Origin of the sequence: Hymenobacter lapidarius, assembly GCF_001816145.1 — a bacterium.
Taxonomy (GTDB): Bacteria; Bacteroidota; Bacteroidia; order Cytophagales; family Hymenobacteraceae; genus Hymenobacter; species Hymenobacter lapidarius.
Genome location: NZ_MDZB01000099.1, coordinates 1 through 57671 on the forward strand (window position 1 = coordinate 1; position 57671 = coordinate 57671).

A 57671-nucleotide genomic window follows, 5' to 3' on the forward strand; every position below is an offset into this window, starting at 1 on the left:
GCCCGGTAAGAGCGGTGAAAGGCGTTGCCAGTGCGCGTCAGTGAGTAATGTGCGGTCTTTTTGCATCTTCAAAGCTACTTTAATTGTTCACGCGTCCTAAAAGGACATCACCTATACAGAAAGGCCACTGCAAAAGCAGTGGCCTTTTTGATTTTGTTCTTAACTGGTGCCCCCTCTTTTTTGGAGAGGGGTCGGGGGGTGAGGGTATGCATCAGTCCACTGGTAGTATCATTGCTCACTGGCTCCCAGCCCCCTCCCCTATTCCACATATTTCTGATGGACCGTCGTCTTTTTCTGAATCGCGGCACCTTGGCCGCCCTCACCACCGCGCTACTGCCCATGGCAGCCTGCCAACCCACCACTGAGAATACTAAGGGTGAAGCGGCTGCGCCGCCCACCACAGCCGGCTCGGACGATGGCTCGGCCTTTGCCCTGCACGAGGCCACGGTGACGGAACTACAGGACCGCATGGCCAAGGGCACCGAAACCGCCCGCAGCCTGAGCGAAAAATACCTGGCCCGCATCAAGGAAGTGAACGAACAGGGGCCAATGCTCCGGGCCGTCATCGAGACCAACCCCGATGCGCTGAAGATTGCCGACGAGCTGGACAAGGAGCGCAAAGCGGGCAAGGTGCGCGGCCCAATGCACGGTATTCCGGTGCTGATTAAAGACAATATTGACAGCGGCGACCAGATGATGACCACGGCCGGCGCCCTGGCCCTGTCCGGGCACAAGGCCAAGCAGGATGCTTTCATTGTGCAGAAGCTGCGGGCTGCCGGGGCCGTGCTCCTGGGCAAAACCAACCTGAGCGAGTGGGCCAACTTCCGGTCCACGCGCTCGGTGAGCGGCTGGAGCAGCCGTGGCCGCCAGAGCCGCAACCCGTATGCGCTGGACCGCAACACCAGCGGCTCCAGCTCCGGCTCGGGCGCGGCGCCTCGGCCAACCTGTGCGCCGTGGCCATTGGCACCGAAACGGACGGGTCGGTGGTGTCGCCCGCGTCCTGCAACGGGCTGGTGGGCCTCAAGCCCACGGTGGGCCTGTTGAGCCGCAGCGGCATTATCCCCATTTCCAGCACCCAGGACACGGCCGGCCCCATGACCCGCACCGTGCGCGACGCAGCCATTTTGCTCGGCGCGCTGCAGGGCCCCGACCCCGCCGACCCGGCCCAGCTCGTCAACTCCGCTCCTATTCCCGCCGACTACACCCCGTTTCTTAAAGCCGACGCGCTGAAAGGCCAGCGCCTGGGCGTGGAAAAGTCGCACCTCAATGGCCCGCCGGCCGTGGCGGCGCTGTTCAAAGCCGCCGTTGCCGTGCTCAAGGCCCAGGGCGCGACCATCGTAGAAGTAGAGCTGCTGAAACAGACCGACCCGCTGGGCGAGGCCGAGTTTGAGGTGCTGCTCTATGAGTTTAAGGACGGCGTGAACAAGTATCTGGCCAGTGCCGGGGCCACCGTGCGCAACCTGGCAGAAGTTATTGCTTTCAACAAAGCCCACGAAGCAGAGGCCATGCCTTACTTCCAGCAGGAAATTCTGGTCGATGCCGAAAAAACCGATGGCCTGGACAGCGCCAAGTACAAGGCCGCGGTGCAGAAAACGGTAGCCGGCGCCCGCAAGGCCCTGAACAGCGTGCTGCGCGACAACCAGCTCACGGCCATTGTGGGCGTGACCACTGGCCCGGCCTGGTGCATCGACTGGGTCAATGGCGACTACTCTACCGGCATCGGGTTTTCGTCGCCGGCTGCCATGGCGGGCTACCCGCACCTCACCGTGCCCATGGGGCAGGTGCTGGGGCTGCCGGTAGGCCTGTCGTTTGTGGGCCCGGCGTATGAAGAGGGTCGGCTGCTGGCCCTGGGCTACGCGTACGAGCAAGCCAGCCGTAAGCGCATGGCGCCGAAGTTTTTGCCCACGGTGGCGGGATAAGGCCCTTGACCTAACAAAAAAACGCCTGTCATCCTTCGCTGCGCGGACGCCAGATAAGGATGACAGGCGTTTTCAAACGCACCTCAGAATATCTTGCCCGGGTTCAAAATCCCGTGCGGGTCAAACACGTTTTTGATGCCGCGCATCAGATTCAGGTTGGTTTCGGCCAGGGCGATGCCGATGTAACCTTTTTGTACCAGGCCAATGCCGTGCTCGCCGGAAATGGTGCCGCCCAGCTTCACGCACAGGCGGAAAATCTCGCTGATGGGCTCGCGCAGCCCCACGTTCCACATCTCGTCGCTCAGGTTGCCGCGAATGATGTTGACGTGCAGGTTGCCGTCGCCCACGTGCCCGTAGCACACACTCTGGAAGCCGTAGCGGGCGCCTATCTCCTTCACCCCGGCCAGCAGGGTGCCCAACTCGGCGCGGGGCACCACGGTGTCCTCCTCCTTATACACGGCGCTTTTCACGGCGTTGCCGATGTTGCGGCGAATGCGCCAGAGCTCGTCCTTCTGGGCGGCGGTGTCGGCCAGCAAAATCTCGCCCACGTTGTAATTATCCAGCACGGCGTACACCTGCTCGGCTTCCTTATAAAGCTGGTCCAGGTCCTGGCCGTCGAGCTCGATGAGCAGGTGGGCGCGCACGTCTTCGGGCACCGTGAGCGGGATGCCCAGGTAGCGCGCCGACCATTCCATGGCAATGCGCTCCATAAACTCCATGCCCGAAGGGATAATGCCCGCCCGAAACACCGCCGACACGGCCTCGGCGGCCTGGGCTTCCTGCCGGAAGGGCACCAGCATCAGAATGGTATGCTGCGGGTAGGGCAGCAGCCGGAACACCACTTTGGTAATGATGCCGAGCGTGCCCTCGGAGCCCACCATGAGCTGCGTGAGGTTGTAGCCGGTGGAGTTTTTGAGGGTATTGGCGGCGGTCCAGATAATATCGCCGGTGGGCAGCACCACCTGCAGGTTCAGCACGTAGTCTTTGGTGGTGCCGTATTTCACGGCCTTGGGGCCGCCGCTGCTGTGGGCCAGGTTGCCGCCCAGAAAGCAGCTGCCCTTGCTGGCCGGGTCGGGCGGGTAAAACAGGCCCACTTCTTTCACGGCGTTCTGGAACGCCTCGTTCACCACGCCCGGCTCCACGGTGGCTTGCAGGTTGCGCTCGTCAATCTGAATGATTTTATTGAGCCGCTCGGTGCTCAGTACCACGCCGTGGTGCACGGGCAAGGCGCCGCCGCTCAGGCCCGTGCCCGCGCCGCGGGGCGTGACCGGAACGCGGTGCTCGTGGCACAGGCGCATAATCTGGCTGATTTCGTCGGCGTTGGCGGGGCGCAGCACCACGTCGGGGGCGTAGTGCAGGTCCTCGGTGTGGTCGCGGCCGTAGTCGGCGTACACTTCGGCGGTAGCAGCGGCCTCGGCGCGCTGAGCAGTGAGCACGTGGGCAGGGCCCACTATTGCCTCAAACGCGACAATTAATTCGGAGGTCAGGGCGTTGAACGGCATCGGCGGATAAACTTAGGCAGGCCGCGTAAACTATATTTGCAGCCAATGGGGAGGGTGACAACGAAGATACTACCGCTACTGCTGCTGGCTTTGCTCTGGCTAGCCGGCTGCCAGCAGAAGCTCAATTACCGCGACGGCAAGTACCGCACGGCCCGCGAAATGGTGCGCCTGAAAAAAGGGGGGCGCTACGCCGCCCGGCCCGTGGGCAAAACCAAAACCGTGGGCAAAACACCCAGCGGCGGCAAGGCCAAAACCGTGACCCGGCGCCCGCTCCGCGACGGCAGCGCTACCGGGGCGCTAGCCTCGGTGATAGAAACGGCCCGGTCCTACCAGGGCACGCCCTACCGCTACGGCGGCACCACCCGCCTGGGCCTCGACTGCTCGGGGCTGCTGCAGCTCTCGTTTGGCGAGGCTGGCATCAGCATTCCGCGCTCCTCCAACGAGCAAGCCGTGTGGGGCTCGCCGGTGCGAACCTCGGAATTGAGACCCGGGGACTTGGTGTTTTTTGGGGCTTCGCCGGGCAGCCGTACCATCACGCACGTGGGACTGGTAACGGTGGTCGACGACGAAGGGGTGGACTTTATTCATGCCTCCACTTCCCTGGGAGTCATCGAAAACAGCTTGGAATCCGACTATTACCTGAGTCGATTTATTCGGGCTGTACGGCCTCAATTGTGAAATAAGCCTGCTACCTTTGCGGAGTAGACAGACCCGTGTCATCAACTAATTAATAGCAAGGTCACTGAAGGTGAAGTTGTTTCTTCAACTGTTTTTCTGACTTGCGTTTTCCCCAGCTCACCATTTCCACCAATTCCTGTTTGTATGAATAATTCACGTTTACGCCACTTGTTTTTGTTGGTGTTGATGCTCTTCACTGCTCACCTTGGCTGGGCTCAGGGTGTGACCACCGCCGCCATGAGCGGGGTCATTTCCGATAGCAAAGGCGAAGGCCTGCCCGGTGCCACGGTCATCGCCGTGCACACGCCCACCAACACGCAGTACGTAGCCCCCACCAACTCCGACGGCCGTTTCAACATCCAGAACATGCGCGTGGGTGGGCCCTACACGGTTCGCGTCACGTTTGTGGGCTACAAAGACCTTACGCGGGAAGGCATCAACCTGGCTCTGGGTCAGAACTTCCGCTTCGACCAGAAATTGAGCGACACCTCTACCGAGCTCTCGGAAGTAACCGTGACCCAGCGTCGCGACGCTACCATGAGCGCCGACCGCACGGGCGCTGCTACCACCGTGCGGCGCGAGCAAATTGAGCGCCTGCCCACCATTTCGCGTAGCTTCCAGGACTTCACGCGTTTGACGCCCCAGGCCAACGGCAACTCGATTTCGGGCCGTAACGGTCGTTTCAACAACATCCAGATTGACGGTGCTTCCAACAACGACTTGTTCGGCCTTGGCAACTCCGGCACGCCCGGTGGCCAGGCCGGTACCCAGCCCATTTCCCTGGATGCTATTCAGGAATTCCAGGTAGTTATTGCTCCTTATGATGTGCGCCAGGGCCGTTTCAGCGGCGGCGGCATCAACGCCGTGACGCGGTCCGGCACCAACGAATTCTCGGGTTCGGCTTTCGTTTTCGGCCGCAACGAAAACACGGCAGGCAAAAGCCCCACGCCCGACCCCCTGACCGGCCAGCGCACCAAGCTGGCTGAGTTCTCAGACTACCAGACCGGCTTCCGCCTCGGCGGTCCAGTTATTAAAGACAAGCTGTTCTTCTTCGTGAACGGCGAAATCACCCGCCGCAGTGCGCCGCTGTTGTTCCGCGTTGCCAACCAGGTAAATGGCGTTAACGAAGTTGGCTCCGGCATTGTGAGCTTCGTTAATACGGACCAATTGCAGCAAATTTCGGGCGTGCTGCGCGAGCGGTACGGCTACGATGCCGGCAGCATCGGCGAAATCAACAACGAAACCCGCTCCAACAAGGCGTTTGCTCGCCTGGACTGGAACATCAACCAGAACAACCAGCTCACGTTGCGCCACAACTTCGTGGACGCCTCGGACGACAACCTCTCGCGCTCCCAGAACAACTTCCGCTTTGGCAACAACGGCTACCGGTTTGTGAGCAAGACCAACTCGACGGTTGTGGAATTGAAGAGCCGCTTTGGCAGCCGCTTCGCCAACAACCTATTGCTGGGCTACTCCACTATTCGCGACCAGCGCTCCGTCAATGGCAGCTTATTCCCTTCTGTTACCATCAACTTCGGTGCAAACACCGTGGTGGCTGGCTCGGAGCGCAGCTCGACCCGGAACCGCCTCGACCAGGACATCCTCGAAATCACGGACAACTTCAACGTATTCGCCGGCAAGCACGTGCTGACTTTCGGTACCAACAACGAGATTTTCCGTTTCGACAACCTGTTTGTGAACGACGGTGGCGGTCGCTACGACTTCCCGGACCTGGCCAGCTTCCTCGCCGGCCGCAGCAATGCCAGCAACTACCGCTACCGCCAAAACTATAGCTTGCCCGGCGGCAAGCCCACTGCCAAATTCGGCGCCGCCCAGTTTGGCGTGTATGCCCAGGACGAATACAACGTTACCGAAAAGCTGCGCCTGACGGCCGGCCTTCGCCTCGACCTGCCCGCTTACTTCAACAATCCTTCCTACAACCCCCGCGTGGACTCGACTTTTGCCAAAGCGGTGGAAACCGGCCCGGCTCAGGGTGCGGCCTACGACGTTCGGACCGACCGGCTGCCGAAGTCGCGGTTGCAGGTGTCGCCCCGTCTGGGCTTCAACTGGGACGTGCGCGGCGACCAGTCGTTCCAGACCCGTGGTGGCGTAGGCATCTTCACCGGCCGCCCCGCCTATGTTTGGATTTCGAACCAGTACGGCGGTACCGGTGTAGACTTTGCCAACTTCGACCGTACCGGGGCTTTGGCCCCGCGCCTGGCCACGGTGGTGCCCGACTCCGTGTCGCGCCTGCCCGCCCGCGCCTCGAAAGGCAGCATTGCGGTAACGGATAAGGAGTTCCGCAACCCGCAGCTGCTCCGGACCAACCTGGCCGTGGACTACCGCTTGCCTTTTGGCCTGGTGGCCACCCTGGAAGGCATCTATTCGAAGACCCTGAACGACGTGTTGCCCCAGGACATCAACCTGGCCAACCCCACCAGCACGCTGCTGGGCGATGGCCGCCCGGTATACACCGCTGGTACCAACCCTGCCACCGGCGGCCCGAACCGCTACCGCAACAGCCGCGACTTCAACAACGTGATTTTGCTGACCAACACCAGCAAAGGCTACCAGTACAGCCTCACGGCAGAACTGAAAAAGCAGTTCGAAAACGGTTTCTTCGCCACGTCGGCTTACACCTATGGCCAGTCGCGTGACCTGTACTCCGGCACCAGTTCGGTAGCCGTTTCGACCTGGGAATTCAACCCCCACGTATCCGGCCCGAACAACCTGCCGCTCTCGTACTCCAACTTCGACCTGCGTCACCGCGTGATTGGCTCGTTCTCCTACCGCAAGGAATACGCCGGCCACTTCGCCACCACCCTGTCGGCCTTCTACAACGGGCAGTCGGGCACGCCTTTCTCCTACACCTACTTCGGCACCGACATCAACAACGACGGTGGCAACCCATCGGGCAGCTCGAACGACCTGATTTACATTCCGCGTAGCCAAAACGAAATCGTGCTGGTAACCGACGGAGTAAACGACCGTCGGACCACTGCCCAGATTTGGAATGAGCTGAACTCTTTCATCGAGAACGACAAATTCCTGAAGGAAAACCGCGGCGAGTACGCCGCCCGCAACGGTGCCCGCACCCCTTGGCAGCACCGCATCGACGTGCGCCTGATGCAGGACATTTTCTTTACAGTGGGCAGCAAAACCCACACCCTGCAGCTGACGGCTGACGTGACCAACTTCGGCAACCTGTTGAACAAAGAATGGGGCCGTGACTACTTCGTAGCGAACCAGAACTTTGGCTTGCTGCGTTACCAGGGTCTGGAAAACGGCACCACTGGCCGCCCCACGTTTAGCTACGGCAACGGCACTACGCCCACCGCCACAAAGGCGTACCAGGTTAGCCAGTTGTCTTCGCGCTGGCAGGCCCAGTTTGGCGCCCGTTACTTGTTTTAATCAGTTAGAAGGTTTAGCTAAACGCATCTCCATATGAAATTTTCCTTTGCTTCGCTCCTCACCAAACTAACGCTGGCTACTTCGGTAGCTGGCGCCTTAGTTGGCTGCGACGAGCCTAATTACCCTACCCCCACTCCGGTAACGGAGTCCAGCGTGGGCCAGGCGCGTGTGTTGGTGGTAAATGCTGCACCGGGCTCGCAGGGCGTTACGACTACGGTCGACGGCAGCCCGTTCGGGGCTGTTGCGCCCTACCTGGGCACTGCTGCTGGTACGTACACGGGCGTGAGTGCCGGCCAGCGCTTGTTCTTGTTCAACGACCCGGCCAACGTTCCCTCCAACGCCACTACCTCGCCTGCAACGCCCCGCACGTTGGCAGCACGCTCCCTTTACCTGGGCGGCACCAACTACACCGTATTCGTGACCGACGTGCCTACTCGGCCATTTACCACGCCGGTTACAAGCACTTCGGACCAGGGCGGCATTCGCACGCTTACGCTCACGGACAACCTGGCGGCACCCGCAGTGGCCACCAACGCCAAGATTCGTTTCGTGAACCTGGCACCAACGGCTACGGGCGGCAGCACAACCTACGGAATTTTTAATTCTCTGACGCAGGCGCCGCTGTTTTCTGCTGCCCCCACGCGTGCTTTCCGGGGCCTTTCTACCGGCACGGGCACTACTGCAGTCACCTTTGCCAACTTCACAGAGGTTGCAGCGGGCACCTACAAGCTGGACGTTCGCAGCGTAGCCGCCACGCCACTGGTGGGCACCCAGCAGGACATCACGCTGGTCGCGGGCAAAATCTATACCCTGTACGTTCGGGGCATCGCCGGCAGCAGCACCACTCCGCTTGGCATCTCAATAGTTGCCAACAACTAAGTAACGTGGAATTTTATCTGAAAAACGGCTGGGTTTCTCCCAGCCGTTTTTTTTATGCCTGCCTGCGAATTCACCCAGGCACTCAAGCTATTCCGGAAGTTGGTCTAACCGTAAAAGAACGTCCTGCTGCGCTTGCTCGACGGGGAGAGATGCTTCGACTGGCGCAGCAGCACGCTCGGTTAACGGCCAAATAGCTTTATATATCCTGTGGAAAAGTCACCACGCCGGCTGAAATAAATTCAGGTGCCTGATGCCCTATGGGTATTCATGCACCCGTTTGTTCCTTACCGAAACGCCGAAAGCAGGCGTTGCCCCCAGCAGTAACATTGCGGTAACATTGGTGCACTCACCTTGCTGTTACCTTTGTGCCGAGTTTGCTCATGCTCATTCGTTTCACAAATCTTTTTGTATGAATAATATACGTTTACGCCATTTGTTCCTGCTGGTGTTGATGCTCTTCACTGCCCGGTTAGGCTGGAGCCAAGGCGCCACCACGGCGTCTATGAGTGGGGTCATTTCCGATAGCAAAGGCGAAGGCCTGCCCGGTGCCACGGTCATCGCCGTGCACACGCCCACCAACACGCAGTACGTAGCCCCCACCAACTCCGACGGCCGTTTCAACATCCAGAACATGCGCGTGGGCGGCCCTTACACGGTTCGCATCACCTTCGTGGGCTACAAAGACCTTACGCGGGAAGGCCTCAACCTGTCGCTGGGCCAGAACCTGCGCTTCGACCAGAAATTGAGCGACACCAGCACAGAGCTGGCCGAAGTGGTGGTAGGTGGCCGCCGCGACCCCATTATGAGCGCCGACCACACCGGCGCCAGCACCACGGTGCAGCGCGAAACCATCGAGCGCCTGCCCACCCTGAACCGCTCGTTGAACGATTTCACGCGTCTCACGCCCCAAGCCAACGGCCAAAGCTTCGGCGGCCGCAGCGGCGCTTTCAACAACATCACCATCGACGGAGCCATTTTTAACAACGCTTTCGGCTTGTCGCCGACGGTGGGCGGCCAGGCCGGTGCGCAGCCCATTTCGCTGGACGCCATCGACCAGATTCAGGTGAGCATCGCTCCCTTCGACGTGCGTCAGGGCTCGTTCACCGGCGCGGGCATCAACGTGGTGACCCGTTCGGGCACCAACAAGGTGCAAGGCTCGCTCTACTACTTTGGCCGCAACCAGGACCTGGTGGGCAACAAAGTGGGTGATATCAAATCCGAATACCCCAAGTTTGACTTGAACAACTTCGGCTTCCGCGTGGGCGGCCCGCTTATCAAAGACAAGCTGTTCCTGTTCGTGAACGCCGAGCGCGAGCGCCGCAACGACCCCCCTCGCGGCAACTTCACTGCCAACCGCAACGAAGGCGTGAACCCGCCCGCAGGCGGTACCGTGTCGAACGCTTCCGCCCGCGACCTCACCATTCTCAGCGACTTCCTGCAGCGGGAGTACGGCTACAACCCCGGTCCGTACGAAAAATACAGCCTGCGCTCGAATAGCGAAAAAGCCACGGTGAAGCTCGACTGGAACATCAACAACAACCACCGCTTCAACATCAAGTACAACTACCTGAAGTCCCTGAGCGACATCAACCCAAGCACGTCGGGCGCTATCAACAACCAGCGGGCCCAGACGCAGTTCGGCTTGCCCTTCCTGTCGTCGTACTATACCATCAATAACAACCTGAACTCCTTCATTGCGGAATTGAACAGCACTCTAGGCGGTGGCAAGTTCTCGAACAACATGACGGCAGGCTTCACGGCGTTCCGCGACTTCCGCGAGAGCAGCGGGGGCATTTTTCCGCTGGTTGACATTGGAACCAGCGTGGGCCGCAGCACGGGCCCTGCTTTGAACAGCATCAACGCCAACAACTCATTTACTTCGTTCGGATTTGAGCCGTTTTCGGCCTTCAACGTGCTGAACTCGGACGTGTACCAGTTCGGCGACAACTTCACGGCTTACCTCGGCAAGCACAACGTGACGGTGGGCACCTACAACGAGTACTACGAGTTCCGCAACGGTTTCTCGCCCAACTACTACGGCAACTACTCCTACAACTCGCTCGAAGACTTTTACGCCTCGGCCGGTTTCGACTACAACCGCACGGCGGGCACCTTCGCGCCGCTCACCGGCACCCGTCCGGGCCCGCAGCGCTACAACCTGTCGTACTCGGCACTGCCCGGCGGCGCCTTCCCTTTCGCCGACATCAAGGCCATCCAGTTCGGTCTGTACGGTCAGGACGAGTGGTCGCCGCGCAACAACCTGCGCATTATCGTTGGCCTGCGCGCCGACTTGCCCTACCTGACTTCGGACCTGCAGCAAAACACCAACGCAGCCAATCTCACTTTCCGCGACGGTGTTAAAATCAACACCGGCCAGACGCCCGCCAGGAACGTGCTGTTCTCGCCCCGCGTGGGCTTCAACTGGGACGTGAACGACGACCGCAAAACGCAGCTGCGTGGCGGCACGGGCATTTTCACGGGCCGCGTACCATTCGTGTGGCTCTCGAACCAGGCCAGCAATAACGGCGTGCAGTTTGGCTCGTTCAGCACCGCTGGCGCAGTGCCCAATGGCACCAATCCCGGCGCTTCCATTTACCCTTTCAATCCTAGCGTAGATGCCTACCGCCCGCAAAATGCGGTGGCCAACACTCGCTACAACCTGGCCGTAACGGACAAGGACTTCAAATTTCCTCAGGTATGGCGCACCAACCTCGCCGTTGACCAGGAATTGCCCGGCGGCGTCATCGGTACGCTCGAGGCGTTCTACACCAAGGACGTCAACGCCGTTTACCACCAGAACGTGAACCTGCCCGGCAGCGAAGCCACCCCGTTTGCTCGCTCCGCTGGCGCCGACACCCGCCCCATCTTCTACACGTTTGGCGCTCCGCTAACGGGTGCCAACGCCGGCTTGGTGGGTACGACCCGCAACTTCCAGATTTACGGCCCGGTACCCACGGCCCAGGGCGGCAACACTGCCGCGCTGCCTAACATCAGCGACGCCATTGTGATGAAGAACGTCAACAAAGGCTATTCGTACGCGGCCACGGCACAATTGCAGAAGTCCTTCAGCAAGGGGTTATTCGCCAGCGCGGCCTACACTTATTCTGATTCGCGCTCGGTGAACGACGGCGGCTCGATTGCTCAGTCCATCTGGCGCGACCGCGCGGTTTCGAGCGACCCGAATTCCAATACGTTGAGCTACTCCAACTTCCTGCAGCAGCACCGCGTCATTCTTTCGGGCTCTTACCGCCGCGAGTACCTGAACCGCCTGGGCACCACCATCTCGTTCTTCTACGAGGCGGCTCCCGCTGGCCGTTTCTCCTATGTGTATGCGGGCGACATGAACGGCGACAACCAGATTTCGAACGACCTGATGTACGTGCCCCGTAACCAGAGCGAAATCAACCTGCGCGACATTAACTTCAGCACTACCTCCGGTGGCACTACCACCACTTTCTCAACCTACACCGCGGCACAGCAGTGGGAAGACCTCAACAACTACATCAGCCAGGACGATTACCTCAAGACGCGCCGGGGCGAGTACGCCGAGCGCAACGGGGGTGCCCGTCCGTGGCAGAACACCCTGGACGTGCGCTTGCTGCAGGACATCTTCACCGACCTGGGCGCAAGTAACCGCGGCACGGTGCAGCTGAGCGTTGACCTCTTCAACGTGGGCAACTTGATTAACAGCAACTGGGGCACTTTCCAGACGACCAACCGCAACAACCCGCTCACCTTTGCTGGCTACAACGCCCAGAGCCAGCCGGTATTCCAGTTCCCTTACCTCGTGAACCCGACCCGGAACGCGGACGCCACGGTTAACGCCGGCCAGAAGCTCACCAAGACCTTCCGCGACGACACCGGCGGACTCAGCTCGCGCTGGCAGGGCCAGGTGGGCCTGCGCCTCATCTTCAACTAAGCTCCCCCGCTTAGCGCAACGCCAAAGAGGGCCGGAATTAATTCCGGCCCTCTTTTTTGTGGCTGATTATTTGGCGCTTGCGCCTTTCTGCCAAAATAAAGTATGTGTTACCCTTGCCAAACCGCAAACTGGCCGTACTTTTGTCGAACCAAAGCGCAATAGGCGCGGCGGGAAACACAAACTCGGGGGATTAGCTCAGTTGGCTAGAGCGCTTGCATGGCATGCAAGAGGTCATCGGTTCGACTCCGATATTCTCCACTGACGATGTGAAACAAAAAGCCCGACCAGTTTCCTGGTCGGGCTTTTTGTTTGGTCGTGCGCCCGGCCGTTACACAGCCTCGTGCGTCACAGTTACACGAACAGGCCTTCTACCGACAGGTACCGCTCGCCGGTGTCGTAGCAGAAGGTAAGAATGCGGCTGCCTTGGGGCACATCGACCAGCTTCTTGGCAATGGCCGCGAGCGACGCGCCCGAGGACACGCCGATGAATATGCCTTCTTCGCGGGCGGCCCGGCGGGTCATGTCGTAGGCCTCCTGCTGCGATACCTGGATGGTGCCATCGAGCACGCTGACGTGTAGGTTCTCGGGAATAAAGCCGGCCCCTATGCCCTGGATGGGGTGCGGCCCCGGCGCACCGCCGCTGATGACGGGCGAAGCTTCGGGCTCCACGGCGAAGGTTTTCATGTTTGGAAACAGGGGCTTAAGCACTTCCGTCACGGCCGTAATGTGGCCGCCGGTGCCCACGCCCGTGATGTGAAAGTCAAATCCCTCGGGCGCGTCGCGCAGAATTTCCTGAGCCGTGGTCTCGGCGTGCACCTTGATGTTGGCGGGGTTGGAGAACTGCATGGGCATCCAGGCACCGGGCGTGGAGGCCACAATTTCCTGGGCTTTTTCAATGGCACCCTTCATGCCTTTTTCGCGGGGCGTGAGCTCGAGGTTGGCGCCGTAGGCTACCATGAGGCGGCGGCGCTCAATGCTCATGCTCTCGGGCATGACCAGCGTGAGCTTGTAGCCTTTCACGGCGGCTACCAAGGCCAGGCCCACGCCGGTGTTGCCCGAAGTGGGCTCCACAATGAGGCTATCTTTATGCAGAATGCCATCTTCTTCGGCCTGGTTAATCATGGACAAAGCAATCCGGTCCTTGATGGACCCGCCGGGGTTGGCGCGTTCGAGCTTCACCCACACTTCTATGTCGGGCCGAACGGTGGCAAACAAGCGGTTGAGGCGCACCAGCGGCGTGTTGCCGATGGTGTCGAGAATGGTATTGGCTTTCATGAGGTGAAATGGTGAGGTGAGGTGATGGCGAAGCGTGAAGAGAAGCGTTTAGCGGTGCTGCTGCAACGCCCCACTCACTCCTCAAGCGCCTCGCTAAATGGAAAAAACCAGCTCCGCGGCCGGGTCCACGCTGCGCGATATCTGAATGTGGGCGCGGTGGTACACGCGGGAGTGCGAGGGTACGCTTTCGGTGAGCCAGACGTTGCCCCCGATGATGCTGTGGGCGCCTACCAGCGTGCTGCCCCCCAGAATGGTGGCACCGGCATAAATCACCACGTGGTCTTCGATGGTGGGGTGCCGCTTGGTGCCCTGCAGGCCTTTGGTCACGCTCAGGGCTCCCAGGGTGACGCCCTGGTAAATCTGCACGTTGGCCCCGATGATGGCGGTTTCGCCAATGACCAGGCCCGTGCCGTGGTCGATGCAGAAGGAATGGTCGATTTGCGCGCCGGGGTGAATGTCGATGCCGGTGCGCTGGTGGGCGTATTCGCTCAGCAGCCGCGGCAGCCGGGGCAGGCCGCGCTGGTGAAGGGCGTGAGCCAGCCGGTACAGCGCCGTGGCGTAGAAGCCGGGGTACGAGCCAATGATTTCGGCCAGGCCCTGGGCAGCGGGGTCGCTGGCCAGAATGGCACTGGCGTCGCGCAGCAGGGCCATCCGCAAGGCTGGCAGCTGGGCCGTAAACTCGTCGGCCAGCGCGGGGGCCGGCGAAGGCAGGGCCGGTACCAGGGCCAGCAGCGCGGCCAGCTCGGACCGGAAATGATGCAGCTCGGCCGCTACGGCGTCGGCCGTGGCCAGCGGCGCTCGGCGCGGTGCGGGAAGAGGAGCGCCAGCAGGTCGTCGGCCAGAGCGCAAAAGGCGGCGCCAGGCAGGGCATCGGGCACCGATGCGTGGGCGCGGGCCAGTTCAGCAGAAAATGAGTCGGGAAGCACGGCAACAGAAAAAAAGGGGGCGAAAGAACCGAGGGACTTAACCAAGTGGGCAAACGAAGGTTTCGGCCCAGATGGACAACTGTGAAGGCAAACGGCCCGTTTACCTCAAGCGCTGGTTCCGCGGCTTCACGGGCTCGGAGTCTGGCCGAAAAGATACTTCTTCATTCCTTTCCCAACCAATACCATGTCCGATACCACCATCACCAAAGTTGATTCCCGCTTCTCGCCCAAGGGCGCCGATGGCGAAAAATACCTCGCCTCCGGCAAGCACGTTGCCATGCGCATGTGGGAAAACGAGCAGCCCGGCGACCCCAAAGAACCTTCCACCAGTGCCTACGAAACCGTGGGCTATGTGCTCAGCGGCCGCGCCGAGCTGCACCTGGCGGGCCAGGTAGTGGTGTTGGAGCCGGGCAATTCCTGGGTAGTTCCCAAAGGCGCCGAGCATACCTATAAGATTCTGGAAAGCTTTTCGGCGGTGGAGGCTACTTCGCCCCCGGCCCAGGTGCACGGCCGCGACGAAGAGTAGTCGCCAACGGCTATCCGCAACTAAACGAACGTCATGCTGAGCGCAGCCGAAGCATCTCTACCGTGCAACTAATTAAATTTAGTATTGCAGTAGAGATGCTTCGGCTGCGCTCAGCATGACGTTCTTGTGCCGTCCCGTTTCTTCACAACTAGATTTCCCGCACCGCATGAAAACACGTGAACTAGGCCGCACCGGCCAGCAGGTATCGGCCCTGGGCCTGGGTTGTATGTCGATGGCCTCGGACTACGCCTACGGGCCCAGCGACGAGCAGGAAGCCCTGGCCACCCTGCACCACGCCCTGGATTTGGAGGTGACGCTGTGGGACACGGCCGACATCTACGGCTTTGGGGCCAACGAGGAGCTGCTGCGACAGGTGTTAGTGCCAAACCGCGCGCGGGTATTTCTGGCCACCAAATTCGGCTTTGTGGCCGATGGGCAGGGCGGCTCGGCCGTGGACGTGCGCCCCGAGCGCATTGCCGCCGCCTGCGACGCCAGCCTGCAGCGCCTGGGCATCGAGACCATCGACCTTTACTACGCCCACCGCATCGACCCGGCCGTGCCCGTAGAGGAAATGGTGGGCGCCATGGCCGCGTTGGTGCAGGCCGGCAAAGTGCGGTACCTGGGGCTTTCCGAGGCCTCGGCGGCGTCGTTGCGGCGGGCAGCAGCCACGCATCCCATCGCGGCGCTGCAGTCGGAATATTCCATCTTCACCCGCGATGTGGAGGCCGAAATTCTGCCCGCTTGCCAGGAGCTGGGCATCAGTTTAGTGCCTTTTTCGCCGCTGGGCCGGGGGCTGCTTACCAACCCGGGGCCGCAGCTGGCCGAAAAGGACCTGCGCCGCAGCATGCCCCGCTTTGGCGAGGAAGTGGGCGATGCCAACACGACCCTGCTGGCGGGCCTGCACCAGCTGGCCACCGAAAAAGGCATCAGTACGGCGCAGCTGGCGCTGGCGTGGCTGCTGGCCCAGGACGCGCACCTCATCCCCATTCCGGGCACCAAACGCCGGAAGTATCTGGATGAGAACGCCGCTGCTGCGGAAGTGGAGCTGTCGGTGGCCGAAAGCCACCGGCTGCAGGCCTTGCTGGCGGCCCACCCGGTGGTGGGGGCCCGCTACGGCGAAGGCGCCCTGAAGCTGGTGAACCGCTAGCGGCCGCCCGGCCCCGTTTCCGGTGAGGCTGGCACTCGGCTCAGGGGCCCCACGGTCCAGTCATGCACCAGTTTCACCAGCGCCGCCTCCTGAAACGGCTTGGTGAGGTAGTCGTTCATGCCCGCGGCCAGGCACTTGCCGCGCTCTCCCGTGATGGCGTTGGCCGTGAGGGCGATGATGGGCACGGTGAGCGTGAGCTGCTGGCGCAGCATGGCCGTGGCCACGTAGCCGTTCATCAGGGGCATCTGCAGGTCCATCAGTATCAGGTCAAACGCCTGGCTTTCGGCCAATGTCACGGCTACCTGGCCGTTTTCGGCTTCGGTTACTTCCATGCCGGCATTGGTCAGGAAGATGTTGGCCAGCATGCGGTTGAACACGTTGTCTTCAACCAGCAGAATGCGCTTGCCCCGCAGCGCCGGCAGGAGGCTGCTGGTGTCGGCTTCGTCCTTCTGGGGCACGTCGGCCGTGGTTCCCACCGGCAGGCACAGGGTGAAGCGGCTGGTGGTGCCGCTGTTTTTCTGGCTCTCGATGCGCAGCGTACCGCCCAACAACTCCACTAGGTTTTTGCTGATGCCCAAGCCCAGGCCGGTGCCGCCAAACTTGCGCGACACGGAGGAGTCTTCCTGGCTGAAATCTTCGAAAACCTGCGCCAGGTACTCGGCATCGATGCCAATACCGTTGTCTTTCACCATGAATTCAATGAGCGCCTCGCCCTCGTCCAGCAGCTGCACCAGCTCGCAAGAGACGTTGACACCGCCCTTTTCTGTGAACTTGACCGCGTTGCCGGCCAGATTGAGCAGGATTTGGGTGATGCGGTACGGGTCGCCGAGCAGCACGGGGGGCACGCCCGGCCCGATGCGCGTTTCGAAGCACAGGCCCTTTTCTTCGGCTTTATAGACCAGGGTTTTTTCGACTTGCACGGCCACGCGCTCGGGGCTGAAGCCGATTTTCTCGATGGCCATGCGCCCGGCCTCTATTTTGGACAAGTCCAGAATGTCGTTGATGATGACCAGCAGGTTTTCGGCCGAGGCCGTGATGGCGTGCAGGTAGCTGGTCTGCGAGCTGTCGAGCGCGGTTTTGGTCAGCAGCTGGCTCATGCCCAGAATGGCGTTCATGGGCGTGCGGATTTCGTGGCTCATGTTGGCCAGGAAATCCTGCTTGGCTCTTGAGCTGATTTCGGCCAGTCCTTTGGCTTCGCGCAAATTGGCCTCGAGGCGTTTTTGGGGCGTCACGTCGAGGTAAATGCCGATGAAGCCAATCAGCCGCTGGTGGTCGTCGTAGAGCGGAGCGGCGCTCACCAGCAGCCACTTGATTTCCCCACTCTTGGTGGTCACGGCAATTTCGTAGGAATCGGCAATGCCCTGCTGCCGGAGTTCCTTCTTGCTCTCGACCAGCGCCAGGTCTTCGCCGCTCAGGAGCAGGGGCGAAAGCTGCCTGCCCATCAGCTCCTCGGTGCAGAAGCCCGTCATGCTGCAAAAGCTCTGGTTGACGTAGAGCAGGTGGTCCTCCAAATCAGCTTCCACCAGCCCCAGCGACATGTTTTCGATGATGCCACGGTATTTTTCCTCCCGGCGCTTGAGTTCCTCACTGGCCTGGGTGCGGATGGTGATATCCGCGTATTTCCACAGGTGGCCAATGTAGCGGCTCTGGTCAAAGATTGGCGCGAAGTCCCGCTGAAGCGTCCGACCGTCGAGGAGAGTTAGCACGTCGCCCACCACGGGCTGACGCTGCTTGAGCAGCTCCTTAATGCGCGCCACATATTGCTGGGGGTTTTTGATAGAGGCCTTGGATCCCTCCGTCAGCCAGCCACCGTCTTTGCCGATTAGCTGGGCTGGGGCGGTGGGCACAGCAAGCAGGCTGCAGAAGGCCTCATTGGTGAGCACGATACGGCGGTTTTCGTCCTCCAGCACCAAGCCATCCTGGAAATTGGTAATAACCGTGGACAAGCGCCGCATCGAAGCATCGAGGGCTTCTTGGGCCTTTTTCAGCTCTGAAATATCGGTGTGCGTGCCCGAGAAGATGAGCGGCTCGCCGTCGGGGGCGCGTTCGGTTACCAGCCCGCGGCTCAGTATCCATTTGTAGCTGCCATCCTTGCAGCGCATGCGGAACTCAACCACCAGCAGCGTTACATCGCCCCGCAAACAAGCATTGATGGCACGCACGGTGCTCGCCAGGTCCTCGGGGTGGATGTGCGAGGCGAAAGAAGCGTAGCCATCCGGGAATTCGTCTTCCTGGTAGCCCAGCATGGCTTTGTAGTCTGCGGAGTAGGTCACCAGCGCCGGGTTGCTCAGGTTCTGCTCCCAGATGCCATCGCCGAAGCCTTCCACGGCCAGCCGCCATCGCAGGTCGGCTTCCCGCAGCGCCTGTCTCAGCGGGGTAATGTCCTGCAGGATGCCGCTGTAGTTCACGCCGGTTTCGTCGCGGCCCGTGAGCACGGAGCTCCCCCGAATCCAGCGCAGGGGCTGGCCCGGCACGGCCACCCGGCCCTCGTAGAACCACGGCGTCTGCGTGCGCGTGGCTTCCTCGATGGACTGCCAGAGCGCGGGCATATCCTCGAAGTACGCATACTTGAGCGCGTCGCTGAAGTCGGTAACGGGAATACCAAACAGCTCGGACAGCTTCGGACTCATGTAGGTGGTTCCGAAGGTGCCGTCAAAGTTTTGGCGCCATTCGTAGAGCACCACCGGCACGTTTTCGGCCAGTGCCCGGAAACGCTGCTCATTCTCGGCGAGGGCGAGCTGGCTTTCTTTCCACTCCGTAATGTCTTCCAGCAGGCAGGCCATCACGGCTTCGCCCTGCTCGTTGACAACGGGCTGCACTTTTACCCGAATCCAGCAGGAGGCGTTGCTGGCCCGCGGGTTAGGGACCTCGAATTGAAAAGGGACCCTGTTGCGGAGCCCGGCTTCTATGTAAGCCACCGTAGCCGGGTCGTCCAGGTCGGGGTGCAGAAACGTCTCGGGCAGCCGCCCCACCACCTCGTGCAGCTCAAAGCCGCACAGGGTCGAAAATCCTTCGTTGGCCCACGCCACCCGCCCGTTGGCATCGGTGAGGAGCACGGCGGAGCACAGCTGCTGCATCAGCAGCACCAGCTGCTGGTAGTTTGGCAAGGGAGAAGCCGGGCCGGGGGCGCTCGTTGCCTTGGCCAGGGCCACGCGCAAGGCGGCATTCTCGGCCTGCTGCTGCTCCAGGGCATGTTGTAGCTCGGCTGGGGTCATGTCCTGTTTCTCCTCTTTGCTACAAGATAACGCATTGTGAACGTCCCTGTTGTACCATCACAAAACAAGTAGGGCTTCCGCACCAAAACTAACACCTGCGTTTTTCGCCTATTATGACACTTTGGTATCAGCAGACTCTCGAAGCTCAGGTGCTTCATCTTTGTTTCCAAGCACAGGTGGCACCTGTGTGAAATTTGGTGCGGAAGCCCTACAAAACAAGCCGCGTTTTGCTGGCATATCTTACTGCGGCATGTTTCGGATGTAGCTATGCGACACGGGAACCGGGCTGGCCACGCCCTGCTCGGCAAAAGCGCGCTGCAGCTGCTCGATGAGCCGGCCGTGGACCGCGCCGTTCTGGCCGGCCAGCGTGTAGGCCCGGAACGCCACGGTCACGCCGCCGGGTTTCAGGGCGGTTACCACTACCTGCGGGGCCGGGGTTGGCAGCACCTGCTCGTCGGCCTGCATGAGGGGCACGGCCCAGCCGCGCAGCGCATCGAGGCTGGTGGTGTTGTCTAGCTCGGCCAGTACTTCCACCATGGCCTTGTTCTGGGCCGTTTTGTTCACAATGACGTTATTGGAGGTGGCACCATTGGGCAGGATAATGGTATCGCCCTGCCCGTTGGCCAGAATGGTATTGAAAATCTGAATTTCCCGCACCTCCCCCGATTTCCCCTGCGATTCGATGGTGTCGCCCACCACGTAGGGCTTGAAGATGAGGATGAGCACGCCCCCGGCAAAATTGGCCAGCGTGCCCTGCAGGGCCAGGCCCACCGCCAGGCCCGCCGCCCCCAGAATGGCCACAAACGACGTGGTTTCGAAGCCCACCATGCCCGCTACCGATATCAGCAGCAGCGCCTTTAGCACGATATTGACCAAGCTCCTCAGGAAGGAGCTCAGCGAAACATCCAGGTGCTTGGTGGCTTGCGACAACAGCCGCGTCGCCCAGCCAATCAGCCACCAGCCTATCGCCAAAGCCAGGCCCGCCATCAGCAGGCGGGGCAGGTAGAGCACAACGAGGGTTTGCAGCTGCTGGGTGTACGTGGTGACCTTATCCATAAAAAAACGGGTTATTAAACACTAAATTCAACGAAATACCTCAACGAACCAGACGGCGCAACCGTGCTTATTTCACCAGCTCCACGCCCAGAATCTGGTCCCCGATTTCGAGCTTGTGCGCCACGTCCATGCCGCCCACTACCTGGGCGAAGATGGGGTAGCGGCCGTCGAGGTGCGGGGTGGGCGTGTGGGTGATGAAGAACTGGCAACTCTCGGTGTCCTTGCCGGCCGAAGCCAGGCCCACGCTGCCCTCCTCGTAGTGCAGGTCGCCAAATTCAGACCGCAGGTTGTAGGGCGCGCTGCCGTTGCCATCGCCGCGCGGGTCGCCGCCCTGGGCCACAAAATTGGGCACCACGCGGTGGAAATACAGGCTGTCGTAGAACTTCTGCTCGATGAGCGTGACGAAGCTGGCCACGGCGCCGGGCGCTTCGTTGGGTTTCAGCTCCAGGACAATAATGCCTTTGGAAGTGCGCAGGCGCACCTGCTGGCCCAGCGGCACGCCCTGCACCACGGCCCAGTCGATGGGATGCTGCTGGGCGGTGGCAAGGGGCGTGGGCGTCGGGTTGGGGTTTTTCGTGAGCTTGTCGAGGGCCTGCTGCAAGCCCTGCCAGGCCTCAATTTCGCGGGGCAGCTGGAGCTTGGCCTGCGCCTGGCGAATGGCCGCCAGGTCGGCGGGTTGGGGTTCGGGGTAAAGTTTAGCGTCGGTGAGGGCCTCGGCGGCGGTGCCGAGCTGGGCCACGTCGCCCGTGGCCAGGGCCTGGCGCACGGCGGCGGCAAAATCGGCCTGGCGGGCCGCCGGGAAATCAGCATTGCGGCGCATGGTGAGCAGCGCGCCCAGGGCGTAGCCGGCCACCACCGGCGACTGCCCGGCCCCAAACGCCTCGGCCCGCACGAAGTCGAACGAAGCGGGGTCTTCGGCCAGGGCCTGCAGCAGGAAGCCTTTTTCGTACACCGTGGGCACCACCGGGTAGCGCTTGCGAATGGTTTCGGTGAGGCTGGGCCGGGCGGCGGGGCTGGCGTGGCGCACGGCGGCCTGCAGCAAGGCCGCCCGCACCCGCGGCGAGGCCTGCTTGTTGCCGTCGGCCAGGGCGGCCATTAAGGGACCCGATTCGCCTTTGGCGTGGGCCAGCAGCCATTCGGCCGCGGTGAGGGCCACCGGGGCGCGGTCGTGGCTGAGGGCGTAGAAAACGGCTTCGCGACTGGCGCCATAATGGCCCACCCCAAATGGAAGGGCCCGCACCGCGCTGAGCCGCACCCGATAGTCGGGGTCCTTGGTGGCCAGCCGCGCCAGCACCGCAGCCGGCGTGGCGCCTCTGTTAGCAGGTGCTACCGCAGCCGGGGCCCCAGCCGCCGGCACCGCCGCGGCCAGCCGGCCCAGCGTAGTGGCGGCGGCGGCGCGCACGGCGTAGGAACGGTCCTTGGTGGCTACGCGCAGCAAGGTTTCCTGCCCTAGGCGCGCCAAGTCGGCGTCGGAGCCCCGCGTGCGCGACAGGCTCACGGCTGCCGCCAGCCGGCCCCGCTCGGGTAGCCTGGGCGAGTTCAGCACCTGCACCGTGCGCTGAATGCTTTCGGGCGAGGTGAGGCCCCGCAGGGCGGCCCGGTTCAGGCCCAGTGCCAATGCCACGGCGTGGGCCGTGTCGGTGAGCGTGCTGTGGCGCCACAGGGCGGGCAGGCTGGCGCGCGTCACGGTGCGGCCTAGGGCTTCGTGCACGTAGCGGCGCACGCCTGCGTCGGGCTCCAGCTGCACGCGCACCAGCAGGCTGTCCACGGCTGTGCTGTCGCCAATTTGACCTAGGGCGTAGGCGGCGGCGCGGCGCACGCTGTAGTCGCCATCGCGCAGCAACGGAATCAGCCCCGGTACAGCGGCCGGGGCCTGCACCGAAGCAAAGGCCAACGCGGCTTCGCGGCGGTAGATGGGGTTGGAGTTGGTGAGAAAGGGAAGCAGCGCGGCGGTGTTGCGCTCGTCCTGGGCGGTGCCAATTTGCCGGTTCACGGCGTCGTGGTACTTGTTGTCGAGGTCCACGCTGGGGCGCGGGGTGCGGGTACAGGCCGCGAGCAACAGCAGCACGGGCCAGAAACGAAGGGAGCGGATGGGCATTGGCGGGGGAAGATGAAGCAGCGGCGGGCCCGGGTTGAACCGGCCGAAGCGGGGTGTCAAGTACGGAATCAAATTCCTATCGGGCTACGCCGGCAGGGGCGGTTCCGGCGACCAGGGCCAGCAAATGCGTGATGACCACCTTGCTGCGCGGGGCGGAGCCCAGGCCCTCGCCGGGCATTTCGAGTAAAATATTTATGCGCGCAACGATGCGCGGCGGCGCCCAATGCCCGGCGGCCAGACGGCGCCCGGAGCCGGGGCCGAATTCTGAGGGCTGGTTTTGGCAGTTTCGGCCCGATTTTCGTTTTTTAGCCCCACAATCCTTGACCTTTGCTTTATGAACACCACTTTGCTATTGCTTTTTCGCCGGCGGCCGGTTGCCTTGCTGGCGGCGGCCTCCCTCCTGCTGGCCACCTCATGCACGGCCCCCCGCGCCATCGTAACTACCGGCAAAGTCACGCCCCAGGGCGAGTTTCGGGTGGGGTATAACCAGGGCTTCAACGTAGCCACTTCTTCCCTGAGCAAGGTGGGCAGCGCCGTGAAAGAGGCCGCTAGCCAGGCCGCCAGCCAGGAAAAAGTGGACTACACCGAAGCCACCACCCGGCTCCAGGCCGCGGCCCTGGCTTACGTGCTGGACCCCGTGCAGCCCACCGCCGACCTGAGCATTCGCTACGGCATCATCCCGCGCCTCGATGCGGGGTATAAATACGCTTTCGGCTCCCACGTTTTCGATACCCAGCTCCAGCTCCTGGGGCCCACCGGCTCACCCGAGAACCCCGGCCGCGGCGCTGCCAGTGGCACCACCTACGCCAGCATCGGCCTGCAGTTTGCCACCCAACGGGCCAAGCTGCCCAGCCTGCCGTTTCTGGACGACATCAATTCGGTGCTCAACTTCCGGGCCACCCGCAACGACCTGCTCGTGCCGCTCACCTTCAGCCAGTCGTTCGGTCCCGAAGAGGAAATTGGGGCCATCAGCTACGGCCTGGTGTATGGGCACAGCTGGGTGAGCTACGGCTTTGCGCCCGAGAGGATTTTTGCCGGCTCGGTGAAAGTACCGGAGCTGACGCTGCAGAAGCGTAATTTTTCTTCTTTCGGCGGCTTTGTCAATCTCAAGCTGGGCTACCGGTACGTGTATGTCATCCCGGCCATCTCGGTATTCTACCAGAACTACGGCGACTACGCGCTGCTCAACGGCGCCAGCACTTCGCTGAGCGGGGTCACGTTTGTGCCCTCGCTGGGCTTTCAGCTGCGCCTGCCCAACCTGTTTAAGTAGGCCATTGCACGGGCGAAACGGGGCTGCGGCCAGGGGTGCGTTGTTGGGTGAGTTTTACCGTTCTTTGCTGCCCGTTTTTTCAGTTAATTACGGATAATAATCTCCTGACTGCCCTGCTCTTTTATGGAAGCTCCCAACCCCGAATTCATGCGCGAAGCCATTCGCCTGTCCATTGAAAAAATGCAGGCCGGGCACGGCGGCCCCTTCGGCGCGGTGGTGGTGAAGGACGGGCAAATCATTGCCCGCGGCTTCAACCAGGTCACCAGCACCCACGACCCCACCTGCCACGCCGAGGTCGACGCCATTCGCAAAGCCTGCAAAGAGCTGGGCACCTTCCAGCTCGACGGCTGTGACCTCTACACCAGCTGCGAGCCCTGCCCCATGTGCCTGGGCGCCATCTACTGGGCCCGCCCGGCCCGCGTGTTCTACGGCAACACCAAGGCCGACGCGGCGGCCATTGGCTTCGACGACCAGTTCATCTACGAAGAGCTGGACCGTCCCATGGACGCCCGCCGCCTGCCCATGACGCAGCTGCTGCGCGAAGAAGCGCTGGCCGGCTTCCAGGCTTGGGAACGGAAAGAAGGGCGCACGGATTATTAAGAACGATACAACAGAACGTCATGCTGAGCTTGCCGAAGCATCTCTACTGCGCGAGTAATTAGATTTACTATTGAGGTAGAGATGCTTCGGCAGGCTCAGCATGACGTTTTTATTGATTCCAGATTCATGATAGAATTTTACCTCAACGACCAGCCCATTCGGAGCACCGAGCCACCGGCCAGCGCGCTTCTCGACTTCGTACGCTACCACGAGCACTTGAAGGGCACCAAAATAGGCTGCCGCGAGGGCGACTGCGGGGCCTGCACCGTGCTGGTGGGCGAGCTGGCGCCTGATGGCCAAACCATGAACTACCAAAGCATGACCAGCTGCCTCACGCCGCTGGGCAACGCGCACGGCAAGCACGTGGTAACCGTGGAGGGCATCAACGCTGCGGCCGGCCAGCTCACGCCGGTGCAGCAGGCCATTGTGGACGAAGGCGGCTCGCAGTGCGGCTTCTGCACGGTGGGCTTCGTGATGTCGCTCACGGGCCACAGCCTGAGCGAGAAGCCGGCTACTGAGAAAAACACCATTGCGGCCATCGACGGCAATATTTGCCGCTGCACGGGCTACAAATCTCTGGAGCGGGCCGCCGCCACCCTCACCGCGCAGCTGGCCAGTCGGCCCACGCAAAACGCCGTGGCCTGGCTCAGCGAACAGCAGTTTGTGCCGGCCTACTTCCAAACCATGCCCGCCCGGCTGGCCGCTCTGCGCACCGCAGTTGCAGAGGAAGCCGCGGCTGCTACTGCCCACAGCAACGGTACTCCAGCGGCCACCGTCTCTCCCAACGGCCACACGCAAAGCCAGAACGGTCACGATTCCTCAGCCGCTAATCCATTTGCTCATCCACTCCTCGGTGGCGGCACCGACCTGCTGGTGCAGCGCCTCGAAGAATTGCGCGAGCAGCCCGTGCGCCTCGTATTTGACCAAAGCGGCCGGCGCGGCATCCGGCAGACGGCGGCGGGCCGCGTGGTGCTGGGCGCGGCCACCACGGCCAGCCACCTACTCGAATCGGAGCTGATGCGCGGCTTGATTCCGCAGTTGCCGCAGTACCTGAAACTGGTGTCGAGCACGCCCATTCGCAACATGGGCACGGTGGCGGGCAACTTCATCAACGGCTCGCCGATTGGCGACCTCACCATCATGTTTCTGGCGCTGGGCGCGTCCATTACCCTGGCCAGCCCGGCCGGCACTGCCCGCGAACTGGCCCTGCCGGACCTGTACCTGGGCTACAAAAAACTAGCAAAAACACCCGAGGAACAGGTCACTGAAATCAGCTTTCCTACACCCCTATCCGGCGACTTCTTCCACTTTGAAAAAGTCTCGAAACGCACGCACCTCGACATTGCCAGCGTGAATTCCGCTGCCTGGCTTCGGGTTGAAAATGGCCTGATTGCAGCGGCGCGCATCTCGGCGGGCGGCGTGGGACCGGTGCCGCTGTACCTGGCCCGCACCAGCCAGTTTCTGGTGGGCCGCGAGCTGACGGCCGACACTGTGAGCGCCGCTAATGCCGTGATGCAGGAGGAAATCAGCCCGATTTCGGATGTGCGCGGCACGGCAGACTACAAGCGGCTCTTGCTGCGCCAGCTGTTGTGGGCGCATTTTTTGCAGTTTGCGCCGGCGCTGGCGGTAGATGAATTGATTTAAATTTAAGCGTCGCCTGACCTCACCCTCACCCCCTAGCCCCCTCTCCCGCGGAGAGGGGGAACTAGACTTTAGCTCTAGAAATAGTCCTCTGATTATAATTCTAAAACTAAAAACTAGTCCCCCCTCTCCGCGGGAGAGGGGGCTAGGGGGTGAGGTTGACGCGGAGGGCGACTTGCAAGCCTACACCATGAACCACCTCGACCCCAACCGCCACGTGCGCGGCGAATCGCAGTACCTTGACGACGTGCCCGTGCAACAGGGCACTCTGTACGCGGCCGTGTTTGAAAGCCCGCTGGCCCACGGCGTACTCAAAAGCCTCGATATCAGCGCGGCGCGGGCGGCGCCGGGAGTGACGCACATTCTCACGGCGACCGATATTCCCGGCATCAACCAAATCGGCGGCATCGTACCCGATGAACCGCTGCTGGCCGAGGGACACGTGCATTTCCGGGGGCAGCCGGTGGCGCTGGTGCTGGCCCGCACCGAGCACCAAGCCCACGCGGCGCTAAAGCTCATCACGGCCGAAATTGCCCCGCTGCCCATCATCACCGACCCGCGGGTAGCGGCCGCGCAGGGCGAGCTGATTGTGCCGCCGCGCACCTTTAAAATCGGTGATTCGGCAGCTACGTGGGCGGCGTGTGCCCACGTGTTTGAGGGCGTGGCGGAGAGCGGCGGGCAGGAGCATTTGTACATCGAAACGCAGGGCGCGTATGCCTTTCCCACAGAGATGGGCGGCGTGCGCATTATCTCGTCTACGCAGGGCCCCACGGCGGTACAACGGCACACAGCGCACGTGCTGGGCCTGGGCATGCACCAGGTAGAAGTAGACGTGACGCGCCTGGGAGGCGGTTTTGGCGGCAAAGAAGACCAGGCCACGCCCTGGGGAGCACTGGCCGCGCTGGGCGCCTTCATCACCAAAAAACCGGTGAAGCTGGTGCTCGACCGCATGGCCGATATGCGCATGACCGGCAAGCGCCACCCCTACTCGTCCGACTTCAAAATCGGGCTGGATGCGGACCTTAAAATCGTGGCCTATGAGGTTACGTTCTTCCAGAATGCCGGCGCGGCCGCCGACCTCTCCCCCGCCGTGATGGAGCGCACGCTCTTCCACGCCACCAACTCGTATTTCGTACCCAACGTGACCGCCACGGCCTACAGCTGTCGCACCAATTTGCCGCCCAACACGGCCTTCCGGGGTTTTGGCGGGCCGCAGGGCATGTTTGTGATAGAATCGGCCATTGCCAAAGCGGCGGAGGAACTGGGCGTGCCGGCCAGCGAGATTCAGCGGAAAAACCTGCTGCGCGAGGGCGACCTGTTTTCCTACCGCCAGCAGGCCGAGATGTGCCACGCCGAACAGGCCTGGGATACCGCGGCCCGGCAGTACAACTTGGCTGGCCTACAGGCAGAAGTCGAGCAGTTTAACGAGCAGCACAAGCTGGTGAAAAAAGGCTTCTCGGTGATGCCCATCTGCTTCGGCATTTCGTTCACCAAAACGCCCATGAACCAGGCCCGCGCGTTGGTGCACATCTATTCCGACGGCTCAGTGGGCGTGAGCACCGGCGCGGTGGAAATGGGCCAGGGCGTGAACACCAAAATTGCGCACGTGGCCGCCCGCACCCTGGGCATCTCGGTGAACCGCGTGAAGGTGGAAAGTACCAACACCACCCGCGTGGCCAACACCTCCCCCAGCGCCGCCAGCGCCACTGCCGACCTCAACGGCAAGGCCACCGAAATGGCCTGCGCCGCCCTGCGCGAGCGGCTGCTCCAGCACGCCTGCCTCGAGTACACGCTCAACTACGAAGGCCTCGAAATACACGACGAGCAGGTACTGGCGGCCGGAGTGTCCGCCGATACCGACTGGGAGAAGCTGGTGTCGTCGGCATTCTGGAAGCGCGTGGCCCTCACCGAAAACGCCCACTACGCTACGCCCGACCTGCATTTCGATGCCAGCACTAACACGGGCCACCCCTTCGCCTACCACGTCTACGGCACGGCCTTCACCACCGTCACCGTCGACTGCCTGCGCGGCACCTACACCGTGGATGCCCTGCGTATCGCCCACGACTTTGGCCAGAGCTTCAACGAGGTGATTGACCGGGGCCAGATTGAGGGCGGCGCCGTGCAGGGCATTGGCTGGATGACGATGGAGGAAATTGCCTACAACGACGAAGGCCGCCTGCTCAGTAATTCGCTCAACAGCTACAAAATCCCGGATATCTACGCCGCGCCGGCCGTGCTCGACGTGCACTTTCTCGATACGCCCGGCCACCCCAAAGCCATTCTGCGCTCCAAGGCCGTGGGCGAGCCACCGCTCATGTATGGCATCGGCACCTACTTCGCCCTGCGCGATGCGGTGCGGGCGTTTCAGGGGCACACGGCGCTGCCGTTTTCCGCACCGATGACGCCGGAAAAGGTGCTGGTGAGCTTGTACCCGGAGTTCGTGGCAGCAAATTCGGACCAACAAAAGGCAGCAGTTACCGCCTCTACCTGATACAATTTTAGTCGCTAAAAACACACGGTTGTCATGCTGAGCCTGCGAAGCATCCTAACACCGCTGAACAACTAGGTTCGAACGTGATAGGATGCTTCGCAGGCTCAGCATGACAGCCGTGTTTTATTCTGGCGTGAGTATAGGCGTAGCCCTTTTTCGCATACGGTTAGGCCTTCGCCCGCCGCCCCTCCAGAATCCGAAAAAACGAGCGGGTCTGTACCTCTTCCAGCGTTAGGCCCGTGGCCAGAATTTCCTCTTCCGAAATCGCGCCGCAGTTCAGGGCTTTGAGGAAGAAGTTGAGCAGGCCCTGGCCGGTGGCGGCGTCGTCGAAAATATCGCCCGTGAGGGTGGAGATGGCGGCGCGCTCCACGAAGGTTCGCAGGCGCAGCACGGCATCGTCGTAGCTGCTCAGGAAGAAATTATAGGTGGCGGCGTAGCGCATGGGCAGCTGCGCGGGGTTCAGGTCCCAGCCCTGGTACAGGCCGTTTATCAGCGAGTGCGTAGTATGGTGGTAGGCCTGGCGCCAGGCATTGTGCACAGATTCCTGATTTTCGCGCAGCTGGGCATAGCTCAGGTTGTCGCCCCGGTGCGGGCCGATGGGCATCACGTTGGTGGCGCCATCGGAGAGGAAGATGCCGGTGCCGCCGAGGGCCACCTTGGTCATGTGGTGGGCAAAGTCGTTCACGGGATGCCCCATGGTCTGGTACCTGGCCGTGATGCCGCAGCTCGCCGTGTAGTCGTAGGTGCCGAAGTGCGCCGCGATGCAGCGCCCCTCGCTGGCCCGGATGATGCGCATAAGCGGGTTGCGCCCCTCCTCGTCCATGATGATTTGCGTGGCCTCCACCATCGTTTCCATTTTGAGCGTGCCAGGCGCGAGGCCATTGGCCTTTTCAAGTAGCTCAAACAGGCGCACCATCGTGGCCATCTGCTCCGGAATGGTCACTTTGGGCAGCATCACCACGAAGTTTTCGGGCAGCTTGCCGCCGGTTTCGGCCAGCAGCGTGGTCAGGAAAATATCGAGCGTGCGCACGCCGCGGGCCTTCATGTCTTCGGTGAAGGGCTTGATGCGAATGCCGATAAACGGCGAGAGCGTGCCCTGGGCCATGCCCTTGGCTACCTCCGTGGCGGCGCGCACGGCGGTTTCGTCTTCCTCGGCATCGGGCCGGTTGCCGAAACCGTCCTCAAAGTCCACGCGGAAGTCTTCCACAGCTTCACGCTGCAGCTTCGCCACAATCTTATTGTACACCGAATAGGCCAGCCAGGCGGGCTCCTGCTTGCGGGCAGCGGGCGTCATGGCGTCGAGGCGGGCAGTAAGGTCGGCAACATCCTTTTCGAGGGTGGGCAGGTGCTCGTGGTTGCTGAGCTGCAGCACGCGGGCTAGCTCCACGAAGTTGGGCGCGTAAATCTGCAGGTTATTCAGGGCGATGTCGCCCATGCGCTTGCAGGTATCGGCCTTGAAGAGGTTGGCGCCGCCGTACACGGTGTGCACGGGCTGGCGGTCGGGCCGGTCGCCGGGGTAGGTGTGCTGAAATTTAATATTAGCCATGCCGAGCTGGTCGAGCAGGACAGTTTTATCAGAGTCTGGTAAGCTGAGTTTCATGGTGGGAATCTGATTGTTCGTTGTTAGTTATCAGGCGGAGTTTTGCAGCACGTCACGCTGAGCTTGTCGAAGCGTCTTTACCGCGCAGGTAATTCATTTACTATTCCGGCAGAGATGCTTCGACAAGCTCAGCATGACGTGCTCACGACCCGCGGTAAGTGGAATACCCAAACGGGTTCAGCAGCAGCGGCACATGGTAATGCTCATTGCTAGCCACGTTAAAAACGATTTCTACAAACGGATAAAAATTCGCCGTGCCGTCCTGCGCGAAATATTCCTGGGTGTAAAATTTCATCTTATACACGCCCAATTCAAACTGCTTTTCTCTCGGCAATAAATCGGGAATTCGGCCGTCAGAGTTAGTTACGCCGCGTGCGATTTCCCGCCAATTATCGCCGGCCTGCTGGAGCAGCGCAATATCCACACCAGCAGCGGGTTTACCTTTGGCAGTATCTAGAATATGGGTGGTTATCTGGCTCATGCGGCGAGGAGTTTTTCGAGGCGAAGGCGGGTGATTTTATTTTGTTCGCCGGCGGCAATTAATATTTCAGCTTCCGGATTATTAACCAACCGTGCCTGCAATAAAGCCAGCATTTCTTCAGCTGATTTTCCAGTAGCGCAAACGATAAATATGTAGCTGAATTTCTTTTCGTATTCGGTGTTGCCAGCGGCCAATGCTTCAAGGGTTTCCTGCGAAGCCTCGCGTACGGAAGCTTGTTCGCCCTCGGCCCAAGTGCTGGTACTGGCGAATTTGGCGCGCAGGGCCGCCACGTCGCCGCCGATTTTGGGGTGGTGTGTGAAGGCTTCGCGCCAGTCAGCTTCACTCAAAGCGTTCCACGCGGTGTTGGCCTCGTCCATCAGCGTTTCGGCGTCGGAAACGGGGAAGGCGGCGCGCATTTTTTCCACCCACGCGGTGGAGCCACAGCAGGTTTGCAGGGCTTGGGCGAGTGCGGGTTTGGGGAGGTGGTTGAGTTCGGGGAGGGTCATTTTATAATCATAATCTAGGCACGTCATGCTGAGCGTAGCCGAAGCATCTCGCGTGTGGTAGTAATTTAATCGTTCAACGTCATTGATTACCATTGCACGCGAGATGCTTCAGCTGCGCTCAGCATGACGTTCTAACCTTCAATTCATATTTCAAACTACCGTTGGAAACCGGTTCACGTTCTTGTAGTAGATGTACACCGACGGCTCCTGGCCCATCGCAGTGGCCCACTGCTGGCAGTAGGGCGCCATCCAGATGGAGTCGCCCTTTTTCACCGGGTACCAGCACTGGTCGAGCATGTAGATGGCTTGGCCTTCGAGGTACATCAGGCCGTGTTCCATGATGTGCGTTTCCACCATGGGCAGGTTGCCGCCGAGGCCGTAGGTGAAGATGTTCACGGCCATGTCGAAGCCCAATTCGTTCGGCAGCAACTCCTGAATGCGCAGCGCCTCGTCGTTCATGTACACGGGCGCTTTGCTGTAGTCGCGCTCGCCCCAGAAGATGCCCGGCGTGGCATGGCCGGCCAGCGGCTCGTACACTTTATGGAAAGTCAGCAGCTGCGTACCGGCTTCGGGCTGGCTGAACTCATAGCTCTGGCCCACCGGAATGTACAGGTACTGCCCCACGGCCAGCGTGCGGGTTTCGCCGCCCAAGGCCGCCTGCACCCGGCCCTGCACCACGTAGAAAAAAACCTGCGACGCCTGCGTCTCCCCTACCAGCTTGCCAGCGTCCGTCAGCGTGACCAGCGTTTGGCACAGGCGGGCGCCCATTTGCTCGTTGATGATGACGTTGGTGGTGCAGCCGGTCCAGCCGGGCACGTTGCTGTTGATATAGCCATCGGGGGCGATGATGGCGTGATTGCGCTTCACAACTGAGCGGGTCAGGGCGGACATTTCCATGTTAGCAGGTGGGGTTCTGGGTGCGGAGGAGGTGAATAAACCGGTCGGCCGCGGCGACGGCAGCGGCCAGGTCGGGCAGCTCTACGTCCTCCAGCGGGTTGTGGCTAATGCCTTCGCGGCAGCGAATAAACAGCATAGTGGCCGGTGCCACAAAGGAGACCGGCACGGCGTCGTGGCCGGCGCCGCTCACCAGCGGGATGGCTTCGTGGCCGCTTTCGGCAATGGCCTGCGCGAGCAGGGTGTTCAGGGTCGCATCGCAGGCCACCGGCGCCGTCTGCTGCACCAGGGTCCAGGTGAGAGCTACGGCGCGGTGGGCGGCGAGGCCTTCGGCGAAGCCCTGCAGGGCGCGGGCCGCATCGGCCAGCTGCGCCTGGCTGGGGCTGCGCAGGTCGAGGCTGCACGTCACCTCGCCGGGAATCACGTTGCTGGCCGAGTGGCTCACGGCCAGCTTGCCCACGGTGGCTACCAGCCCCCGGCCGTGCGTCTGGGCAAACTGCTCGGCGGTGAGCACAAACTCGGCGGCGGCGCACAGCGCATCCTGGCGCATGGCCATGGGCACGGTGCCGGCGTGGCCGGCCATGCCCCGAAACACCAGCTCCACGCGCTGCTGCCCGGCAATGGCCGTAACCAGTGCCACCGGCACGTTGCGCTCCCACAGCACCGGCCCCTGCTCGATATGCATCTCAAAATACCCCAGCCAATCGGCAGCCGGAATGGCATCGGCCGGAATTTGGGCGGCATCAGCCCCCATGCTTGTCAGGGCCTGTGCCAGGGTCACGCCCGCGGCATCGGGCCGCGCCAGCAGGGCCGTGTCAAACGAGCCGGCCACCACTTTGCTGCCCAGATACGTGGTGTGAAACCGTACGCCTTCCTCGTCGCTGAACGCAATCAGCTCGATGTGAAACGGCAATTCCACTTGCTGCGCCAGCAGATTTTCCAGCAAGTCGAGCCCCATAAGCACGCCCAGCGGCCCGTCGAACTTGCCGGCGTTCACCACCGTGTCGATGTGCGAGGCCAGCACGAAGGTTTTGGCGGCCGGGTGCCGGCTTTCCAGCCGGGCGCGCAGGTTGCCGATGCCGTCGACGCGAGTGGGCAGGCCGGCGGCTTGCAGCCAGCGTTGCACCAGGGCCCGGCCTGCCAAAAAAGCAGGCGTGCCAAAGGTGCGCGTCACGCCGTGGGCGTCTTCGCTGATGGCGGCCAGCTGCTGAATGCGCTGCATAATACGCTCCGCGCGGGCTAGGTATTCGTGCTGCATTCCGCTACCGGGTTAAGAGTTGGCCTTGGTTGGGGTGGGTGAAAACCGGGCGCTGATAAACCAGCTCGCCCCGCAGAAAAGTTAATTCCACCACTCCCGCCAATTCCTGGCAAATGTAAGGCGACACTTTGTGTTTGTGCTGAATCATTTCTTCGGTCACGACGAAGGTTTTTTCCGGGTCCAGCACCAGCAAATCGGCGTCGTAGCCCACGGCAATGCGGCCTTTGCGGTGGCTCTGGCCGGCTAGTTTCGCGGGGTTTTCGCTCAGCCACCGGGCCAGGTCACGGAGGGTAGCGCCGCGCCGGCGGGCAGCCGTCCAGAGCACGGGCAGGGCCAGTTGCAGCGAGGCGATTCCGCCCCAGGCCGTGGTAAAATCTCCGCTTTTGAGCTGCTTGAGATCGGGCGGCGCGGGCGAGTGGTCGGTGGCCACAAAGTCGATAAGGCCGGCCTGCAACGCCGCCCACAGGTGCTCATTATTGGCCCGCTCGCGAATGGGCGGCGCGCATTTGAACTGCGTCTGCCCATCGGCAATGTCTTCGGCGTTGAAATACAGATAATGCTGGCCGGTTTCCACAGTCAGGGGCAGGCCCTTGGCCTTGGCCGCGGCGATGGGCGCGATGGCACTGGCCGACGACAAGTGCACGATGTGCACCGGGCAACGGAACTCCTCGCACAGGCGAATCATCAAATTCACCGCGTCATCTTCCCATTTTTTGGGCCTTGAAGCCAGGTAGTTGGCGTACGAGCGGTGGTCGTTTTGCTTCCAGGCCTCGTCTTCTGCCGACAGCTCACAGTGCACCAGCAGCGGCAGGCCGTGGCGGGCCAGAATGGGCATCACCCGGCGCAAATCGGCTTCCGTGGCATTCGGAAAATCATCGATGCCCGAATGGGTCAGAAAGGCTTTAAAGCCCAGCACGCCAGCGGCAATCAGCGGCTCAATTTCCGCGGCGTTGCCGGGCACCACCCCACCCCAGAAGCCCACGTTGCAGTGCAGCTGGCCCGGCGTAGCGGCCCGTTTTATTGCCAAATTGGCCACCGAAGTGGTGACCGGCGCCGAGTTAAGCGGCATGTCCACCAGCGTGGTGAGGCCGCCGGCCAGCGCGGCGCGGGTGGCCGTATCGAAGCCCTCCCAGTCGGTGCGGCCGGGCTCGTTGATGTGCACGTGCGGGTCGATAACGCCGGGTAGAATGGCGTGGGCGCCCACGTCCATGATACCCGCCGCTACTTCTGCCTCAAAGGGTAGCACGGCGGCAATGCGGCCGTTTTCAAGGAGGAGGGTGGCGGCGCGCTCGCCCTCGGGCGTGACGACGCGCTGGCTGCGCAGGGCAATAGTTGGCATGAAGGGGAAATTTAACGCTAAATTGGATGCTTTTTCCCGGTTGAATTAATTTGCCGCTGTTACGCATCAACAAGCTGGCGCGCGTCTCCGACGCGCTGCCCGCTGGCTTCGAGCCTCTGGCTCGGGCGTAGAACGACGTTGCAGGCCTTTTTCTTCCCGCCCCCGCCAGCTTTTTCTATGATTCAATACGTTACCCTACTTTCCATAGTACTGGCGTTTCTGCTGCTGCTGGGCGTCATTTTCGCGTTGCAGCGCGTGGCCAAAACCCGGCCCGATGGCGGCGTGGTGGGCACCAGCGGCTTCACGCTGGAGGGATATTCCTATGCCCTCATTCTACTGGCGGTGGTGGCGGGCGTGGGCATTTGCTACGTGCTGGTGCGCGACTCGCTCTGGGCCGGCCACATCATGGAGTGGCTCAACATTGTGGTGCGCCTCATGCACGTCACCTTCGGCATCGCCTGGATTGGCGCCTCCTTCTACTTCGTATTCCTGGAAAATGCCTTGAACCGCACCGAGAACGTGCGCGACGAGCTGGCCGGCAACCTGTGGGCCGTGCACGGCGGCGGCTTTTACTATCTGGAGAAGTACAAATCGGCCCCGCCGCAGATACCCAAAAGCCTGCACTGGTTTAAGTACGAGGCCTACTTCACTTGGCTCTCGGGTTTCAGCCTGCTGTTTGTGGTGTATTACTTCAACGCCAGCTCCATGCTGATTGACCCGCGCGTGCTGGACATTTCGCCGCTGGCGGGCGTGGGCATCGGGGTGGCGTCGTTTGCGGCGGCGTGGGTGGTATACGACGGCCTGTGCCGTACGGAATTCGTGCGCAGTCCCTGGTTCAAGGTCGTGGGCTTCGTCATCGCGGTTGGCTTTGCTTATTTCTACGCCCAGGTATTCAGCGCCCGGGCAGCCTACATCCACTTCGGGGCCATGCTGGGCACACTCATGGTGGGCAACGTTTTCTTCACCATCATCCCAGCGCAAAAGGCCATGGTGAAAGCCGCCACCGAAGGCACGCCGCTCGACCCGCAGCTGGGCAAAAATGCCCTGGCCCGCTCGCTGCACAACAATTACTTCACGCTGCCCGTGCTCTTTGTGATGGTGAGCAACCACTTCCCCAGCACCTTTGGGCACGCTTACCCGTGGGCCATTCTGGCGGTAATCACCCTGGGCACCGCCGGCGTGAAGCACTGGCTGAACCTGCGCGAGAAGCACCAGTCCAACGCCTGGGTGCTGCCGGCCTCGGTGGTCCTGCTGCTCGGCGTGGTGTTCGTGACGGCCCCGCAAAGCCAGTCCGGCAGCGCCGCCGCGCCCGCCTGCACCGAGGAAGTAACCATGAGCCGGGTGAACCTGATTGTGCAAACCCGCTGCGTGCAATGCCACTCCTCCCAGCCCACCGACGACGTATTTAAGTCGCCACCCAACGGCGTGGTATACGACACGCCCGAAGACATTATCCGCCTGAAAGACAAAATCATGCAGCGCGTGGTAGTCACCAAAACAATGCCCCAAAACAACAAAACCCACATGACTGATGAAGAGCGGGACATTCTAAAATGCTGGATTGAGCAAGGGGCACTCAATAAATAACCAGAACAAAACTCCCCTCCTTACCAAGGAAGGGATGTTTCAGCCACGGGCTGAAACGGGGGTGGTTGGGGCGTTGAACGACGCGGGAACATCTCTGCCGCCAGCCATTCGCTCTCCATTCAACGCCCACAATCACCCCAGCCGACGCCGCGCGCCGGCGTCCCCTCCTTGGTAAGGAGGAGAATTTTATGTTCATCCTTTACTCCCACATCAAGCGAAGCGTAAATGCCTGCCTCTCCCCGTGATTTACCGGTTTGGGCCCTGGCCGTGGCCAGCCTGCGGGCGGGCACGCCCGTGGCGCTGCTGTGCGTGGTGCACAGCAGCGGCAGCAGCCCCGGTCGCCAGGGGTTCAAAATGGCGGTAACGGCTACGGGGCTGGCGGGCTCCATCGGCGGGGGCATTATGGAGCACAAGTTTGTGGAGCTGGCCCGGCAGCGCCTGTTGGCCGGCGACTTCCAGCCCGTGCTGCGCCCGCAGATTCACCGGCGTGAGGCACCGGCCGACCGCTCCGGCATGATGTGCTCGGGTGAGCAGGAAGTCCTGCTGTGGCCCCTGGCCGCCGCTGACTTGCCCGTAGCGGAAGGCATTGTGGCAGCGCTGACGCTGGGAGATGGCAGCCAGCTCCTGCTCAGCGCCGAGGCCGGCCTGCAGCTGCAGCACTCCCCAGAACCCGCCGCTGCTTTCTACGACTACCAGCCGGGCGCCGCGTGGTGCTACCGCGAGCGGCTGGGCTTTCGCGACCAGGTCACCATCGTAGGCGCCGGGCATGTGAGCCTGGCCCTTTCCAAAACCCTGGCGCTGCTCGATTTTGAGCTCACCGTGCTCGACAACCGCCCCGGCCTGCCCACGCTCGAAGCCAATCAGGCCGCCCACCACCGGCGCGTGGTCAGCTACGAGCAGGCGGCGCTGGAAATCCCGCCCGGCCCGAGCCAGTACGTGGTGGTGATGACCGTGGGCTACCGCACCGATGCCGAGGTGCTGCGCCAGCTGCTGGGCCGCCCCTACCGCTACCTAGGCGTGATGGGCAGCGCCGCCAAAGTAGCCGAACTGCGCCGGGGGCTGTTGGCCCAAGGCTTTTCGGCCGCAGACGTAGCGCGGCTGCGCGGGCCCATTGGCATGCCCATTCATAGCCAGACCCCCGAGGAAATTGCCATCAGCATCGCCGCCGAATTGATTCAGGCCCGGCACAGCGGGTAGCTCGGCCTTGTTTGGTTATCAGTTGTTCGTTGTCAGTTTTTGGCACGTTCTTCAGAATAGCCCCGTACGGCTTCCCCGAGGCGCTAGCGCCCCGATTCGTCAGCCGTACGGGGCAGGGTGCCGTTGGCAAACTCTTCGGTGAATACCCGGTAGCGGTCCAGAATTGACCGTACGGAGCGGCGCAGTACCACTTCGCCCATGGGGCCGGCGGGCACGCTCACGCCCGAGGCGTAGCCGTTCCAGACGGCCCGGTTGGTTTTCACGTCGATAAGGGTGAGCAGCAGCGTGCCTTCGGCCAGGAGCAGGCGCACGGGCTGATAGCCCTGCAGGTTCTCGCGGGGGGTGTCGTCGTTTTCCTCAATGTTGCGCTTTATCCACTGGCTGAGGTCTTCCTGCACGAAGCCGTGGAAGTTCATGTCGCCCTCATATACTCGGAAATTCACCAGCATGTCGGGCCGGCGCTTGGCTTGGCGGTAGCCCTGCACCTGCAGGCGCTGCTGAATGGCTTCGCGCACGGACTGGCCCAGGCGGCTGGTGTCGGAGGTGAGGCCGGCACCGGTCACAAAGTCGTAGGTGCGGTAGTGCCGGAAGTTGCCACGGTAGCTGTAGTCCGACTCCACCCGGGTCTCACGGGTGGTCATGCAGGCCGAAATAGTTGCCGCGAGGCAAATCAGGCTCAGGAGAGTAGCAATGGAACGCATAATGCTGGAAACTGACAGATGAACAATGGGTTACAACTACGAAATTTAACTCATTAAGGACTGATAATCAGCATAAAAAAATAAGCATTGTGCCCGCCGCTGGCCTCCGCATCCTCGTGCCGGGCCACCCACCGCTTCACTGCTTTTTGATTGTGGCCGCGCAGGTTCGTGGCGCCTGCACACATGCGGTGATTCACCAGCAGGTCGGGGCGTTTGACGGTGGGCCGGTAGGCGGGTCCGAATGACGGCACGCAGCACCAGCCCGTGGGTACGCATGCAATAGTAGGCGTGTTGGCTACGGAAATTACCGCTGTAGCGGTAGTCGGATACGGCGCGGGCTTCCTGCGTGGTCGCGCTTGTGCCCTGGGCGAGGGCCACCAACAAGCGTAATGGTATGGTCATGGCCATCAGGAAGAAGTGTAGCCAACCAAGTTACGCAAACCCTCCTAATATTCAAGCCCTATCGGTAGCCAGCGGCCTGCAGCGCAAACAGCTCGGCGTAGCGCCCACCCTTGGCCAGCAGGTCTTCGTGGGACCCGATTTCCACGAATTCCCCGTTCTCAATTACCAGGATGCGGTCGGCCATGCGCACGGTGCTGAAGCGGTGACTGATGAGCACCGCCGTTTTGCCCTTGGTGAGCTCCGCAAATCGCTGAAAAACTTCGTGCTCGGCGCGGGCGTCGAGGGCGGCGGTGGGCTCGTCGAGAATGAGCAGCTGCGCGTCGCGCATGTAGGCCCGACCCAGGGCAATTTTCTGCCACTCGCCGCCGCTCAAATCCACGCCGCCGTTGAAGCGCCGGCCTATCATCTGGTCGTAGCCGCCGGGCAGCTTCGCAATCACGGAGTCGGCCAGGCTTTGCTGGGCGGCGGTTTCGATGCGGGGCTGGTTGGTGCGCTCCTCGATGCGGCCCACGGCCAAGTTCTGGCCGGCCGGCAGCTGAAAGCGCACGAAGTCCTGGAAGATGACGCCGATTTCCTGGCGCAGCTCGGCGGGGTCGTACTCGCGCAGGTCGTGGCCATCGAGCAGAATGCGGCCTTCGCTGGGGTCGTAGAGACGAGATAAAAGCTTGACCAGCGTGGTTTTGCCCGCGCCGTTTTCGCCCACCAGCGCCAGCTTTTCGCCCGCTTCCAGCTTGAAAGACAGGTTACGAATGGCCCATTTTGTACCATTCTTGTACTGAAACCCGACGTTCTCAAACTCGAATCCCTGCCGGATGGGCCGGGGGAATGGCCGGGCCGTTTGGCCCGTAACCTGCTGCCGCACAATGCGTGGCCGCAGGGCAAAGAAGTCGAAAAAGTCCTGCAAATACAAGGCCCCGTCGGCCACGGAGCTAAACCGGCTGAGAATGCCTTCGAGCAAGCCGCGCAGCCGCGCAAACGAGCCCGCCAGAAACGTGAGCTGGCCCAGCGAAATCTGCCCGCCCACGGCCCGGGAAATGATGTAGACGTAGGCGCCGTAGTAGCCCGCCGCGCCCACGCCCGCAAACAGCGCGCCCCAGCCGGCACGCCGCAGCACCAGGCTTTTGTTCTGGGTATAAAAGTCGTCGGACAGTTCCCGAAAGCGGTTGATGAGGAAGTCCGAAAGCCCAAAAATCTTCACCTCCTTGGCCGTTTCGTCGGAGGCGCCGGTCTGGCGGAGGTAGTCCAGCTCGCGGCGCTCGGGCGTCCAGGAGTGACTCAGGGAGTAGCTGCGCTCATTGAAGTGCGACTCGCCCAGGAACGCCGGCACCACAGCCAGCAGCAGCAGCCCCAGCAGCCAGGGCTGGAAGGCCACTAGCCCGCCGGCCAGCAGCACCAGCGTCACAAAGTCCTGCCCCTGGCTCAGCACCTGGCTCATGAGCACAGTGCGCGAGAGGGTTTGGCGGCGCGCCCGCTCCAGCTTGTCGTAGAAGGTGCTGTCTTCGAACTGGTCCAGGTCCAGCTCGGCGGCGTGGGCCATGATGCGGATGGACGATTGGTTGGCAAACAGGTCGCCGAGCAGCGAATCGAGCAGGGCCACGCCGCGGCCCAGGGCATCGGTGAGCAGCACAAGGCCAAACTCCAGCGCCACCAGCGTGAGCACGGGCGTGAGCACCCGCTCTGGGGCGGGCAGCCGGGTGAGGGCCACCACAGCATCAAGGATGAGCTGGGCCACGTAGAGCATGGCCAGCGGCAGGCCCGCCCGCAGGAGGCGCAGGGCAATGTTGGCCAAGGCCAGCCGGGGACTGGTGCGCCAGATGAGCTTCAGAAAAGCAGGCAGGTTGCGCAGCGCCGACACCCGTTCGCGCACGCTCACGGGCGGCTTGTCGCCGCCACCGCGGGAGCTGTTGGGGTTCTTAGCGGAAATGGTTTTCAGGAAATTAAGCATTGCACGGGTCGAGGCAAGGTTGGGGCCGGAAGTGCGGGGCGGCCGTTTTGGCAGAGGCAGCGCTGTGGCAAGCCGCTGCTCCGCAACCAAAACGCGCCGCCCTGCTATCTTCGGCACCACGGGCACCCGGCGGCCGAGCCACTATGGCCCGGACCGGTCCCACTTTCTTACTCCTTCTTTTTCTTCTGCATGAAAGACCGCATCACCGCCATGTTCATTGCCTTCTTCCTCGGAAGTTTCGGCGGCCAATATTTCTACTTGGGCAAAACCGGCCGGGGCATTGCCTGCCTGCTGCTGTTCTGGACGTTTATTCCGTCGCTCATCGGCCTTTATCACACCATTATCTGGCTCATGATGTCGGACGAGGATTTCAACAACGAGTACAACCAGGGCCAGGCGCCCCGCATGGGCTATGCCTACGCGCCCGGCGCCAGCGTGAGCGACGAGTTGGCCAAGCTGTTCATCCTGAAGGAGAAAGGCGCGATTACGGAACAGGAATACAACGCCCGCAAGGCGCAGCTGCTGGCGTAGTCCAAGCCGCCCAAACTGGCTCCAAACTGGCGCGAGTTTAGCGCAGCGTAACTCGTGACCAACCATGACGGGGAGGCTGCGCCTACCCTGCCGCGCCAGCGGCAAGCCGTTACCGCGCCAGCGAGACGTTCTGCTGCGAGGCACAGCCTCGCCCGAAGCCCTGGCACGAGTTACGCTGCGCTAAACTCGCGCCAGCCCCGCGCCAACCCCGGCAGGCACGGCCATAGCCAGCCGCCCAAATTCCTGCTGACCTTTGCGGCACCCATGGCTCCTCCCGCTTCCCGCCCCTACTCCACCGGCTTCTGGCTGATGTGCCTGTCGTCGTTTCTGTTTTTTCTCAGCTTCAACCTGCTGCTGCCCGAGCTGCCCGACCACCTCTCCCAGATGGGCGGGGGCGAGTACAAGGGCTACATCATTGCCTTGTTTACGCTCACGGCGGCCATTTCCCGGCCCTATTCGGGCAAGCTGGCCGATACCGTGGGCCGCATTCCGGTGATGGTGCTCGGCTCGCTGGTGTGCTTTGTGTGCGGTTTTTTTTACCCCTGGGCCATCACAGTCACGGGATTTCTCACGCTGCGCCTGGTGCACGGGTTCAGCACCGGCTTCAAGCCCACCGGCACGGCCGCCTTCATCGCCGACATTGTGCCCGTGGAGCGGCGCGGCGAGGCCATGGGCCTACTGGGCGTGACGGGTGCGCTGGGCATGGCCTTTGGGCCGGCCATGGGCTCGTGGCTGGCCGAGACGTTCAGCCTGAACACCATGTTTTACATCTCCAGCGGGGTGGCGCTGGTGTCGGTACTGGTGCAGGGCACCCTCACCGAAACGCTGCCCCAGGCCCAGCGGAAGCGGTTCAGCCTGGCCTTGCTGCGCTTGAAGTGGAGCGAAGTGCTGGAGCCCCTGGTGCTGGCGCCGGCGGTGGTCACGCTGCTGTGCCTGGTGCCCTACGGCGCGGTGCTCACCGTAGTGCCCGACCAAAGCCGGCTGCTGGGCCTGGAAGGCCCTACTAAGGGGCTATTTTACGTTTTCTTCACGGTGGCTTCCCTCGCCGTGCGGCTGGTGGCGGGCAAGGCCTCCGACACCCACGGGCGGGTGCCGGTGCTGCGGGTGTCGGCGGGTATTCTGGCCCTGGGGCTGGCCCTGCTGGTGGTTGCGCCCTCGGTGGGGTGGTTTTTGCTGGCGGCCGTGGTCATGGGCGTGGGCACGGGCCTGAACTCCCCCACCCTCTACGCCTGGACCATCGACCTGAGCCACCCCGAGCGGCGCGGCCGGGCCGTGGCCACCATGTACATCGCCCTCGAAATCGGCATCGGGGTGGGGGCGCTGCTGGCCGGCTGGATATTCTCGAACCAAGCCAGCCGCCTGCCCTACGTGCACGCCCTGAGCCTGGGCTGCGTGCTCCTGGCCGTGGCGTACCTGTACCGCATCAAGTCGGCGGGCCCCATGGCCCGGGTAACCGGCACGGAGCGCACGGTGATGCCCGCGGCCGAGGAAGTGGTATAAGTCCTATTCTGGGGGTGCTGAAAACGGAGAACTGAGAAATTGTTTTTAGTAAGGCAAAAACCGGAACGTCATGTTTCGGCTGCGCTCAGCATAACGTTCCGGTTTTTGATGTTTCGGTTTTATGATGGCGCCTCGGCGCTGTCTTAAAACTTCACCCGCAGCTGGGCTTTCACGTCGCCGCGCAGCGAACCGGCAATTTCTTCCAGGCCGCTGCCCACGGTGTTCTGGTTGCGGTAGCGGGTTTCGGCGTAGCGCAGCCAGAGCGTAATGGCGCGGTTGACGCGGATTTCGGCGATGCCGTAGACGCGGGTGCCCTGGCCGTAGAGGGCCGGGATGGACACGGCCAGCAGCACGTCCTGCTCGTACACGTACTGGCGGGTGTCGTAGTCGTCGGCGTCGAACAGGGCATAGCGGCCGGTGATTTTCAGCACCCGATTTACCTGGTAGCTCAGGTCCTGAGCCAGCACGTAGCCGCGCCGCCAGGCTAGGCCGGGGTCGTCGCGCAGGCGCGAAGCCTGCACACGGGTGCGCATCTCCAGGGCCGGACTGATGGCCGAGTTATAGTAGAGCAATACGCTCTGGCGCAGCTGCTCGCCGGGCAGCGGAACGGGGCGAATAACGCCGTCGGAAGGCAGGTCGCGGGGCTTGAGGCGCTGGCGCAGCTGGGCGTAGAGCAGGCTGGTTTTGGTGGGCGAGTAGGCGAGGCGCACGAGAGCGTCGTGGCCGGTGGTGGGGGCACTGGCCCGGTAGCGAAGCCACGGAAAGCTGAACTGGTCGTAGTAGGCCGATACTTCCCACCGGGCCACAGGCCGCACCTTGAGGCCGATGTAGACGCCGGTTTCGTTGATGTTGCGCGTGTTTTCGCTGAACGCGTTGCCGTAGAGGGTGTGGAAGTTCTTGTCGTAGTGCCGCACCAGCAGGGCCGCGTCCACGGTGGGGCCCAGGCTGGCCAGCAGGCCATTCACGGTGCCCAGGCCGCCGCTGCTGCTGCGGGCCGTTTCGCCAAAGAGCAGCAGGTTGCGCCACACGTAAGTGTAGTACAGGGACAGGGCCAGGTTGTCGGTGCCGCTGAATTCGTACCGGTTGTAGGGCTCCGCCCGCTTGAGCAGCGGCGTGCCGTAGTGCGTGTACACGCCGGTGGCGCCAATGCTGAGGTTGCTGTTGCGGCTGGTGTAGCCCACGTTGCCGCCCCCAATGGTTTCGTTCAGCTGGTGGCGGTTGGCCAGCTCGGAGGCCGTGCGATGGAAGCCCGTGTAGAGCAGGCCCGACGTAAACTCATCGAACTGCGCCAGCGAATCCTGTGCCTGCTGCAGGTTGGCGTCCACGTTTTTGTGCGAGGCAAAGGCCGTGGCCTGCACCGTGGGCGCCACCTGCACCGTGGCCGCCCCACCCCGGAAGAACGTGTTTTCGAGCAATGACGAATAGGCCCGCACGCCCACCGAGGAGCGGCGCAGGGTCGTAATCGTCTCGGCGCCCTTGCCCACGCCCAGGCCCGACGACAGCAGCAGGCCCTGCCCAAACTGCAGCTGGTAGTCGCCCAACGCCAGCGTTTTCAGCCGGCCCCGCTCCTGCACCAGGAAGTGGGCCGACACATAATCGGCCCCAAACTGGCCATTTTTGGGGTTCCAGGTCAGTTGCTCGCCGGCATCTTTCTCCATCGCAAAGCCCAGGCTGAAATCTTTGGTGTGGCTCACGCGGTAGCGTATCAGCATCTTATCGGGCGAGCCGAGGTAGCGCGTGGTGGGCCGGCCCTGGAACAGCGTGGGCGGGGTGTAGCCCTTGCGCTCCTGCAGCACCCGCTCGTAGCGCAGGTACAGGGCGTTGTTTTCTTCGCGGGCAATGCGCTGCCACAGCGACCCACGCCCCGCATTCACGTTGCTGCTGAGCACGCTCACGAAGGGCAGAATGCGGTGGATGGTCCGCAGGTCGTAGCCCTCGATGCTTTGCAGCTCGTACACGCTCAAAAGGTCGCCGTTCGTATCGCGGTGGCGCAGCAGGGTGGTTATCTGGTTTTCGTTCAGCAGCAGCAGCGACCGGAATTCCTCGCGGGTAGCGGTGTTGACGTTGATGGGCGTGGTGTAGTACTGCAGCAGCGTTTCGTACAGGTCCTCAAACGGCACCTGGTCCGACTGAATTTCGGCGAATAACTCCTGCGTGAGCCGGTCCAGGTCGGGCGGGCGGCGCACAAAGTCTTGCGCCTTTGTGGAATGAGGAATGAGGAATGAAGAATGAAGAATTATTGCGAGTAGCAACCACAGGTGCGACCTTTTCCCTTTGCCCCGCGGGGGACAATGGGTCTGAGAGAAAATTTCCGGCCGGCAAATGGCAAATAGTAGCTGTGTTACCATAAAAGATTCCTCGCCCTTTACTTAATTCTGGTGGTGTTCAAAATGGCGCGAAGGATGCGGCAAACCTCTTCGCAATCGTTGTGCACGCTTTGAAAGGCGTCTTCGCTCAAATATTCGGTGGCCCGCAGCAGCTTGAGCCAGTAGCTGGTTTCCCGGGCCTCTTTGTAGGCAATGCTCATCTTGGCCGAAAAATCCGCTCGGGAAATGCCGCCGATTGCTTCTTCCACATTCGCCCCAATGGACGTCCCACTGCGCAAGAGCTGCTTGCTCAAAACAAACTCCTGTTGACTGTCGCGCAAAAAGCGGCACAGCTTCACCACACGCACCGCCAGGCCGAACGACTTGAAAGCAACGACGTTCTCGCTCCCCTCTTCCACCGCACTGCCTAATTCCTCATTCTTCATTTCTCATTCTTCATTAAGCGCAGCGTCACGCTTACGTGCTGGCTAAAGCCCAGCGTTTGCTGAAACGCGGCCGCGTAATCAATCTGGAAAGCCCCGGCCACCAAGCCCAGACCGGCACTGGCCTGCTCGGTGAGGGAGGCCAGGCCCAGCCGCGCGGCCAGGATGGGCACCGGCCGGTACTCCAGGCCCACCTTCACGTTGGCGTTGCGCTCCACGTCTTTCTCGGTTTCCACCAGCAGCACCACCTGGGTGCTGGGGCGGTAGGCCAGGCCGGCCTTGAGCACGGTGGGTATTCGCTCGTTCTGGTAGCTGGCCAGCCTGCTCTGGCTCAGGTTGTAGAGCGAGGCGCCGAAGCTGAGCCGCTGGGGCACAATCTCAATCTGGCCGCCCAGGGTGCCGAGTAGCACGCGCCGGCTGCCCAGGCCCTCAATGCTCACCTGCAGCACGTCGATGCGCCCGCCCAGGCTGATTTGCCCGAAGCGGTAGCCGTAGCCGGCGCCCACGCGGGTTTCGTTGTAGAGCTGCGCGCCAAAGCGCTGCACCTCTACCGCTACCACCCCGTGCCGTGCCCAGCTGTGCGCCGCCGCCGCTTGAACGGGCGCAGCGCCATCGGCCACGGCCGGGCCCATCGGCCGACCCAGGGGCAGGGCCACGGTGAGTGCCCCCACGTTCAGCGCCGAGCTGAAGTAGCGGTTTTCGGCATAAAAGCCCACCGTGGGCTGCTGTATCTCGCTCAGGCCCGCTACGTTGTTGCCCATGCTCCATACCTCGCCGGCCAGCGCCACCGACGCATTACTGAGCCCTGCCGCCCGGGCGCCGCGCACGCCGGGGCCGTTGCCTTGGGCCGCCGCTGTGGCCGCCGGCAACACGGCAGACAAGACCAACAAGTACTTAAGAATTGAAAGATATCCAGGTAGACAGTGTTGCATAGCGGGAAGGTAATATCCTGAAGGCAAATGGTTGAGGTTTGGGCCGAAATTATTTTGCGGGCCTTCGCGGTTATGCATTCCGGCCCCTCTGCCGAACTTACCGCCGTATGCCCCGCTCCTTCTCTGCCGCGCCGCGCCGCGAAACCCTTCTCTACCAGAACCGCCCCCTGCACTACACGCTGGTGTTCCGGTCGCGGCGCACCATCGGCTTTGCCGTGAAGCCCGATGGCAGCGTGCACGTGAGCGCCCCCGCCGGCATTCCGGCCGAGTGGGTAGCCCAGCAGGTGCTCAAGCGAGCCGACTGGATACTGAAGCACCAGGAGACGTTCGCGTCCCGGCCCCTGCCCGCGCCATCGTGCCGCTTTGAGGCGGGCAGCACGCACTTTTACCTCGGCCAGCCCCACCAGCTGCGCTTTGCTGAGGCCCGCAGGCTCGCCGTGAGCGCAGCAGAAGGCGAACTGGTGCTGCACGCTCCCACTCCGCTCACTGCCGAACAGGCCGAAGCCCTGCTGCACACCTGGTACGTCCGCCAGGCTGGGCCCGCCTTTGCCGCGTCGCTGGAGCGCGTGTGGCCCCGCTTTGCCGAGTTCAACCTCCGCCGCCCCACCCTGGCGGTGCGCAGCATGCGCACCCGCTGGGGCAGCTGCACGCCCAGCACGGCCCGCATCCGCCTCAGCCCCGAGCTCCTGCGCGCCCGCCCCGAATGCTTGGATTACGTGGTGCTGCACGAGTGCTGCCACCTGCTGGTGGGCGACCACTCCAAAGCGTTTTACGACCTGCAAACGCGGCTCATGCCCGACTGGGGACGCTGGAAAGACGAGCTGAACGCCCTACCGAAATAGCCGGCGGTTGGGTATCCCATTACGCCGGCAGCAGCCCGGCTTTCCAGCGCAGTTTCGGGGCCGCTGTACGTGTAGCTCGCCCTGTTCCCATATTCGTTCCGGCTTACCTTCACCTTATGTCCCGGCTTTTTCGTGCGCTTTTTCTAGGCTTGGTGTGGTTTTACCGCCACTTCATCTCGCCACTCAAGCCGGCCAGCTGCCGCTACACGCCCACCTGCTCAGCCTACGCGGCCCAGGCCATCACCAAGTACGGGCCGTGGCGTGGGGGGCGCCTGGCCCTGCGACGCATTGCCAGCTGCCACCCCTGGGGCGGCCACGGCTACGACCCCGTACCCTAGCAGACGGCCTTCGTATAGGGGGAATCACCACCATTTCCTTTTGTTCGATGCGCTTCTTCCTCCTTCTGCCGGCTGCATTTGCCGCATTACTCACCGTTTCCTCCGGGTGCTCCGAGGCCAAAATCGATGACTCTGCCGCCCTTGCCAAGGCCTATGAGGGCAAGCCCAAGAAAAAGCAAGAAAAAGAGTCCCTCGAAAATCGCATGATTGACGCGTCCATGCCCGGCCTGCGCCGCGTGGGCAGCCTCGACGGCGTGTCGGAAAGCTCCGGCCTGGCCGCCGGCCCCCAACCGGGCACCTACTACAGCTTCGGCGACAACGGCAACGCCGCTATCATTTACCAAGTGGACGGCACGGGCCGCGTGACCAACGAGCTATCCATTGGCTCCAAAAACAAGGACTGGGAGAGCCTCACCCGCGACCCGCAGGGCAACTACTTCATCGGCGACTGCGGCAACAACAACTCCGACCGCCGCGACCTGCGCCTGCTGCGCTTCAAGCCCGCCACGCCCCAGCAAGTCGACAAAATCGAGTTTACCTACGCCGACCAGACCGAGTTTCCACCCAAGAAGAAGCAGCGCAATTTTGATTGCGAAGCCACCCTCTGGCACGAAGGCAAAATATGGCTTTTCACCAAAGACCAGCAGCAAAAATCCAGCAACGTGTACACCGTGCCCGACCAACCCGGCCAGCACACTGCCCAGCGCGTAACCAGCCTCGCCATTCCGGGCCAGGTGACTGATGCGGCCCTGAGCCCCAGCGGCCGCCGCCTGGTGCTGCTGGCCCGCGGCGAGCTATTCATCCTCGACGGCAACTCCTGGGCCGATATTCTGAAGGCCACGCCCCGCCAGGTAGACCTCAGCGGCACCGGCCAAACGGAAGGCGCCGAGTTTAAGGACGAAAAAACGCTGGTCATCAGCACCGAAGAAGGCGGGCTCTACGAGTTTACGCTGCCCTAAATCCGGCCTACGCAGAGCCGTTCAGGCTCGTCTCAAAACGAACGCCCCCTGGCACGAACTCTGGTAAAGAGTCATCGCAGGGGGCGTTCGTTTTGTGATGGTTGAGCAGGCCAGCGGCAACCGCTGCTGGCCTGCAGCAGCGGCACCGCGCCGCTTATTTTTTGGTCCCGCGGGGCTGGGTATAGCTCGGCACCGGGCCGGCCGGCGGCGGAGTGGATGTCGGCACCGCAGCCGGAGCCCCGTCTTCCCGGCCCAGGTCGCGCGGGGCGTAGCCGTACGGGTTTTGGGGGTCCTTGCCCGCGCGCCACAGCACCCAGATACCGATAAAAATCATTGGTATGCTCAGCAGTTGGCCTTGGTTGAACAGGTTGCCGTCTTCAAAAGCCACTTGGTTTTCCTTTAGGTATTCGCCCAAAAAGCGCTGGGTGAACAGCAGCACCACAAACAGCCCAAACAGCTGCCCGCGGGGCGTGCGCACTTTGGTGCGGTTCCACATGAAGTAGAGCAAAATGAGCAGGAACACGCAGAATAGGGCCTCGTAGAGCTGCGTGGGGTGGCGCGGCACGGCCACACCCTGAATCAGGTGCTCGGTGTCGCGGGGGAAGATAAAAGCCCACGGCACGTCGGTGGGCTTGCCCACGATTTCGGAATTCATCAGGTTGCCGGTCCGGATGCAGGCGCCGCCCAACGCTACCACAATCACAATGCGGTCGAGCACCCACAGGTAATCGAACTTATTGTTGCGGGCAAACAGCCAGCAGGCCAGCAAGATGCCAATGGTGGCGCCGTGGCTGGCCAAGCCGCCCTGCCAGATGCGAAACACCACCATGGGGTCGGCCACCAGCGCGTCGAAGTCATAGAACAGCATGTGCCCCAGCCGCGCGCCCACAATGGTGCCGATGAGCATGTAGATGGTAATCACATCGACCCACTGCGGCGACGTGCGCTCCGAGCGGTAGATGTGGTTGAGCACGAACGTGCCCACCACAAACGGCAGCATGAAAAACAGCCCGTACCAGCGCAGCGTAATCGGCCCCAGCTGCGTGCCAAACACCGTCCACGGGCCAAAAGCGTGAATGATGGGGTCGACGTCCCAGTAAACAGAAGCAAGAAATGGCAGCATGTGGCGCAGGAATGAAATAAGGCTCAAAGGTAGTGCTACCGATGAACTTGATGGTTTTTGATAATAGCAGCAACGCGAAGCAGCGCGCTAGTTGGCAGTTTAGCTACTGCGAATGAGACCGTAGCGGCTGCGCTGAGTCCGGGGCAGTGGCCGGATTGGCGGCCGGCGCCGGGCGCAAAGCCCCAACATCGCCGCTGAGTGCCAGCATTATCACGCCGAGCAGCGCCGCGTAGGCCGGGCGGAGCATCCACAGGGGCACGGCCCGGCCTGGAGCCAGTGGGCGGCTGGAGAGCCGGGCGCTTACCCGGTTGTAAAAGAACGGACGGGGCTGCCCTTGCGCCTGGTCTTGCAACTGGCGCATCAGGTCCTCCCATTCTTCCTCATCGGGAGCCGGGCGAAATGCTGAATCAGACATAGCGAAGGTGGGGTTGAACGTGTTTGCGAAGTGTTTGCCGGGCCCGGAACAGCAGGGATTCCACGGCGGGCACGGTAGTGTTCAGCACCGCCGCTATTTCATCGTAGCGCAGCCCTTGTTCGTGGCGCAGGGTGAAGACCACCTGTTGCTGGTCGGGTAGCCGGGCGATGTGGTCGAGCAAGAGCTGGAGCTGCTGCTGGCCTTCGAGCAGCGCCTGTGGGTGGGCGTGGTCGGGCGGCTCGTGCAAAACGGCGTTGTCGAAGCCCAGCACGCTGGTAAAATGAGCGAAGCGCTTTTTAGCCTGGGCCTTTCGGCGGGTTTTGAGGGCCCGTGAAGTGGCAAGCCGGTAGAGCCAGGTCGTGAGCGAAGCCTCGCCCCGAAATCGGGAAATGGTCTGGTAAACTTCTACAAAGACCTCCTGAGCAACATCTTCCGCCTCTTCGGCAGTGCGCAGCAAGGAAAATGCCGTCCGGTAAACCCGGTCCTGGTAACGCGCCACCAACGTTCGGAAAGCCGCTTCGCTGCCCAACTGCAATTCCGCTACCAGGTCCGCCTCGGCATCCGCCATTCCAGCGTCAGGCAAGCGGGTACTGGCCGGCGAGTCGGGCATCAAAAGCAGCGGAAGGGAGTAAGCCACGAAAGAACGAGCAGCAGCGTGAATGAAGGCCGACACCTGCGCGTGGTCGGGTGGGGCTACAAAGCATCAGGCCCCAACTACCGGAGAAACTTGCGCGGACTCTCGCTTTTATTTTTTTATTCGCACTGCCCACGCGCCGCACCAGCTAAAGCAGGTGCTACAACGCCGCCAGCTCCGCCGCAAAACCGCCGCTGAGGATGGGGAAGCGCAGCCAGGAGCGCGGGTCCACGTTGTAGTCGTCGAGGTGGAAGCTGGGGGCGTACCGCTCGCGCTTCCACTGGTTGCGGCTCCAGAGGCTGTAGAAGCGGCGCACGTAGGTTTTCAGCTGCTCGTGGTCGAAACCCGTGCCCTCCCCTTCCAGTGTGGCCAGCACTTGGCGCGGGCTGAAACGGTCGTAGAACGCCAGCCGCTCGATGCGGTTGAGCAGGGTGTAGGGCATGAGGTCGCGCTCGTCGGTTTGCTTATCCTCCAGCGGGCGCAGCTCGGCGGTGGGTTGCAGGGCATTCACGTGGCGCAGGGCGGTGTAGCCCAGCTCGGTTTCGGCCCAGCGCAGCCACTTCTTCACAAAGTCTTTATCCACGCCGGCAATGGGCGAGATGCTGCCGGCCGTGTCGCCGTCCATGGTGCAGTAGCCCACGCTGGCCTCCGAGCGGTTGGAGGTGGTGACGAGCAGGCAGTTCAGTACGTTGGCCAGCATCCAGATACCGGGAGCCCGCACCCGGGCCTGGATGTTTTGCAGGGCCAAATCATCCGTCTGCCAAGTCAATTCCCGCCCCAGCGCGCCTTGCATTTTACCCACGTAGCCGGCTACCGCGTCATCAATATCCCAGTTGTGAAAGCGCGCGCCAATGCTCTTGGCCAGCTCCTTGGCCGAATGAAACGTGTCGTCCGAGGAATTAACGGTACCCTGATAGGCGCAGGTGAGCAGTTGCTGCACCAGTTGCTGGTTATCGGTTAGGGCCCAAGCTTCGGTCGTGGCGGGCGCGGCACCAACGACCTGTGCTGCCGTGCCGCCCGCGCCTGCTTGCTGCACTACTTTTTCAACTTCGGGAAAGCAGCCACTGCGGCGCTTGAATTCTTCCACGCCCAATTCCTCCACGCCCAGCCGCACCATTTCGGCCACACCCACGGCGCAAAAGCTGGAGTCGGCCCCACCGCTCAAACTCAGCACGAAGCCGCGGGTGCGGGACTTGCGCAGGTAGTCGAACAAGCCCAGGCTCATGGCCTGGTTTAGCTCCTTGTATTCATCAGGCGCGGGCAGCGGCACAATATCGGCTGGCGCCAGCTCGGTGTCGAAGTCCACGTCTATCCACTCCAAGTCAACTTCCTTGAAACTCAGTAGCTGGTTGCGCAGCAGCAGGTGTCCGTTGCGCGCCACCAGAATTTCCCCATCGAAAATAATGCGACCCGACTCGTTGCCCAGCAAATTGGCGTAGAGGTACGTGCAATTGAACGTGCGCGAGGCCTTCATCACCAGTTGATAGCGCACGTCGGTTTTGCTCATGGCGAAGTGGCTGGCCGAGGGGTTCACAATCAGGTCTACCCGGCCCACGAGACGGCACGCGGGCCGCACGTCATCGGGCCGCCAGGCGTCCTCACAAATCTCAAAGCCGAAGCGCACGCCCTTGTGCTCGAAAACCAGGTCGCCCAGCAGCCACTCCTGCCCTTCCCATTGCACAGTCGTGGTTTCGCCCGCTACCCAGGGCGCAAAAAACCGCGTTTCGTAGTGCACGCCGTCGTTGGCTAGAAACTGCTTGGCCGCGAAGCCCAGAATCTCGCCGTCGCGCAGCACCGCCGCCGTATTATAGGTGCGGTGGTTGAGGCGCACCGGCAGGCCCACCACCACGCAAATGCCGTGGGTCCAGGGCCGCACCTGCTGCAGGTAAGCCAGTGCCGACTCCGGCATCCAGTCGCTCAGAAACAGGTCCTCGCAGCCGTAGCCGGTCAGGCACAGCTCGGGCAGGCAGAGCAGCTCCACGCCCGCCGCTTTAGCCTGGGCTATGGCCGCCTCAATGTTGCGAAGGTTATTGGCCCAGTCAATGGGAATCTGGTTGAGGGCGGCGCCGGCGATACGCATTGTTGTTAATAAAATCTTCCCAAAAAGCTAGCTTGTACTTAGGCAACTAACTAGTCTAATTTAGTAAGGTTGTTGTCATGCTTGCTTATCTAACAAACGATTCATCATACTCAAACCGCGCGGTATCCCCTCGTTGCACCATGATATTGCCAGTATGAAGCTTCAATCGATGTGGCGTTAATTCCAAGATATCCTGCGGTCCAGTAATGCGGGTTCCTAGTAGCTGGTTGCCCACGCGTTTGTATTTGAATATCAGAAGCGTGGTATTGCCAGTTTGAAAATACTCGATGGTTGAATCCTTGATAGTAATGTAAGCGGCTACCCCTGGCCCGCTGGCGGTAGCCAATTGCCGACCTGCCGCATTGTAATAAAAATTGTCAATCCGCACCCTATCCCAATGCCCCTTTAATTCTGAAATCGGTTCATCCTTGGCTTTTTTACAGCCCACCATCAGCAGCAACACCACTAGCAACTCAGGTTTTGATGGCATAACATTAAGTAATTTATGAATCATTAATTAGCTCACGCCCAACGCCGTGAGCGCACGGTCGGCGGCCAGCTGCTCTGCCTGCTTCTTGCTCAGGCCCATGCCGGTAGCCACCACTTCCTCATCCAGCAGAACCGTGGCCGTGAATTCCATCATGCCGCCCGGCCGGGCCTCGCCGCTGATGTCGTAGCGCAGGATTTTGCCCTGGCGCTGAGACCATTCCACCAGCTTGCTCTTGAAGTTGGCCGTGGTGGTCGTGAGCGTATGCACGTCCACAAAACCCTTCACCAGCCGGGTGAGCACAAATTTCCGGGCGGCTTTATACCCCAAATCCAGGTACACGGCGCCCACCAGCGCCTCCAGGGCGTTGCCGTTCACGGAGCGCGAGCGGGCGGCGCGGCCCTGTGCCACGTCCAGTTGCACCAGCTTGTCCAGGCCCAGCTTAAGGGCGATGCCGTTCAGACTTTCGCGGTTCACAATGCGCGAGCGCACTTCCGTCAGGAAACCTTCCTGCTCGTAGGGGTACTTCCGAAAAAGGTATTCGGCCACCACCGTGCCCAGCACAGCATCGCCGAGGAACTCCAGCCGCTCGTTGGTATGGTGGCGCCCCAGGGCCGGCTGCTGCCGCACCGCCGACGAGTGCGTGAACGCCAGTCGATAGAGCTTCACATTGGTTGGCGTGAGGCCCGTCACCGTGCTAATTGCCTGGCGGAATGCCTTATCTGAACCAAAAAAACGGGAAACGAAACCGAGCAAGGTAGAGGGTGCTAACGTGTAAAAAAGTGGGCCGGGCCCGTACTTGGAAATAAGCAGATACAAAGAACGTCATGCTGAGCTTGCCGAAGTATCTCTACCGCGCAACCAATTTGAATTAGTAGTGCAGTAGAGATGCTTGGGCAAGCTCAGCATGACGTTCGGGAAATTCAGTATTAGCAGCCTACAGCTTCCGGAATATCACCGACGTGTTGTGGCCGCCAAAACCGAAGGTGTTGCTCATCGCAATCCGCACGTCGCGCGCCTGGGCCACGTTCGGCGTGAAGTTCAGCGCCTGGTTAATCTCCGGGTCGGGCGTGTGCAGGTTGATGGTGGGGGGCACCAGGCTGTGGTGCATGGCCATGAGGCAGGCCACGGCTTCCACGCCGCCGGCCCCGCCCAGCAGGTGGCCGGTCATGCTTTTGGTGGAGGAGATATTAAGCGTTTCGGCAAACTCGCCGAACACCTTTTCAATGGCTTTGATTTCGGCCCCGTCGCCTAGCGGGGTGCTCGTGCCGTGGGTGTTGATGTAGTCCACCTCGGCGGCCGTAATCTGGGCGTCGCGCAGGGCGTTCTGCATCACCAGCACCACGCCGCTGCCGCTGGGGTCGGGCGCGGTGATGTGGTAGGCGTCCGACGACATGCCGCCGCCAATGAGCTCGGCGTACATCTTGGCGCCGCGGGCCTTGGCGTGCTCGTACTCTTCGAGCACCAGCGCGCCCGCGCCCTCGCCCAGCACGAAACCGTCGCGGTCCTTGTCGTAGGGCCGCGAGGCCGAAGCCGGGTCGTCGTTGCGCTCGCTCATGGCCTTGAGGGCATTGAAGCCGCCCACCCCCGATTCGGTGATGGCCGCTTCGGAGCCGCCCGTCACCATCACATCGGCCAGGCCGAGGCGAATGTTGTTGAAGGCCGCAATGATGGCGTCGTTCGACGAGGCGCAGGCCGACGTGGTCACGTAGTTGGGACCGCGGAACCCGTTTTTAATGGAAATGTTGCCCGACGAGGAGTCGGCAATCATGCGCGGGATGAAAAAGGGCGAATAGCGCGGCGTGCCGTCGCCGCGGCCAAAGGAGATGCACTCCTCCTGCAGCGACTTCAGGCCACCGATGCCGGAGCCCCAAATCACGCCCACCCGGTCCTTGTCCACGCCACTTTCCAGCAGAGCGGAGTCGGCAATGGCTTCGTCGGCCGCTACCACCCCAAACTGGGTGAAGAGGTCCATTTTGCGGTGCTCCTTGCGGTCGAAGAAATTATCGGCCTCGTAGCCTTTCACTTCGCAGGCGAAGCGGGTTTTGAACTTGGCCGGGTCGAAGCGGGTGATGACGGCGGCGCCGCTTTTGCCCGCGCGCAGGCCCTCCCAGTAAGCTGCGGCAGTATTGCCCAGCGGTGTAATGGCCCCAAGGCCGGTAACAACAACCCGTCGGATGGACGACATAAGCAGACGCCACTGGCGCGAAAGATAAAACGGGATAAAACAGCAAAACCGGCCGGCGGCGGGCCGGCCGGTATGCGCAGAACTACCTGTTCATGCCCAGCAAAACGCAGAAGTCTGGCAACGTAATCCGTTCAAATTCTCCGTTTCGCTGGGCGATGACAAAAACTATTTAGCGTGCTCTTCGAGGTAGCTGATGGCCTGGCCCACGGTACCGATGTTCTCTGCCTGGTCGTCGGGGATGCTTACGTTGAACTCCTTTTCGAACTCCATAATCAGCTCGACGGTATCCAGTGAGTCAGCACCCAGGTCGTTGGTGAAGCTGGCTTCGGTGGTCACCTCCGAGGCTTCAACTCCCAGTTTATCAATAATAATGGCCTTTACTTTTTCTGCGATTTCAGACATTTCCGTGGGGTTTAGGGAAAACTACGGCGCAAAGTAACGAGAGATTTCCCAACTAACCCACGCTCGCACTCCTCAATTGCGGGTATAAGATTATGGCGACGGCCCTGGCACGGCTCCCCCGCAAGCCGTAGATTTGCCTTTGCCCGCCCAGTGGGTGCCTCCTTTGCGGCCGCTATGAAGACCTTTACCCTCGACGTTGAATACGAGTGCGACTTTGCCCTGTTTGGGCTGGTGAGCAGCACCCGCGACTATACCCTGGCCTGGGCCCTGAACCGGGCGTTGCGCCTGCGCCTCATCCGGCAGCCCGAACTACTGCTGAACTTACTCAGCCGGGGCCGGCTGGTGTTCACGCACTACCTGCACGCCACCGAAACGCTTACGTTTCGGCTGCTGCGCAACCGCTCCATCGCGCCCTCCAACTTAAAAAAGCCTTTCTTAGCTCCCGATATTAAGGAATACGACTACCTGCTGGCCGTGAGCAACGGGTGTGGCGCCCTAGCCGACGAAGAGTTGCTCCAACAGCTCGCGGCCTTGGACATCGTGCAGTACGTGTGCCAGTTTGACCCCAACACGTTGAAGTACAAAGAGAATTTAATCTTATAATGAATGAGTAAACTCCTCTCCTTTTTTAAGGAGGGGACGCTGGCGCGAAGCGCTAGCTGGGGTGGTGAAGCCGTTGAACAGTGCCTGAACGAATCGTAGCAGCATCGTGTCAGCCCGTCGTTCGGGGACCGTTCAACGGCTTTACCGCCTCCGTTTCAGCCGTTGGCTGAAACATCCCCTCCTTCATAGGGAGGGGAGTTTTTTTGTCATTAATCTCCAACTCATGGATAATCGTTCTGCATTCAACAAGACCAAAATCGTGGCCACGGTTGGTCCGGCATCCAACACCTACGAACGGCTCGGCACGCTCATTCGCGAGGGCGTCGATGTGTTTCGGCTCAACTTCTCGCACGGCTCCTACGAAGACCACCTGTCGGTCATCAACACGGTGCGGCGCCTCAACAAGGACATGCGCACGTCGGTGGGCCTGCTCCAGGATTTGCAGGGCCCCAAAATTCGCCTCGGCGATGTGGAAGGCGGTGGCGTGGAGATTAAAGCCGGTGACATAATCAAACTCGTGTGCGGCGAAAAGGAAATCAGCACGGCCACGCGCCTGAGCACGATTTACCTGGGCCTGGCCCGCGACGTGAAAGCCGGCGACATGATTCTAATTGACGACGGTAAAATCGAACTCAAGGTGCTGGCCACCGACCGCGACCAGGAAGTGGACGTGGAAGTAATCTACGGCGGCCTCGTGAAGCCCCGCAAGGGCATTAACCTGCCCGACTCCGAAGTATCGGCGCCGAGCATGACGGAGAAGGACATCGAAGACCTGCAGTTTGGCCTAGCCAACGACGTGGACTGGGTGGCCCTGAGCTTTGCCCGCAAAGCTGAGGACATTCTGTTCATCAAAAAGCTGATTGCTGAAGCCGGGAAGAAAACCCGCGTCATCGCCAAGATTGAAACGCCCGACGGCCTGCGCAACATCGACGAAATCATCGCCATTACCGATGCTGTGATGGTGGCCCGCGGCGACCTCGGCGTGGAAGTGAAGATGGAAGAGGTGCCCATGGCCCAAAAGATGATTATTGCCAAGTGCAACGCCGCCGGCAAGCCCGTTATCGTGGCCACCCAGATGATGGAGAGCATGATTACGGCCCCGCGCCCCACCCGCGCCGAGACCAGCGACGTAGCCAACGCCGTGCTCGACGGCGCCGACGCCGTGATGCTCTCCGCCGAAACCGCCGTGGGCGCCTACCCCGCCGAGGTCATCCGCTCCATGGTGGGCACCATCCTGAGCGTGGAAAACAACAGCCCACAGCTCTTCCACAAGTGGTGGCCCGTGGACCCCGCCAGCCCCAATTTCATGGCCGACAGCGTACTCTCCGCCGCCTGCCACCTGGCCAAAAACACGGGCTCCAAGGCCATTACCGGCATGACGCACCATGGCTACACGGCCTTCCAGCTGGCCAAGCACCGCCC

At 61.8% G+C, this 57671-nt stretch carries 48 protein-coding genes and 1 tRNA gene (1 of these 49 running past the window's edge); 22 read left to right on the plus strand and 27 right to left on the minus strand.

Going from position 1 to position 57671, the window contains the following annotated elements; translation table 11 throughout:
• Positions 1–276 precede the first annotated feature (276 nt).
• Complete coding sequence (locus BEN47_RS22630; protein ID WP_317039494.1) at positions 277–1044, plus strand: amidase family protein; 768 nt, start codon at positions 277–279, stop codon at positions 1042–1044.
• Positions 954–1919 (plus strand): amidase family protein, encoded by a 966-nt coding sequence (locus BEN47_RS22635; protein WP_317039495.1) that lies wholly within the window; start codon positions 954–956, stop codon positions 1917–1919. Before BEN47_RS22630 ends, BEN47_RS22635 begins: the two co-directional genes overlap by 91 nt.
• An 83-nt stretch (positions 1920–2002) precedes the next feature.
• Here BEN47_RS22635 and BEN47_RS09230 read toward each other — a convergent pair whose 3' ends face one another.
• Entirely contained in the window at positions 2003–3421 is a 1419-nt protein-coding gene (locus BEN47_RS09230) for an FAD-binding oxidoreductase (protein WP_070727535.1), read from the minus strand.
• 90 nt (positions 3422–3511) lie between these two features.
• Between BEN47_RS09230 and BEN47_RS09235 the strand changes: the two genes are divergently transcribed.
• The 5 genes from BEN47_RS09235 to BEN47_RS09255 all read left to right on the plus strand — a co-directional run bounded on the left by BEN47_RS09235 (position 3512) and on the right by BEN47_RS09255 (position 12566).
• The gene (locus BEN47_RS09235) at positions 3512–4099 is read left to right on the plus strand and encodes a C40 family peptidase (protein WP_070727538.1); all 588 of its coding nucleotides are present in this window, start codon (positions 3512–3514) and stop codon (positions 4097–4099) included.
• A 144-nt stretch (positions 4100–4243) separates the two neighbouring features.
• Positions 4244–7510, plus strand: a complete 3267-nt coding sequence (locus BEN47_RS09240; RefSeq protein ID WP_070727542.1) for a TonB-dependent receptor — start codon at positions 4244–4246, stop codon at positions 7508–7510.
• 33 nt (positions 7511–7543) lie between these two features.
• Positions 7544–8389, plus strand: a complete 846-nt coding sequence (locus tag BEN47_RS09245; protein WP_070727545.1) for a DUF4397 domain-containing protein — start codon at positions 7544–7546, stop codon at positions 8387–8389.
• A 409-nt stretch (positions 8390–8798) separates the two neighbouring features.
• Positions 8799–12308, plus strand: coding sequence for a TonB-dependent receptor (locus BEN47_RS09250; RefSeq protein WP_070727546.1), 3510 nt, complete (start codon positions 8799–8801; stop codon positions 12306–12308).
• Between the two features lie 184 nt (positions 12309–12492).
• Positions 12493–12566: transfer RNA gene (locus BEN47_RS09255), tRNA-Ala, on the plus strand.
• 93 nt (positions 12567–12659) lie between these two features.
• Here the strand turns inward: BEN47_RS09255 and cysK are convergent.
• From cysK to BEN47_RS22025, 3 genes are all read right to left on the minus strand, one after another.
• A complete protein-coding gene (gene cysK, locus BEN47_RS09260; protein WP_070727550.1) occupies positions 12660–13583 on the minus strand; it encodes a cysteine synthase A in 924 nt (307 codons plus the stop codon).
• Between the two features lie 93 nt (positions 13584–13676).
• Positions 13677–14375, minus strand: a complete 699-nt coding sequence (locus BEN47_RS09265; protein ID WP_239691554.1) for a serine O-acetyltransferase — start codon at positions 14373–14375, stop codon at positions 13677–13679.
• A complete protein-coding gene (locus BEN47_RS22025) occupies positions 14354–14509 on the minus strand; it encodes a hypothetical protein (protein ID WP_239691548.1) in 156 nt (51 codons plus the stop codon). The genes BEN47_RS09265 and BEN47_RS22025 overlap by 22 nt, the downstream gene beginning before the upstream one ends.
• 184 nt (positions 14510–14693) lie before the next feature.
• Here BEN47_RS22025 and BEN47_RS09270 point away from each other — a divergent pair, with 184 nt between their 5' ends.
• Entirely contained in the window at positions 14694–15035 is a 342-nt protein-coding gene (locus BEN47_RS09270; RefSeq protein ID WP_070727555.1) for a cupin domain-containing protein, read from the plus strand.
• A gap of 166 nt (positions 15036–15201) precedes the next feature.
• A complete protein-coding gene (locus tag BEN47_RS09275) occupies positions 15202–16182 on the plus strand; it encodes an aldo/keto reductase (protein WP_070727558.1) in 981 nt (326 codons plus the stop codon).
• On the opposite strand, the gene BEN47_RS09280 is transcribed toward BEN47_RS09275, so the two are convergent.
• The 3 genes from BEN47_RS09280 to BEN47_RS20270 form a co-directional block, all read right to left on the minus strand.
• Entirely contained in the window at positions 16179–19397 is a 3219-nt protein-coding gene (locus BEN47_RS09280; RefSeq protein WP_070727562.1) for a PAS domain S-box protein, read from the minus strand. The two genes, BEN47_RS09275 and BEN47_RS09280, sit on opposite strands and share 4 nt — an antisense overlap.
• A 240-nt stretch (positions 19398–19637) precedes the next feature.
• Positions 19638–20453 (minus strand): mechanosensitive ion channel family protein, encoded by an 816-nt coding sequence (locus BEN47_RS09285; protein WP_070727565.1) that lies wholly within the window; start codon positions 20451–20453, stop codon positions 19638–19640.
• A gap of 67 nt (positions 20454–20520) precedes the next feature.
• Complete coding sequence (locus tag BEN47_RS20270; RefSeq protein ID WP_083322284.1) at positions 20521–22551, minus strand: peptidylprolyl isomerase; 2031 nt, start codon at positions 22549–22551, stop codon at positions 20521–20523.
• A 334-nt stretch (positions 22552–22885) separates the two neighbouring features.
• Here BEN47_RS20270 and BEN47_RS09295 point away from each other — a divergent pair, with 334 nt between their 5' ends.
• From BEN47_RS09295 to BEN47_RS09310, 4 genes are all read left to right on the plus strand, one after another.
• Positions 22886–23821, plus strand: coding sequence for a hypothetical protein (locus BEN47_RS09295; RefSeq protein WP_070727569.1), 936 nt, complete (start codon positions 22886–22888; stop codon positions 23819–23821).
• A 123-nt stretch (positions 23822–23944) separates the two neighbouring features.
• Positions 23945–24421, plus strand: a complete 477-nt coding sequence (locus BEN47_RS09300; RefSeq protein ID WP_070727572.1) for a nucleoside deaminase — start codon at positions 23945–23947, stop codon at positions 24419–24421.
• A gap of 126 nt (positions 24422–24547) precedes the next feature.
• Positions 24548–26065 (plus strand): FAD binding domain-containing protein, encoded by a 1518-nt coding sequence (locus BEN47_RS09305; protein WP_070727575.1) that lies wholly within the window; start codon positions 24548–24550, stop codon positions 26063–26065.
• A 187-nt stretch (positions 26066–26252) separates the two neighbouring features.
• Positions 26253–28556 carry a xanthine dehydrogenase molybdopterin binding subunit gene (locus BEN47_RS09310; RefSeq protein WP_070727579.1) on the plus strand — a complete coding sequence of 768 codons (2304 nt, stop codon included), beginning with the start codon at positions 26253–26255 and terminating at the stop codon, positions 28554–28556.
• A 166-nt stretch (positions 28557–28722) separates the two neighbouring features.
• On the opposite strand, the gene BEN47_RS09315 is transcribed toward BEN47_RS09310, so the two are convergent.
• From BEN47_RS09315 to allB, 6 genes are all read right to left on the minus strand, one after another.
• Positions 28723–30156, minus strand: a complete 1434-nt coding sequence (locus tag BEN47_RS09315; protein ID WP_070727581.1) for a DUF6986 family protein — start codon at positions 30154–30156, stop codon at positions 28723–28725.
• A gap of 142 nt (positions 30157–30298) precedes the next feature.
• On the minus strand, positions 30299–30637 hold the full coding sequence (uraH, locus tag BEN47_RS09320; protein ID WP_070727584.1) for a hydroxyisourate hydrolase: 339 nt from the start codon (positions 30635–30637) through the stop codon (positions 30299–30301).
• Positions 30634–31236 (minus strand): 2-oxo-4-hydroxy-4-carboxy-5-ureidoimidazoline decarboxylase, encoded by a 603-nt coding sequence (gene uraD / locus BEN47_RS09325; RefSeq protein WP_239691549.1) that lies wholly within the window; start codon positions 31234–31236, stop codon positions 30634–30636. The genes uraH and uraD overlap by 4 nt, the downstream gene beginning before the upstream one ends.
• 57 nt (positions 31237–31293) lie before the next feature.
• Positions 31294–32034, minus strand: a complete 741-nt coding sequence (gene allE / locus BEN47_RS09330) for a (S)-ureidoglycine aminohydrolase (RefSeq protein ID WP_239691550.1) — start codon at positions 32032–32034, stop codon at positions 31294–31296.
• Between the two features lie 7 nt (positions 32035–32041).
• Positions 32042–33295 (minus strand): allantoate amidohydrolase, encoded by a 1254-nt coding sequence (locus BEN47_RS09335; protein ID WP_070727593.1) that lies wholly within the window; start codon positions 33293–33295, stop codon positions 32042–32044.
• Between the two features lie 4 nt (positions 33296–33299).
• A complete protein-coding gene (gene allB, locus BEN47_RS09340; protein ID WP_070727597.1) occupies positions 33300–34634 on the minus strand; it encodes an allantoinase AllB in 1335 nt (444 codons plus the stop codon).
• A gap of 177 nt (positions 34635–34811) precedes the next feature.
• On the opposite strand from allB, the gene BEN47_RS09345 reads away from it, so the two are divergent.
• Both BEN47_RS09345 and BEN47_RS09350 read left to right on the plus strand, forming a co-directional pair.
• Entirely contained in the window at positions 34812–36221 is a 1410-nt protein-coding gene (locus BEN47_RS09345) for a urate hydroxylase PuuD (protein ID WP_204378299.1), read from the plus strand.
• Positions 36222–36446: 225 nt separating this feature from the next.
• Positions 36447–37418 carry an XdhC family protein gene (locus BEN47_RS09350; protein WP_070727599.1) on the plus strand — a complete coding sequence of 324 codons (972 nt, stop codon included), beginning with the start codon at positions 36447–36449 and terminating at the stop codon, positions 37416–37418.
• 83 nt (positions 37419–37501) lie between these two features.
• Here BEN47_RS09350 and BEN47_RS09355 read toward each other — a convergent pair whose 3' ends face one another.
• The 3 genes from BEN47_RS09355 to BEN47_RS09365 form a co-directional block, all read right to left on the minus strand.
• A complete protein-coding gene (locus BEN47_RS09355; protein ID WP_083322285.1) occupies positions 37502–38119 on the minus strand; it encodes a DUF4136 domain-containing protein in 618 nt (205 codons plus the stop codon).
• Between the two features lie 53 nt (positions 38120–38172).
• Positions 38173–38370: a hypothetical protein gene (locus tag BEN47_RS09360; protein WP_070727606.1), complete on the minus strand. Its 198-nt coding sequence runs from the start codon at positions 38368–38370 to the stop codon at positions 38173–38175.
• Between the two features lie 209 nt (positions 38371–38579).
• Positions 38580–40466 carry an ABC transporter ATP-binding protein gene (locus BEN47_RS09365; RefSeq protein ID WP_070727609.1) on the minus strand — a complete coding sequence of 629 codons (1887 nt, stop codon included), beginning with the start codon at positions 40464–40466 and terminating at the stop codon, positions 38580–38582.
• Between the two features lie 189 nt (positions 40467–40655).
• Between BEN47_RS09365 and BEN47_RS09370 the strand changes: the two genes are divergently transcribed.
• Together BEN47_RS09370 and BEN47_RS09375 are read left to right on the plus strand one after the other, a co-directional pair.
• Positions 40656–40997 (plus strand): NINE protein, encoded by a 342-nt coding sequence (locus BEN47_RS09370; protein WP_070727612.1) that lies wholly within the window; start codon positions 40656–40658, stop codon positions 40995–40997.
• A 264-nt stretch (positions 40998–41261) separates the two neighbouring features.
• Complete coding sequence (locus BEN47_RS09375; RefSeq protein ID WP_070727614.1) at positions 41262–42497, plus strand: MFS transporter; 1236 nt, start codon at positions 41262–41264, stop codon at positions 42495–42497.
• A 143-nt stretch (positions 42498–42640) separates the two neighbouring features.
• On the opposite strand, the gene BEN47_RS09380 is transcribed toward BEN47_RS09375, so the two are convergent.
• The 3 genes from BEN47_RS09380 to BEN47_RS09390 form a co-directional block, all read right to left on the minus strand.
• Positions 42641–44683, minus strand: coding sequence for a ComEA family DNA-binding protein (locus BEN47_RS09380; RefSeq protein WP_239691551.1), 2043 nt, complete (start codon positions 44681–44683; stop codon positions 42641–42643).
• Positions 44684–44862: 179 nt separating this feature from the next.
• Complete coding sequence (locus BEN47_RS09385; protein ID WP_070727622.1) at positions 44863–45249, minus strand: four helix bundle protein; 387 nt, start codon at positions 45247–45249, stop codon at positions 44863–44865.
• Positions 45246–46136 (minus strand): hypothetical protein, encoded by an 891-nt coding sequence (locus tag BEN47_RS09390; protein ID WP_125921596.1) that lies wholly within the window; start codon positions 46134–46136, stop codon positions 45246–45248. The genes BEN47_RS09385 and BEN47_RS09390 overlap by 4 nt, the downstream gene beginning before the upstream one ends.
• A 149-nt stretch (positions 46137–46285) precedes the next feature.
• Between BEN47_RS09390 and BEN47_RS09395 the strand changes: the two genes are divergently transcribed.
• The 3 genes from BEN47_RS09395 (at position 46286) to BEN47_RS09405 (ending at position 48317) form a co-directional block, all read left to right on the plus strand.
• Complete coding sequence (locus tag BEN47_RS09395) at positions 46286–47020, plus strand: M48 family metallopeptidase (RefSeq protein WP_070727627.1); 735 nt, start codon at positions 46286–46288, stop codon at positions 47018–47020.
• A 116-nt stretch (positions 47021–47136) separates the two neighbouring features.
• The gene (gene yidD, locus BEN47_RS09400) at positions 47137–47358 is read left to right on the plus strand and encodes a membrane protein insertion efficiency factor YidD (RefSeq protein ID WP_070727630.1); all 222 of its coding nucleotides are present in this window, start codon (positions 47137–47139) and stop codon (positions 47356–47358) included.
• Between the two features lie 47 nt (positions 47359–47405).
• A complete protein-coding gene (locus tag BEN47_RS09405) occupies positions 47406–48317 on the plus strand; it encodes an SdiA-regulated/phytase-like domain-containing protein (RefSeq protein WP_070727633.1) in 912 nt (303 codons plus the stop codon).
• Positions 48318–48471: 154 nt separating this feature from the next.
• On the opposite strand, the gene lgt is transcribed toward BEN47_RS09405, so the two are convergent.
• The 8 genes from lgt to BEN47_RS09445 all read right to left on the minus strand — a co-directional run bounded on the left by lgt (position 48472) and on the right by BEN47_RS09445 (position 55646).
• Entirely contained in the window at positions 48472–49440 is a 969-nt protein-coding gene (lgt, locus tag BEN47_RS09410; RefSeq protein ID WP_070727635.1) for a prolipoprotein diacylglyceryl transferase, read from the minus strand.
• A gap of 103 nt (positions 49441–49543) precedes the next feature.
• The gene (locus BEN47_RS09415; RefSeq protein WP_070727639.1) at positions 49544–49855 is read right to left on the minus strand and encodes a hypothetical protein; all 312 of its coding nucleotides are present in this window, start codon (positions 49853–49855) and stop codon (positions 49544–49546) included.
• The gene (locus BEN47_RS09420) at positions 49848–50492 is read right to left on the minus strand and encodes an RNA polymerase sigma factor (RefSeq protein WP_239691552.1); all 645 of its coding nucleotides are present in this window, start codon (positions 50490–50492) and stop codon (positions 49848–49850) included. Before BEN47_RS09420 ends, BEN47_RS09415 begins: the two co-directional genes overlap by 8 nt.
• A 157-nt stretch (positions 50493–50649) precedes the next feature.
• The gene (gene nadE, locus BEN47_RS09425; protein ID WP_070727642.1) at positions 50650–52569 is read right to left on the minus strand and encodes an NAD(+) synthase; all 1920 of its coding nucleotides are present in this window, start codon (positions 52567–52569) and stop codon (positions 50650–50652) included.
• A gap of 85 nt (positions 52570–52654) precedes the next feature.
• Positions 52655–53059 carry a hypothetical protein gene (locus BEN47_RS09430; RefSeq protein WP_070727644.1) on the minus strand — a complete coding sequence of 135 codons (405 nt, stop codon included), beginning with the start codon at positions 53057–53059 and terminating at the stop codon, positions 52655–52657.
• Positions 53060–53086: 27 nt separating this feature from the next.
• Positions 53087–53749 (minus strand): ribonuclease III, encoded by a 663-nt coding sequence (rnc, locus tag BEN47_RS09435; protein WP_262490392.1) that lies wholly within the window; start codon positions 53747–53749, stop codon positions 53087–53089.
• Between the two features lie 244 nt (positions 53750–53993).
• The gene (fabF, locus tag BEN47_RS09440; protein WP_070727650.1) at positions 53994–55244 is read right to left on the minus strand and encodes a beta-ketoacyl-ACP synthase II; all 1251 of its coding nucleotides are present in this window, start codon (positions 55242–55244) and stop codon (positions 53994–53996) included.
• A 165-nt stretch (positions 55245–55409) separates the two neighbouring features.
• Positions 55410–55646 carry an acyl carrier protein gene (locus tag BEN47_RS09445; protein ID WP_035564218.1) on the minus strand — a complete coding sequence of 79 codons (237 nt, stop codon included), beginning with the start codon at positions 55644–55646 and terminating at the stop codon, positions 55410–55412.
• 174 nt (positions 55647–55820) lie between these two features.
• On the opposite strand from BEN47_RS09445, the gene BEN47_RS09450 reads away from it, so the two are divergent.
• Together BEN47_RS09450 and pyk are read left to right on the plus strand one after the other, a co-directional pair.
• Positions 55821–56249, plus strand: a complete 429-nt coding sequence (locus BEN47_RS09450; protein WP_070727652.1) for an IPExxxVDY family protein — start codon at positions 55821–55823, stop codon at positions 56247–56249.
• A gap of 223 nt (positions 56250–56472) precedes the next feature.
• Positions 56473–57671, plus strand: partial view of a pyruvate kinase gene (gene pyk, locus BEN47_RS09455; RefSeq protein ID WP_070727655.1) — the 5' portion only. It continues 241 nt past the right edge of the window; 1199 of the gene's 1440 nt are visible here — the first part of the coding sequence; the start codon lies at positions 56473–56475; the stop codon falls past the right edge of the window.

What these genes read in the sequence shown, in the direction of transcription:
- BEN47_RS09280 (WP_070727562.1), bottom strand. Translation starts at nt 19,397, where the DNA reads ATGACCCCAGCCGAGCTACAACATGCCCTGGAGCAGCAGCAGGCCGAG.
- BEN47_RS09365 (WP_070727609.1), bottom strand. Translation starts at nt 40,466, where the DNA reads ATGCTTAATTTCCTGAAAACCATTTCCGCTAAGAACCCCAACAGCTCC.
- BEN47_RS09250 (WP_070727546.1), top strand. Translation starts at nt 8,799, where the DNA reads ATGAATAATATACGTTTACGCCATTTGTTCCTGCTGGTGTTGATGCTC.
- BEN47_RS09370 (WP_070727612.1), top strand. Translation starts at nt 40,656, where the DNA reads ATGAAAGACCGCATCACCGCCATGTTCATTGCCTTCTTCCTCGGAAGT.
- BEN47_RS09230 (WP_070727535.1), bottom strand. Translation starts at nt 3,421, where the DNA reads ATGCCGTTCAACGCCCTGACCTCCGAATTAATTGTCGCGTTTGAGGCA.
- BEN47_RS09310 (WP_070727579.1), top strand. Translation starts at nt 26,253, where the DNA reads ATGAACCACCTCGACCCCAACCGCCACGTGCGCGGCGAATCGCAGTAC.
- BEN47_RS09450 (WP_070727652.1), top strand. Translation starts at nt 55,821, where the DNA reads ATGAAGACCTTTACCCTCGACGTTGAATACGAGTGCGACTTTGCCCTG.
- BEN47_RS09240 (WP_070727542.1), top strand. Translation starts at nt 4,244, where the DNA reads ATGAATAATTCACGTTTACGCCACTTGTTTTTGTTGGTGTTGATGCTC.
- BEN47_RS09445 (WP_035564218.1), bottom strand. Translation starts at nt 55,646, where the DNA reads ATGTCTGAAATCGCAGAAAAAGTAAAGGCCATTATTATTGATAAACTG.
- lgt (WP_070727635.1), bottom strand. Translation starts at nt 49,440, where the DNA reads ATGCTGCCATTTCTTGCTTCTGTTTACTGGGACGTCGACCCCATCATT.
- nadE (WP_070727642.1), bottom strand. Translation starts at nt 52,569, where the DNA reads ATGCGTATCGCCGGCGCCGCCCTCAACCAGATTCCCATTGACTGGGCC.
- fabF (WP_070727650.1), bottom strand. Translation starts at nt 55,244, where the DNA reads ATGTCGTCCATCCGACGGGTTGTTGTTACCGGCCTTGGGGCCATTACA.
- BEN47_RS20270 (WP_083322284.1), bottom strand. Translation starts at nt 22,551, where the DNA reads ATGCCCATCCGCTCCCTTCGTTTCTGGCCCGTGCTGCTGTTGCTCGCG.
- BEN47_RS09315 (WP_070727581.1), bottom strand. Translation starts at nt 30,156, where the DNA reads ATGAAACTCAGCTTACCAGACTCTGATAAAACTGTCCTGCTCGACCAG.
- BEN47_RS09355 (WP_083322285.1), bottom strand. Translation starts at nt 38,119, where the DNA reads ATGCGTTCCATTGCTACTCTCCTGAGCCTGATTTGCCTCGCGGCAACT.
- BEN47_RS09305 (WP_070727575.1), top strand. Translation starts at nt 24,548, where the DNA reads ATGATAGAATTTTACCTCAACGACCAGCCCATTCGGAGCACCGAGCCA.
- BEN47_RS09415 (WP_070727639.1), bottom strand. Translation starts at nt 49,855, where the DNA reads ATGTCTGATTCAGCATTTCGCCCGGCTCCCGATGAGGAAGAATGGGAG.
- BEN47_RS09385 (WP_070727622.1), bottom strand. Translation starts at nt 45,249, where the DNA reads ATGAAGAATGAGGAATTAGGCAGTGCGGTGGAAGAGGGGAGCGAGAAC.
- yidD (WP_070727630.1), top strand. Translation starts at nt 47,137, where the DNA reads ATGTCCCGGCTTTTTCGTGCGCTTTTTCTAGGCTTGGTGTGGTTTTAC.
- BEN47_RS09375 (WP_070727614.1), top strand. Translation starts at nt 41,262, where the DNA reads ATGGCTCCTCCCGCTTCCCGCCCCTACTCCACCGGCTTCTGGCTGATG.
- BEN47_RS09405 (WP_070727633.1), top strand. Translation starts at nt 47,406, where the DNA reads ATGCGCTTCTTCCTCCTTCTGCCGGCTGCATTTGCCGCATTACTCACC.
- uraD (WP_239691549.1), bottom strand. Translation starts at nt 31,236, where the DNA reads ATGGTAATCAATGACGTTGAACGATTAAATTACTACCACACGCGAGAT.
- BEN47_RS09335 (WP_070727593.1), bottom strand. Translation starts at nt 33,295, where the DNA reads ATGCAGCACGAATACCTAGCCCGCGCGGAGCGTATTATGCAGCGCATT.
- BEN47_RS09275 (WP_070727558.1), top strand. Translation starts at nt 15,202, where the DNA reads ATGAAAACACGTGAACTAGGCCGCACCGGCCAGCAGGTATCGGCCCTG.
- BEN47_RS09430 (WP_070727644.1), bottom strand. Translation starts at nt 53,059, where the DNA reads ATGCCATCAAAACCTGAGTTGCTAGTGGTGTTGCTGCTGATGGTGGGC.
- BEN47_RS09295 (WP_070727569.1), top strand. Translation starts at nt 22,886, where the DNA reads ATGAACACCACTTTGCTATTGCTTTTTCGCCGGCGGCCGGTTGCCTTG.
- BEN47_RS09285 (WP_070727565.1), bottom strand. Translation starts at nt 20,453, where the DNA reads ATGGATAAGGTCACCACGTACACCCAGCAGCTGCAAACCCTCGTTGTG.
- cysK (WP_070727550.1), bottom strand. Translation starts at nt 13,583, where the DNA reads ATGAAAGCCAATACCATTCTCGACACCATCGGCAACACGCCGCTGGTG.
- BEN47_RS09300 (WP_070727572.1), top strand. Translation starts at nt 23,945, where the DNA reads ATGGAAGCTCCCAACCCCGAATTCATGCGCGAAGCCATTCGCCTGTCC.
- BEN47_RS09270 (WP_070727555.1), top strand. Translation starts at nt 14,694, where the DNA reads ATGTCCGATACCACCATCACCAAAGTTGATTCCCGCTTCTCGCCCAAG.
- BEN47_RS22630 (WP_317039494.1), top strand. Translation starts at nt 277, where the DNA reads ATGGACCGTCGTCTTTTTCTGAATCGCGGCACCTTGGCCGCCCTCACC.
- allB (WP_070727597.1), bottom strand. Translation starts at nt 34,634, where the DNA reads ATGCCAACTATTGCCCTGCGCAGCCAGCGCGTCGTCACGCCCGAGGGC.
- BEN47_RS09350 (WP_070727599.1), top strand. Translation starts at nt 36,447, where the DNA reads ATGCCTGCCTCTCCCCGTGATTTACCGGTTTGGGCCCTGGCCGTGGCC.
- BEN47_RS09395 (WP_070727627.1), top strand. Translation starts at nt 46,286, where the DNA reads ATGCCCCGCTCCTTCTCTGCCGCGCCGCGCCGCGAAACCCTTCTCTAC.
- allE (WP_239691550.1), bottom strand. Translation starts at nt 32,034, where the DNA reads ATGTCCGCCCTGACCCGCTCAGTTGTGAAGCGCAATCACGCCATCATC.
- BEN47_RS09245 (WP_070727545.1), top strand. Translation starts at nt 7,544, where the DNA reads ATGAAATTTTCCTTTGCTTCGCTCCTCACCAAACTAACGCTGGCTACT.
- uraH (WP_070727584.1), bottom strand. Translation starts at nt 30,637, where the DNA reads ATGAGCCAGATAACCACCCATATTCTAGATACTGCCAAAGGTAAACCC.
- BEN47_RS09345 (WP_204378299.1), top strand. Translation starts at nt 34,812, where the DNA reads ATGATTCAATACGTTACCCTACTTTCCATAGTACTGGCGTTTCTGCTG.